Annotated in this window: 62 protein-coding genes, 3 tRNA genes and 1 pseudogene (1 of these 66 running past the window's edge); 25 read left to right on the top strand and 41 right to left on the bottom strand. The window is 63.4% G+C overall.

The window, feature by feature from the left end; genetic code table 11:
- The 7 genes and pseudogenes from C476_RS11385 to C476_RS11360 all read right to left on the bottom strand — a co-directional run.
- A protein-coding gene (locus C476_RS11385; RefSeq protein WP_008013017.1) for a patatin-like phospholipase family protein crosses the window boundary here: on the bottom strand, positions 1-331 show its start. The gene continues 656 nt to the left of window position 1, outside the view; 331 of the gene's 987 nt are visible here — the first part of the coding sequence; its start codon is at positions 329-331; the stop codon falls past the left edge of the window.
- 114 nt (positions 332-445) lie between these two features.
- Complete coding sequence (locus C476_RS11380) at positions 446-1,030, bottom strand: DUF7110 family protein (protein ID WP_008013015.1); 585 nt, start codon at positions 1,028-1,030, stop codon at positions 446-448.
- Between the two features lie 120 nt (positions 1,031-1,150).
- Positions 1,151-1,495, bottom strand: a complete 345-nt coding sequence (locus C476_RS11375) for a glutaredoxin family protein (protein WP_008013013.1) — start codon at positions 1,493-1,495, stop codon at positions 1,151-1,153.
- A gap of 71 nt (positions 1,496-1,566) precedes the next feature.
- The gene (locus C476_RS11370) at positions 1,567-2,364 is read right to left on the bottom strand and encodes a M14 family metallopeptidase (RefSeq protein WP_008013011.1); all 798 of its coding nucleotides are present in this window, start codon (positions 2,362-2,364) and stop codon (positions 1,567-1,569) included.
- Between the two features lie 49 nt (positions 2,365-2,413).
- Positions 2,414-2,670, bottom strand: a pseudogene (locus tag C476_RS11365) (DUF309 domain-containing protein); the annotation flags it as partial.
- Entirely contained in the window at positions 2,669-3,598 is a 930-nt protein-coding gene (locus C476_RS18385; RefSeq protein WP_152418202.1) for a hypothetical protein, read from the bottom strand. The pseudogene C476_RS11365 and the gene C476_RS18385, both read right to left, overlap by 2 nt.
- 91 nt (positions 3,599-3,689) lie before the next feature.
- Complete coding sequence (locus C476_RS11360) at positions 3,690-4,172, bottom strand: DUF309 domain-containing protein (protein WP_008013008.1); 483 nt, start codon at positions 4,170-4,172, stop codon at positions 3,690-3,692.
- Between the two features lie 101 nt (positions 4,173-4,273).
- On the opposite strand from C476_RS11360, the gene C476_RS19675 reads away from it, so the two are divergent.
- The 9 genes from C476_RS19675 (at position 4,274) to C476_RS11320 (ending at position 11,126) form a co-directional block, all read left to right on the top strand.
- A complete protein-coding gene (locus C476_RS19675) occupies positions 4,274-4,402 on the top strand; it encodes a hypothetical protein (protein WP_008013006.1) in 129 nt (42 codons plus the stop codon).
- A 211-nt stretch (positions 4,403-4,613) separates the two neighbouring features.
- Positions 4,614-4,696, top strand: a tRNA-Leu gene (locus tag C476_RS11355).
- Between the two features lie 191 nt (positions 4,697-4,887).
- Complete coding sequence (locus C476_RS11350) at positions 4,888-5,478, top strand: protoglobin domain-containing protein (RefSeq protein WP_008013005.1); 591 nt, start codon at positions 4,888-4,890, stop codon at positions 5,476-5,478.
- A 65-nt stretch (positions 5,479-5,543) separates the two neighbouring features.
- The gene (locus C476_RS11345; protein WP_008013003.1) at positions 5,544-6,344 is read left to right on the top strand and encodes an inositol monophosphatase family protein; all 801 of its coding nucleotides are present in this window, start codon (positions 5,544-5,546) and stop codon (positions 6,342-6,344) included.
- Positions 6,345-6,516: 172 nt separating this feature from the next.
- Entirely contained in the window at positions 6,517-7,644 is a 1,128-nt protein-coding gene (locus tag C476_RS11340) for a DUF63 family protein (protein ID WP_008013001.1), read from the top strand.
- Between the two features lie 102 nt (positions 7,645-7,746).
- Complete coding sequence (locus C476_RS11335; RefSeq protein ID WP_008012999.1) at positions 7,747-8,628, top strand: NOP5/NOP56 family protein; 882 nt, start codon at positions 7,747-7,749, stop codon at positions 8,626-8,628.
- Positions 8,621-9,253 carry a fibrillarin-like rRNA/tRNA 2'-O-methyltransferase gene (locus C476_RS11330; protein ID WP_049911772.1) on the top strand — a complete coding sequence of 211 codons (633 nt, stop codon included), beginning with the start codon at positions 8,621-8,623 and terminating at the stop codon, positions 9,251-9,253. Before C476_RS11335 ends, C476_RS11330 begins: the two co-directional genes overlap by 8 nt.
- A gap of 144 nt (positions 9,254-9,397) precedes the next feature.
- On the top strand, positions 9,398-10,480 hold the full coding sequence (locus C476_RS11325) for a glutamate--cysteine ligase (protein ID WP_008012995.1): 1,083 nt from the start codon (positions 9,398-9,400) through the stop codon (positions 10,478-10,480).
- Between the two features lie 52 nt (positions 10,481-10,532).
- The gene (locus tag C476_RS11320; protein ID WP_008012991.1) at positions 10,533-11,126 is read left to right on the top strand and encodes a helix-turn-helix domain-containing protein; all 594 of its coding nucleotides are present in this window, start codon (positions 10,533-10,535) and stop codon (positions 11,124-11,126) included.
- Between the two features lie 24 nt (positions 11,127-11,150).
- Here the strand turns inward: C476_RS11320 and C476_RS11315 are convergent, their stop codons facing one another.
- The 8 genes from C476_RS11315 to rpl7ae all read right to left on the bottom strand — a co-directional run bounded on the left by C476_RS11315 (position 11,151) and on the right by rpl7ae (position 18,331).
- Positions 11,151-12,254 (bottom strand): M24 family metallopeptidase, encoded by a 1,104-nt coding sequence (locus tag C476_RS11315; RefSeq protein WP_008012989.1) that lies wholly within the window; start codon positions 12,252-12,254, stop codon positions 11,151-11,153.
- A gap of 84 nt (positions 12,255-12,338) precedes the next feature.
- Positions 12,339-15,407 carry an FAD-binding and (Fe-S)-binding domain-containing protein gene (locus tag C476_RS11310; protein ID WP_008012987.1) on the bottom strand — a complete coding sequence of 1,023 codons (3,069 nt, stop codon included), beginning with the start codon at positions 15,405-15,407 and terminating at the stop codon, positions 12,339-12,341.
- A 162-nt stretch (positions 15,408-15,569) separates the two neighbouring features.
- Positions 15,570-16,172, bottom strand: coding sequence for a superoxide dismutase (gene sod, locus C476_RS11305; RefSeq protein ID WP_008012985.1), 603 nt, complete (start codon positions 16,170-16,172; stop codon positions 15,570-15,572).
- A gap of 215 nt (positions 16,173-16,387) precedes the next feature.
- Positions 16,388-16,765 carry a DUF7344 domain-containing protein gene (locus C476_RS11300; RefSeq protein WP_008012983.1) on the bottom strand — a complete coding sequence of 126 codons (378 nt, stop codon included), beginning with the start codon at positions 16,763-16,765 and terminating at the stop codon, positions 16,388-16,390.
- Between the two features lie 231 nt (positions 16,766-16,996).
- Positions 16,997-17,461 carry a nucleoside-diphosphate kinase gene (gene ndk, locus C476_RS11295; RefSeq protein ID WP_008012982.1) on the bottom strand — a complete coding sequence of 155 codons (465 nt, stop codon included), beginning with the start codon at positions 17,459-17,461 and terminating at the stop codon, positions 16,997-16,999.
- The gene (locus C476_RS11290) at positions 17,458-17,733 is read right to left on the bottom strand and encodes a 50S ribosomal protein L24e (RefSeq protein ID WP_008012980.1); all 276 of its coding nucleotides are present in this window, start codon (positions 17,731-17,733) and stop codon (positions 17,458-17,460) included. Before C476_RS11290 ends, ndk begins: the two co-directional genes overlap by 4 nt.
- Positions 17,733-17,957 (bottom strand): 30S ribosomal protein S28e, encoded by a 225-nt coding sequence (locus tag C476_RS11285; protein WP_006064297.1) that lies wholly within the window; start codon positions 17,955-17,957, stop codon positions 17,733-17,735. The genes C476_RS11290 and C476_RS11285 overlap by 1 nt, the downstream gene beginning before the upstream one ends.
- An 11-nt stretch (positions 17,958-17,968) precedes the next feature.
- A complete protein-coding gene (gene rpl7ae / locus C476_RS11280) occupies positions 17,969-18,331 on the bottom strand; it encodes a 50S ribosomal protein L7Ae (protein ID WP_008012956.1) in 363 nt (120 codons plus the stop codon).
- Positions 18,332-18,729: 398 nt separating this feature from the next.
- Between rpl7ae and tmcA the strand changes: the two genes are divergently transcribed.
- The 5 genes from tmcA to C476_RS18720 all read left to right on the top strand — a co-directional run bounded on the left by tmcA (position 18,730) and on the right by C476_RS18720 (position 24,597).
- Entirely contained in the window at positions 18,730-20,982 is a 2,253-nt protein-coding gene (gene tmcA, locus C476_RS11275) for a tRNA(Met) cytidine acetyltransferase TmcA (protein WP_008012955.1), read from the top strand.
- Between the two features lie 71 nt (positions 20,983-21,053).
- Entirely contained in the window at positions 21,054-21,923 is an 870-nt protein-coding gene (locus C476_RS11270) for a DUF5518 domain-containing protein (protein ID WP_008012954.1), read from the top strand.
- 81 nt (positions 21,924-22,004) lie between these two features.
- Positions 22,005-23,804, top strand: coding sequence for an SLC13 family permease (locus C476_RS11265; RefSeq protein WP_008012953.1), 1,800 nt, complete (start codon positions 22,005-22,007; stop codon positions 23,802-23,804).
- A 92-nt stretch (positions 23,805-23,896) separates the two neighbouring features.
- Positions 23,897-24,382 (top strand): DUF456 domain-containing protein, encoded by a 486-nt coding sequence (locus tag C476_RS11260; RefSeq protein WP_008012952.1) that lies wholly within the window; start codon positions 23,897-23,899, stop codon positions 24,380-24,382.
- A gap of 44 nt (positions 24,383-24,426) precedes the next feature.
- Positions 24,427-24,597, top strand: coding sequence for a hypothetical protein (locus C476_RS18720; RefSeq protein ID WP_008012951.1), 171 nt, complete (start codon positions 24,427-24,429; stop codon positions 24,595-24,597).
- Positions 24,598-24,622: 25 nt separating this feature from the next.
- Here C476_RS18720 and C476_RS11255 read toward each other — a convergent pair whose 3' ends face one another.
- From C476_RS11255 to C476_RS11245, 3 genes are all read right to left on the bottom strand, one after another.
- The gene (locus C476_RS11255; RefSeq protein ID WP_008012950.1) at positions 24,623-26,341 is read right to left on the bottom strand and encodes a glutamate--tRNA ligase; all 1,719 of its coding nucleotides are present in this window, start codon (positions 26,339-26,341) and stop codon (positions 24,623-24,625) included.
- A 74-nt stretch (positions 26,342-26,415) separates the two neighbouring features.
- The gene (idsA3, locus tag C476_RS11250) at positions 26,416-27,468 is read right to left on the bottom strand and encodes a geranylfarnesyl diphosphate synthase (protein WP_008012949.1); all 1,053 of its coding nucleotides are present in this window, start codon (positions 27,466-27,468) and stop codon (positions 26,416-26,418) included.
- Between the two features lies 1 nt (position 27,469).
- A complete protein-coding gene (locus tag C476_RS11245; protein ID WP_008012947.1) occupies positions 27,470-28,822 on the bottom strand; it encodes a ribonuclease J in 1,353 nt (450 codons plus the stop codon).
- Between the two features lie 376 nt (positions 28,823-29,198).
- On the opposite strand from C476_RS11245, the gene trkA reads away from it, so the two are divergent.
- Entirely contained in the window at positions 29,199-30,530 is a 1,332-nt protein-coding gene (gene trkA, locus C476_RS11240; RefSeq protein WP_008012945.1) for a Trk system potassium transporter TrkA, read from the top strand.
- Positions 30,531-30,542: 12 nt separating this feature from the next.
- Here trkA and C476_RS11235 read toward each other — a convergent pair whose 3' ends face one another.
- The 4 genes from C476_RS11235 to C476_RS11220 form a co-directional block, all read right to left on the bottom strand.
- Positions 30,543-30,752 carry a hypothetical protein gene (locus C476_RS11235; protein ID WP_008012944.1) on the bottom strand — a complete coding sequence of 70 codons (210 nt, stop codon included), beginning with the start codon at positions 30,750-30,752 and terminating at the stop codon, positions 30,543-30,545.
- A complete protein-coding gene (locus C476_RS11230; RefSeq protein ID WP_008012942.1) occupies positions 30,749-32,299 on the bottom strand; it encodes a TrkH family potassium uptake protein in 1,551 nt (516 codons plus the stop codon). Before C476_RS11230 ends, C476_RS11235 begins: the two co-directional genes overlap by 4 nt.
- A gap of 114 nt (positions 32,300-32,413) precedes the next feature.
- Positions 32,414-33,100: a potassium channel family protein gene (locus C476_RS11225; protein WP_008012940.1), complete on the bottom strand. Its 687-nt coding sequence runs from the start codon at positions 33,098-33,100 to the stop codon at positions 32,414-32,416.
- A gap of 108 nt (positions 33,101-33,208) precedes the next feature.
- Positions 33,209-33,451, bottom strand: a complete 243-nt coding sequence (locus C476_RS11220; protein WP_008012939.1) for a hypothetical protein — start codon at positions 33,449-33,451, stop codon at positions 33,209-33,211.
- A 233-nt stretch (positions 33,452-33,684) separates the two neighbouring features.
- Here C476_RS11220 and C476_RS11215 point away from each other — a divergent pair, with 233 nt between their 5' ends.
- A complete protein-coding gene (locus C476_RS11215; RefSeq protein ID WP_008012936.1) occupies positions 33,685-35,223 on the top strand; it encodes a TrkH family potassium uptake protein in 1,539 nt (512 codons plus the stop codon).
- A gap of 29 nt (positions 35,224-35,252) precedes the next feature.
- On the opposite strand, the gene C476_RS11210 is transcribed toward C476_RS11215, so the two are convergent.
- Together C476_RS11210 and mvk are read right to left on the bottom strand one after the other, a co-directional pair.
- Positions 35,253-35,993: an isopentenyl phosphate kinase gene (locus tag C476_RS11210; protein WP_008012934.1), complete on the bottom strand. Its 741-nt coding sequence runs from the start codon at positions 35,991-35,993 to the stop codon at positions 35,253-35,255.
- Positions 35,990-36,976: a mevalonate kinase gene (gene mvk, locus C476_RS11205; protein WP_008012932.1), complete on the bottom strand. Its 987-nt coding sequence runs from the start codon at positions 36,974-36,976 to the stop codon at positions 35,990-35,992. The genes C476_RS11210 and mvk overlap by 4 nt, the downstream gene beginning before the upstream one ends.
- Positions 36,977-37,091: 115 nt before the next feature.
- Between mvk and C476_RS11200 the strand changes: the two genes are divergently transcribed.
- Positions 37,092-38,015, top strand: a complete 924-nt coding sequence (locus C476_RS11200; protein WP_008012930.1) for a thiamine-phosphate synthase family protein — start codon at positions 37,092-37,094, stop codon at positions 38,013-38,015.
- A 117-nt stretch (positions 38,016-38,132) separates the two neighbouring features.
- Here the strand turns inward: C476_RS11200 and C476_RS11195 are convergent, their stop codons facing one another.
- The 15 genes from C476_RS11195 to moaA all read right to left on the bottom strand — a co-directional run bounded on the left by C476_RS11195 (position 38,133) and on the right by moaA (position 46,143).
- Positions 38,133-38,549: a hypothetical protein gene (locus C476_RS11195; RefSeq protein ID WP_008012929.1), complete on the bottom strand. Its 417-nt coding sequence runs from the start codon at positions 38,547-38,549 to the stop codon at positions 38,133-38,135.
- A gap of 178 nt (positions 38,550-38,727) precedes the next feature.
- Positions 38,728-39,537, bottom strand: coding sequence for a 30S ribosomal protein S2 (rpsB, locus tag C476_RS11190; RefSeq protein WP_008012926.1), 810 nt, complete (start codon positions 39,535-39,537; stop codon positions 38,728-38,730).
- Positions 39,534-40,739 carry a phosphopyruvate hydratase gene (eno, locus tag C476_RS11185; RefSeq protein ID WP_008012924.1) on the bottom strand — a complete coding sequence of 402 codons (1,206 nt, stop codon included), beginning with the start codon at positions 40,737-40,739 and terminating at the stop codon, positions 39,534-39,536. Before eno ends, rpsB begins: the two co-directional genes overlap by 4 nt.
- Positions 40,736-40,921, bottom strand: coding sequence for a DNA-directed RNA polymerase subunit K (locus tag C476_RS11180; RefSeq protein WP_008012923.1), 186 nt, complete (start codon positions 40,919-40,921; stop codon positions 40,736-40,738). The genes eno and C476_RS11180 overlap by 4 nt, the downstream gene beginning before the upstream one ends.
- A gap of 2 nt (positions 40,922-40,923) precedes the next feature.
- Positions 40,924-41,118 carry a DNA-directed RNA polymerase subunit N gene (locus tag C476_RS11175; protein ID WP_008012920.1) on the bottom strand — a complete coding sequence of 65 codons (195 nt, stop codon included), beginning with the start codon at positions 41,116-41,118 and terminating at the stop codon, positions 40,924-40,926.
- Positions 41,119-41,130: 12 nt separating this feature from the next.
- Positions 41,131-41,529, bottom strand: coding sequence for a 30S ribosomal protein S9 (locus C476_RS11170; RefSeq protein WP_008012916.1), 399 nt, complete (start codon positions 41,527-41,529; stop codon positions 41,131-41,133).
- The gene (locus C476_RS11165) at positions 41,523-41,972 is read right to left on the bottom strand and encodes a 50S ribosomal protein L13 (RefSeq protein WP_008012915.1); all 450 of its coding nucleotides are present in this window, start codon (positions 41,970-41,972) and stop codon (positions 41,523-41,525) included. The genes C476_RS11170 and C476_RS11165 overlap by 7 nt, the downstream gene beginning before the upstream one ends.
- On the bottom strand, positions 41,969-42,322 hold the full coding sequence (locus C476_RS11160; RefSeq protein WP_008012913.1) for a 50S ribosomal protein L18e: 354 nt from the start codon (positions 42,320-42,322) through the stop codon (positions 41,969-41,971). Before C476_RS11160 ends, C476_RS11165 begins: the two co-directional genes overlap by 4 nt.
- An 87-nt stretch (positions 42,323-42,409) precedes the next feature.
- Positions 42,410-42,494, bottom strand: a tRNA-Leu gene (locus C476_RS11155).
- A gap of 129 nt (positions 42,495-42,623) precedes the next feature.
- Positions 42,624-43,373, bottom strand: a complete 750-nt coding sequence (locus C476_RS11150; RefSeq protein ID WP_008012911.1) for a DNA-directed RNA polymerase subunit D — start codon at positions 43,371-43,373, stop codon at positions 42,624-42,626.
- A gap of 3 nt (positions 43,374-43,376) precedes the next feature.
- The gene (locus C476_RS11145) at positions 43,377-43,766 is read right to left on the bottom strand and encodes a 30S ribosomal protein S11 (protein WP_008012909.1); all 390 of its coding nucleotides are present in this window, start codon (positions 43,764-43,766) and stop codon (positions 43,377-43,379) included.
- Between the two features lie 3 nt (positions 43,767-43,769).
- Complete coding sequence (locus C476_RS11140; protein ID WP_008012907.1) at positions 43,770-44,291, bottom strand: 30S ribosomal protein S4; 522 nt, start codon at positions 44,289-44,291, stop codon at positions 43,770-43,772.
- Positions 44,291-44,812: a 30S ribosomal protein S13 gene (locus tag C476_RS11135; protein ID WP_008012905.1), complete on the bottom strand. Its 522-nt coding sequence runs from the start codon at positions 44,810-44,812 to the stop codon at positions 44,291-44,293. The genes C476_RS11140 and C476_RS11135 overlap by 1 nt, the downstream gene beginning before the upstream one ends.
- Before the next feature lie 73 nt (positions 44,813-44,885).
- Positions 44,886-44,968 (bottom strand) — tRNA-Ser (locus tag C476_RS11130).
- A 185-nt stretch (positions 44,969-45,153) separates the two neighbouring features.
- Positions 45,154-46,143, bottom strand: a complete 990-nt coding sequence (gene moaA / locus C476_RS11125) for a GTP 3',8-cyclase MoaA (RefSeq protein ID WP_008012904.1) — start codon at positions 46,141-46,143, stop codon at positions 45,154-45,156.
- Between the two features lie 151 nt (positions 46,144-46,294).
- On the opposite strand from moaA, the gene C476_RS19760 reads away from it, so the two are divergent.
- From C476_RS19760 to C476_RS11100, 6 genes are all read left to right on the top strand, one after another.
- Positions 46,295-46,474: a hypothetical protein gene (locus C476_RS19760; RefSeq protein WP_008012902.1), complete on the top strand. Its 180-nt coding sequence runs from the start codon at positions 46,295-46,297 to the stop codon at positions 46,472-46,474.
- Positions 46,435-46,950, top strand: a complete 516-nt coding sequence (locus C476_RS11120; protein WP_309545800.1) for a helix-turn-helix domain-containing protein — start codon at positions 46,435-46,437, stop codon at positions 46,948-46,950. Before C476_RS19760 ends, C476_RS11120 begins: the two co-directional genes overlap by 40 nt.
- 59 nt (positions 46,951-47,009) lie before the next feature.
- On the top strand, positions 47,010-47,237 hold the full coding sequence (locus tag C476_RS11115) for a hypothetical protein (RefSeq protein ID WP_008012896.1): 228 nt from the start codon (positions 47,010-47,012) through the stop codon (positions 47,235-47,237).
- A gap of 161 nt (positions 47,238-47,398) precedes the next feature.
- A complete protein-coding gene (locus C476_RS11110; protein WP_008012894.1) occupies positions 47,399-48,004 on the top strand; it encodes a flavin reductase in 606 nt (201 codons plus the stop codon).
- Positions 48,001-49,203 carry a M20 family metallopeptidase gene (locus tag C476_RS11105; RefSeq protein ID WP_008012891.1) on the top strand — a complete coding sequence of 401 codons (1,203 nt, stop codon included), beginning with the start codon at positions 48,001-48,003 and terminating at the stop codon, positions 49,201-49,203. Before C476_RS11110 ends, C476_RS11105 begins: the two co-directional genes overlap by 4 nt.
- A gap of 31 nt (positions 49,204-49,234) precedes the next feature.
- Complete coding sequence (locus C476_RS11100; protein ID WP_241430487.1) at positions 49,235-50,218, top strand: hypothetical protein; 984 nt, start codon at positions 49,235-49,237, stop codon at positions 50,216-50,218.
- Here the strand turns inward: C476_RS11100 and C476_RS11095 are convergent.
- The gene (locus tag C476_RS11095) at positions 50,215-51,678 is read right to left on the bottom strand and encodes an RtcB family protein (RefSeq protein WP_008012888.1); all 1,464 of its coding nucleotides are present in this window, start codon (positions 51,676-51,678) and stop codon (positions 50,215-50,217) included. The genes C476_RS11100 and C476_RS11095 overlap by 4 nt on opposite strands.
- A gap of 127 nt (positions 51,679-51,805) precedes the next feature.
- A complete protein-coding gene (locus C476_RS11090) occupies positions 51,806-52,237 on the bottom strand; it encodes an archease (protein ID WP_008012886.1) in 432 nt (143 codons plus the stop codon).
- A 186-nt stretch (positions 52,238-52,423) separates the two neighbouring features.
- Here C476_RS11090 and C476_RS11085 point away from each other — a divergent pair, with 186 nt between their 5' ends.
- Together C476_RS11085 and C476_RS11080 are read left to right on the top strand one after the other, a co-directional pair.
- Positions 52,424-52,900: a GNAT family N-acetyltransferase gene (locus C476_RS11085; RefSeq protein WP_008012884.1), complete on the top strand. Its 477-nt coding sequence runs from the start codon at positions 52,424-52,426 to the stop codon at positions 52,898-52,900.
- Between the two features lie 77 nt (positions 52,901-52,977).
- On the top strand, positions 52,978-53,774 hold a 797-nt coding region (locus C476_RS11080; RefSeq protein WP_008012883.1), incomplete at its 3' end, for a DNA primase small subunit PriS.

Below are 53,774 nucleotides of genomic sequence, written 5' to 3'. Positions count from 1 at the left end.
ATGGTCCGCCGCGTGCGGCGAACTCAGCCATCCAGACAAGCCAGTCGTTGGCGATCCTGTCCGGCGGCGAGTGTGCCGCGAAGTCCCGCCAGATCGCATCGAGCGTCTCGACTGCACGGTCGGTCCCGCTCGTAACGAGTCCGTACCAGGCGGCGGTTGCACAGACTGCGCCGCCGGACGTGCCGCTCACGCCGACGAGTTCGTATGAACGCGTCGCACATGCGCGAAGGAGTCGTTTGAGCACGCCCGCGGTGAACGCCGTGTGGCTCCCACCACCCTGACAGGCGATCGCGACTCGAGTAGCACTGCCGGTATCGACACCATCAGCCATGGGTATCGGTGACGACAGACTGTGGTTTAGTGATGCGGGTACGGAGTCGAGCGCGGAGAAGTCACTCGTCGGTTCGTCGTCATGCGACTCGGTCGAAGAACGTGCCGCGTCGATTCAGTCGCTGATGAACTTGTTGTCCCGCCAGTTGACGCCGCCTTGCCCCGAATTATGGTCGCGGGGGCCTTCGACGACTTCGATGTCGGCAGGTCGCGGTTCGCCGTCGACGATCCGGGTCGCCTCGAGGTCGCCACCGCGCTCGGAGATCGCCGTCAGGGTGCCTTTCTCGGCGGCTTCGGCGATGCCACAGAGAACGAGGAACATCTGATACTGCAACAGCGAGTTCTGCAGGACGGTCTCGCGGTCGCCTTTGAACGCGGCGAACTCGACGAGTTCGGATTCGATCTCCTCTTCTTCGTCTTCGTCCCAGCTAAAGGACTTCTGCCGGCGCTCGTCCGGATCCTCTTCGTAAACCCGGTTTTCCGTGACGCTGGCTTTGAGCTGGGCCGTCGGAGTGTACTTGCTGACGGACTGATCCTCGGCGACGGCTTTGAGGATCAGCGTGTTGTTGCGCCGCGTGATCTCGACATCGTCGACCCCGTCGGGGAACGTTGCATCGTCGATGTGGTCGTGGAGATCTTCGAGGGGCAGTTCGAGCGTCGAGTGCAGCCGATATACGTGTCTGGATTCCTCTGTTGACATAGTGGGAAGGTGTCTACGGCGACAGTCGTGGTCTGTTACTACGAGACCGCGACTTATATGACCTGCTATTAAATCCGTGAGGTGCAACCCGTGACAAATTTGTGTTCACGGTCGGACGCCTTACGCCGCGTTGAGCGTCTCGGCAAGTTCACCGCGTTCGTCGAGTTCCTCTAAGATGTCGGAGCCGCCGACGAACTCGCCGTCGACGAACGTCTGCGGGATCGTCTCCCAGCCGCTTTGCTCGTTGAGCGCCACGCGATACTCGTCGAGCGACTCGAGGACGTCGACGGTCTCGAACTCCTCGCGGTGCTGGCTGATCAGCCCGAGGGCTTTGCGGGAGTAGCCACACTGGGGCATCAGTTCGGTCCCTTTCATGAAGAGGACGACGTCGTTTTCCTCGAGCGTTTCGGCGACCTGCTCGTTGACCTCTTCCTGGTCGAGACCCTGGTTCGGTGGGAACTCCATACACGTTCATACGAGCGTGTGGGGGATATGCCTTGCGTCCTCGGCACTTGCGAAGCTGAAAACGTCGTCGGTCAGTCGGCCGCCGGCGGTGACTCGATGACGTCGACTTTCTCTGCGGTGTAGCCGAAGACGTTCCGGTAGCCGTTCGGCGACATGAGCACCGGATAGAACGACTCGTCGGCGATCTGTTTTTGGCCGTCGGCTGCGGCAAACGGCGCGCCAGCTTCGACCTCCGTGAAGTTATCGACGAACACCTCGTAGGTGTCGGCCTGTTCCTTGTCGATGACGTCTGTGAGCCGATAGACGGGCAGATCACGGCGGACGGTATCGCCGGGCAACGCATCGACCGCAGTGAGAAACGCTCGCGTCAGCCGGTCGGCGTTTTCGGCGGCCGTCTCCGACCCCTGCAGGCCACACTCGACTTCGACGGTGTCGACCGTCGAGAAAAGCCGTCCCTCTGCGAAGTTGCTCGTTTCGACCATTGCCGTCACGGGCAACTGCGGGACGATCGCCTTGGCCGTCTCACTGACGCCGTTGACGATGGCGAACGGGTCAGCGTGACTCTGCGTGGAGTGCATCGAGAAGGTGAGACAGCCCTCGAGTTCGCTGACGAGGTCGTGGGCGAGCTGACCTTCGTGTGTCTTCGCGTTCGGTTCGCCGGGGAACGTGCGATTGAGATCTTCGTCGATGAACCGCACCCGTCGCTCGAGTGCTTTCTCGTTGGCGACGACGAGCTTGACGGGGCGTTTGACGGCCGGGCGTTCGTCGAGCAATCGCTCGACGGCCCGGACGCCACAGGGTTCGTCCCCGTGGACGCCCGCGACGACTGCGATTTCCGGCGTTCCCGACCCGAGCTGTGCAACTCTCATTACCTATTAGTACGCCTGAAAGGCCAAAGGCGATTCGGTCTCTGGTGGATCAGTCCTCGAGCGCGTCGGCGTACGCGTAGTCGTCGCTTTGAGCGATTGGCTGTGTGCCGTCGAGTGTGAGCTGCCAGCCGTCGATCTGCGTCGGATCCTCGAGGGCGTTGGTCAGCGTGGTTCGGACCGCAAGCACGTCGACGCCGTAGTAGTCACGCGGGATGTCCTGCAGATACCCAAGCGCCGTCTCGAAGAGGCTCCGCATGCCGTCGTCGTTCTCGAAGTCGACGCTTTGTACGAGCCAGCAGCGACTTTATTCTGAACTACCATCGGCAGATCTATAGTGGTTAATAGCATAGGATAACACGTTCAAAAAAATATTAAGCCCGATAAGGGAGAGGAACGCCACTACGCTCCAAAGTAGGTTACTTGTCAATAGATACGGAACCAGAACTACACCAATTGTTGCCCCGAGTGATAGCATCGCACTGAAGATACCGACTTCTCCGCCTCGTGTTAATCCCATATAAAAACCGGCTATTGTCGCTCTTAGCTCGCTATATGGGCTCTTGTCAGCGTATTCTGATCGGAAAGCAATGAGCTGATTTAGCCTCCAGAGAATTTTCAATATAACCCATATTGATAGCGTGAAAAACAGAGTTCCAAGTATATTATTTGCAATAAGAATTAAAGAAGGTAGGAGATCTAAAGAGATATTTAATTGGACGTCAAAAAAGGAGTCTAGTATATATCCCACAGCGAGGAAAATACCACTCACGATGAATGTAATCGCATTATGTATATACGCGGTGAAGTTGAGCTCTTCTTCATTATAATAGTCTACTAAATTTGAACCAGAAACTAAAACAAACGATCCCATAGTGACCGAAAAGGCTGCCCAAGTTGCCCCATTGATTCCACTGTTGTTTGAAAAAGTGAGCAAATAAAAGAACGAAAGCCACACCGTTAGAAATAGCAGAAGTGTTGCCTGGGTATACGTTACCGCCGCTATTGCGCCTACAGTTCTACTGTATTGTTGAGTTAGAAAGGCATCAACTATCCAAACAGCTTCAGCAGGCTTGAAACCAGTAGTATCTGGATCATCTCCTAAAGAGTCTCTATCCTTTGTTTCTAATTCGCGCGCTATTTCAAATATAGAATCTCCTTCAATAGTGTCTGTATCATCATCATCAAGAAGCCGATCCCCTGTTGGAACATCACTTTTAGTATCTTCTTTGGTCATACGAAGACTGTTTTGTATCCGACCTTAGATATATCGAGAAAAGTTAAACCTTTGGCTGACTATCTACTCACCACACGATACAAACGAACGGTCATTCAAGGCTTTCGACATGTTTGTAGTCCTCCGGTCCCGCTTTCCGGTGTTTCCCGTCTAGTTCGATCTGCCACCCGTCCAACGCGGTTGGATCGTTAAGCGCGTTCGTTAGCGTAGTTCTCACGCCGAGAACGTCGACGCCGTAGTAGTCGTTCGGGACGCCATGGAGATATTGTAACGCCGTCTCGAAGAGGCTCCGCATGCCGTCGTCGTTCTCGAAGTCGACGCGTTTGTACACACCGGCAGCCACCTGAACCATCCCATGGCAGAACGTGCTCTCTGTGGTGCCGGCCCCGTAGTTGTACCACTCTGCCTCGAAGCAGTCGTGAGACTCGTGGAACGACCCGTCGTTGAACAACTGCACGCCGTGGACGGTCGCCCGGCGCAACGTCGCATGCTCCCAGCGACCCGCGGACTCGTTCCAGCCGGTCGGGTTCCCCGCCGGCGGGTCGACGGTCGGATCGCGGGTGTGGTCGTCCATGGTTGATGTGAGGTGCGACGGCCGGGTAATTCCGTCGGTTAGGCAGTCCGTAGCGAGTGTAAGCACGGTATTTATCCCGTTACGAGGTCCATATCGACCTAATGGCTCAGCCATACGGCCGCTGCCAGCACTGCGGGGAACGCCTGTACGCCCACATCGAAGGGGGGTACCAGTGTCTGAACTGCGATCGGCGGTACACCGAGGCGGACTTCGAGAGCCGAGCGACGTGAGACGGGCTGCTGTCTCGAGTTCCCGGTGCACCCGCGATCCGTCCTGTAGGTACACCGGACCCCACTGACAGGAGTCCGTCTGCGCGAGTCCGCTGTGTTACACGCGCCGAGAAGCTTCGTCGGTCCAGGAGCGACGTGTCTCGTCATCGAGCGTGGCTCACGCGACAATCGGACGATTTAACCCCTGCGAGCGTCTCAGAGCGAGATGCGTGCGAGGGTAGCCAAGCGGTCAACGGCGGCGGACTCAAGATCCGCTCGTGTAGACGTTCGTGGGTTCGATTCCCTCCCCTCGCATCGTAAGATGCGGAAGATCAACACGCAGCGATCTTCCCTCGCAAACTTCTGCTGCCGTGACTGACCTGCTCGAGCCGGTGGCTCATCGGGCATCGAGCGCCGAATGTCATGTCGAGCAGGGGGATCTATCAACGCCGTGGCTGCTCCCGTCCGGGTTTATGACCGTGATCGTGGGACACTCTCACGGACCCATGAGCAGTGACCAGATCCCGGGCTACACCTACGGTACGGATGACGTCCCCGATGCGCCGATCAGCATGGACGAGTTCGAGCGACTCCAACAGACGGTGCTTTTCGACGAGGACGACGAGGAGTCCCTGCAGATGGCCGGCGATGTCCTCGAGGATCAAATCGATGACGTCCTCGACGTGTGGTACGGCTTCGTCGCCGACCACGACTTCCTGGTGTACTATTTCACGGACGGCGAGGGAAACCCCGACGAGGAGTACCTAGACCGAGTGCGCGAGCGATTCGGCCAGTGGATTCGCGATACCTGTGAGACGCCCTACGACGAGAATTGGTTGAACTATCAGTTCGAGATCGGCCGGCGACATACCCGTGAGAGGAAAAACGAAGCCGACGACGCCGACGCGGTCGACCATATCGATATGCGCTATCTCGTGGCCTTCATCTATCCGATCACGGCGACGATCAGGGAGTTTCTCGCCGACAGCGACCACTCCGAGGCGGAGGTCGACGCGATGTACCACGCGTGGTTCAAATCGATCGTGTTGCAGGTGACCCTCTGGAGCTATCCGTACGTCCCTGACGAGAACTGGTAAGCACTCCCTGACGCTCGCGCCACCAGTATACGACCACTTTTGAGGGCGGACTGCCGAGAGATGGCATGAGCGACGCCGATGATGGCAACCGTACAGCCGTCGCAGTCCATGCAGCACGCGAGGGGGCCGCGGTCGCAGCCGACTCCTTCCGGACGGATCTCACTGTCGAGCATAAAGGCGAAAAAACCGATGTCGTCACGCAAGTCGACCGCGATGCTCAGGAGACCGTCATCGAAACGATCCGAGAGACGTTTCCGGACGATCCGATCGTCGGTGAGGAGGCCGACGCGGTAAAGCAGGTTCCCGAAACGGGGCCCGCGTGGATCGTCGACCCTATCGATGGGACTAACAACTACGTCGGCGGCATCCGCGCGTTCGGGACCGCCGTGGCAGCCGTCGTCGACGGCGAACCGGTCGGTGCTGCGTTCGACTGCCCCGCCCTCTCGGACCGCTACCGCGTCGGCCCCGACGGGGCGTTTCGCAACGACGAACCGCTCTCGGTCAGCAACTGTCCCGATCCCGAGGCAGCCACCGTCTGCCCGACCTTCTGGTGGGATTTCGACCAGCGCGACCAATATGCTGCGGCAAACCGCGCTCTCGTCGACCGCTTCGGCGACATGCGACGCTTCGGCTGTGCCCAGCTCGAGCTCGCGATGGTCGCCGCGGGCGCACTCGAGGGGACGATGACCAACCTGCGGGCGAACCCGTGGGACACCGTTGCGGGCGTCCACCTCATTCGTGAGGCTGGGGGTGTCGTCACCGACCTCGAGGGTGAGCGCTGGCGACACGACAGCGACGGATTGGTCGCGTCAAACGGCGTGATTCACGACGAATTGCTCGCAGCGGCCCGCGAGATCGAGGCGTGAGCTGATCGGCGCTCATACGGTCTGCTGTAACGATTTATCGGTGCACCCGCAGGACCGGGTCGCGGGTGCACCGGAACTGACTGACAGCAGACCGTATCAAGGTCGACTGACCCAACAGTCTCGCTCGCTGAAAACCGGAAACGGTAAGCGGCCCCCACTACCGGATTCGGGTATGGACGACTTCATCGACCGGTACGGGGCCGAGCGCGTCTGGGTCGCGACCGTCGCAAGTCTTGCCGCCATCGTGGTCCTCGGCGCGGTCCTGTTCCCTCAGCGAGTGTACGTTGAGTTCATCTGGCAGTACTTCTGGGGGCCGGTCGTCGCCGACGCCCACAGCTGGTCCTGTGTCGCGTGGGCCGACGGCCAGCAAGTAGCCTGCGGACAGGCTGGCCCGAACGCTGGGCCGACCGCTGAACCTGGCTACACGTTCGTCTCGTATGCCGGCTACATCCCGACGCTCGTCCTCTTGTTAGTGGGGGTCATCTTCATTCTTCGCCGTCTCGAGATCGAACGCTTCCGCACGGGCTTTTTCGCGCTGTTCCCGTTCATGCTCTTCGGCGGTGCCCTCCGGGTCGTCGAGGACGCCAACGCCGCGTCATACGCGTATTCCGGCGAGATGGCCATCCAGCTCCCCTGGTCGGGCTTTATTATCAGTCCGCTGATTTACTTTACCGTCTTCTTCATCGCTCTTGCGGCGCTCGTCAGTTCCATCTGGCTCGATCGCAACGACTACGTGTCGCGCTATGAGTACCCACTGGCCGGGATCGGGACGGCGCTGCTGACGGTGGCGATCGCCTACCTCGGATACACGGCGGCAACGGAGCCGTACTCGGAGTTCTACCCGCTGATCCCGCTTGTCACCCTCGTCGGGGCGACGCTCGCCACCGCGATCACCTGGTTCGCAATTGAGCGGTTCGCACCGGAATTGAACCGCGGCACCCGATATATGGGGCTCGTCGTCATCTGGGCACACGCAGTCGACGGCGTCGCGAACGTCGTCGGTCTCGACTGGGCGACCACGCTGGGGCTGCCGGCGAACCTCGTCCCCAAACACCCCATCAACGCGGCGATCGACAGCACGACGGCCGACGTGCTACCTGCCAGCGTCGTCTCGGCGACCGGCTCGGCCTGGCCGTTCCTGTTCGTCAAGCTCGCCGCCGCCGTCTTCGTCATCTGGATCTTCGACGAGACCGTCTTCGAAGATAACCCCCGCTACGCGATCCTGCTCATGATCACCGTCGTCGCCGTCGGGCTGGGGCCCGGAACCCGCGACATGCTGCGGGCGACGTTCGGCGTCTGACGCGCCTCGTTTTTCGTTCCAACTACTCGAGCGTGCCATTCCTCACGCGATCCGAACGCCACGAACGGGGCCTTTAATCGCCCGCGGCGGGAACGGGCGTGCATGAATACGACGGACGGATGGTTCGCGGACATCGACCGCGACGATCCCGACGCGATGGCGACCGCGGTTCGCGAGGGCAGCGCCGACGAGCCCCGCGACTGGCCGGCCCTCGCAGTCGAGGCCGGGTTCGCGGACGACGAGGATGACTACTACGACGCCGTCCGCGAGGCGACGACGGCAGCCACGCGGGCCGCAGTGACTGAACGTGAGCGGGCCGACGACCGCCAGCTCGTCCACGCGGTACGGGCAATGGACGACTGCAGTCGGACGGCGAACGAACTCGCAGAACGGCTTGCCGAGTGGGCCGGCACGATCGACCCCGAGGCTGGAACCGGCGTCGCGTACGCTCGCGAACTGGCACGCGGTGAACCCGACGACGCGCTCGAGGAACCTGCAGTCCGCTCGCTGGCCGAACGCGTCGCCGACCTCGCCGACGAGGCGGACGACCTCCGAGAGTTCATCCAACGCCAGACGCCTGCCGTCGCGCCGAACCTCGCGGCACTTGCCGATCCAGTCCTCGCGGCACGACTGATCTCGCTGGCCGGCGGTCTCGAGGACCTCGCAAAGAAACCCAGCGGGACGATTCAGGTGCTTGGCGCTGAAGACGCCCTGTTCGCCCACCTGCGAGGCCATGCGCCCTCGCCCAAACACGGGATCATCTACACCCACGACGCGGTCCGGGGCACCCATCCCGAAAACCGGGGCTCTGCAGCACGCGCGGTCGCCGGCAAACTCGCGATTGCTGCCCGCGTCGACCACTATTCGGGCGAGCTAAAGCCCGAACTCGAGGCCGAACTCGCCGAGCGGATCGAGACGATTCAGGCGCGGAACGCGGGCGACAGCGACGATGCCGCGGCCAACGGAGGTGCCGACGATGAGTGAGCTTCCGGCGGGCGTCGAGCGCCACACGTTCGACGGCACCGACCGGCTCGCGACCCGCGGCGAGCCGGTCTACGGCGAACCCACTGATGGGGAATGGCGGGCCTGGAACCCCAACCGATCGAAACTCGGTGCGATGCTCGAGCTCGAGATGGACACCGGTGTCACGGGCGGTGAGACCGCCCTCTATCTCGGCGCGGCAAGCGGGACGACGGTGAGCCATGTCGCCGACTTCGCCGGCCCGACCTATGCCGTCGAGTTCGCGGCGCGGCCGGCGCGAGACCTGCTTGATGCAGCCGAGAGCCGCCCGCGACTCTTTCCGCTGTTGAAAGACGCACGCACGCCCGAGACCTACGCCCACGTCGTCGAGTCGGACGTCGACGTCATCGTCCAGGACGTGGCGACGCGCGGGCAGGCTCGCGTGGCGCTCGAGAACCGGCGTTTCCTGGCCGACGACGGCCGACTGCTGTTGGCGGTCAAGGCCCGCAGCGAAGACGTAACCCGCGAGCCGGCGGCCGTCTTCGCGGACGTCCGCGAGGAGCTATCCGAGGGGTACGAGATTCTAGAGACGGAACGACTCGAGGCGTATCACGCGGATCATCTCGGAATCGTCGCGCGGCCGCGATAAGCGGGCAACCCGGATTCGCTTCTCTGATGTTGCTGTTGCAGCGCTCGAGGTGTGCCGCCTCGGATCGATCGAGCCCAATCGCGATCCCGACCGTCGCAACCGACTCCAAACCGTATTTATTATCGGCGACGAAAGCACGACACGATGGACCGCGGGTCGCGAGACGCGTTTACGCGCATGGGAACGCTGGGGATCGAAGAGGAGTGTTTCGTCGTCGACGAGGACGGCCGGCCTACCAGCGGGACCGACGACCTCGTCTACGAGTACGACCCGCCCGAGATCCTCGAGGGACGGCTCGATCACGAACTGTTTAAATTCGTCATCGAAACCCAGACACCGCTGATCGAGGACCTCGACGATGCCCGCGAGTCGCTGCTCGACATCCGCCAAGCGTTAGTCGACCACGCCGAGGCCCACGGCTACCGGATCGCCGCCGCCGGCCTCCACCCGCTTGCGAAGTGGCAAGAACTCGAACACGCCGAAAAGCCCCGCTACCAGGCCCAACTCGACCGGATTCAGTATCCACAGCATCGGAACACGACCGCGGGCGTCCACGTCCACGTCGGCGTCGACGACGCCGACAAGGCGGTCTGGATCGCCAACGAACTGCGATGGTACGTCCCGATCATGCTCGCACTCTCCGCGAACTCCCCCTACTGGAACGGCTTCGACACCGGCCTTCAGTCAGCGCGCGCGAAGATCTTCGAGGCACTGCCGAATACGGGGATGCCGACCTACTTCGAGGACTTCGAGGACTTCGACCGGTTCGAGCGGCTGATGCTCGAAACCGACTCGATCAACGATCGTGGCGAACTCTGGTACGACGTGCGCCCCCACACCGAACACGGCACGGTCGAACTGCGGACGCCGGACGGCCAGGCCGATCCCGACGTCGTCATGGCGTTCGTCGAGTACGCCCACGCGCTCGTCGAGGCGCTCGCTGAGGAGTACGAGGACGGAACCAGCGGCCACCAGCACCGCCGAGAACTGCTCGACGAGAACAAGTGGCGAGCCATCCGCTACGGCCAGGACGCGTCGTTTATCGACCGCGACCTCGAGGGAACGGTCGATCTCGGCGACCTCGTCGATCGTGAGTGCGAGCGGCTCGGTATCGATGGCATCAAACGGGTCTACGAGCGTGAAAGCGGCGCGGCCCGACAGCGACGTCTGTTCGAGGAGGACGGTCCAGACGCGCTGTGTGAGTCGCTCTTTTTGCAAACCGAATGACCGCCACAAAGGTTTAACTCCGCGCGAGGCCTCATCCTGTACGAGACGCCACATGAGTTCCGACGACGCAGACGACCATCCGGTCGACGACGCTGACGAGAGAGAGGAATCGCTCGCGGGACCGGACGACGTCGTCGAGACCGAGCTCGGCCGTAGTCCGGCCGTCGAGGAACTCGACCAGCGGATCGTCGATCTGCTCTCGTGGATTCTGGATACCGAGACCCGTGCGAAGATCTACGTCTATCTGCTGGCCAATCCGGGCAGTACCTCCGAGGAGGTCGCAAAGGGGACGGGACTCTACCCGAGTACGGTCCGCGAGGCACTCGCGGAACTTCACGAGGAAGCCCGCGTCAGCCGCGAAAAACGCGCCAGCGAAGGGGCCGGCAACAACCCATACGAGTACACCGCGATCCAGCCAAGCGACCTCGTCGGCGATGTCGTCGATCAGGTTCAACAGGAGTTAAACACCATCTTCAGGCTCGATCGCGTCCTCGATCGCGAGCGCGAATCCGAGCCGGATACCCTCGCGGAGACCGAGCCGGTGACGATCACCGTCGATGACAGTACACCGCCGCTCGGCGATGACGAGGTCGAGGTCGAATCCGTCGACACTGAGAGCAACGAGGACGACACCGACGACAGCTAGCCGCTTGAATCGGCCCGACGGACGCTATTCCTCGAGTTCGAGAATCGCGGGACGCTCGAGCTCGAACGCTCGATTGACCGCGGAGACGGTCGTCGTCGGCCAGCGATCCGTCGCTGTCAGGACCTCGATGTCGTCTGCCGTGACGAGTGCCGTGTCTTCGCTTTTTGCACCCTGTACTGTCGGATTCCACGCGTAGGCCATCGGCGCTTCGACCGGCGCGTCGTGGTCCGGCGTGGCGATCCACTCCCGGCCTGCGAAGCCGGCGGCGCCGCCCTGATGGTGGTGTTCCCACTCGCCGTCGTAGCCCACCGCGTCGTAGGCGTTCTGGATGGCAGCGAAGACGTCGCCAGCCGTGTCACCGTCATTTGCGGCTTTCTGCGTCGCTGCAAGTGCCGTCGTCTCCACGCGGGCCGCGGCCTCGTGGCGTTCCTCGAGCCATGCGGGCGGATCGAAGGCGACGGTGCGGGTACAGCTCGCGTGGAGGCCGGCCCGTTCGGCGGTGACGGAGACAAGCGCGTACTCGCCGAGTTCGGCGTCGGTCGGCGTATAGTGGCGGTACTGCTGGGCCCTGGTTGCCCCGCCGACGAGGACGACTGGGGCCTCGATGTCGCGTGCCGACAGCGCGACCCGCAGGGCCGATGCTACCTCGTGTTCCGTGTCCTCGGACTGGAGTTCGCGACAGACGGCTTCGACGGCGGCGGCCGTCTGCCTACTGAGGTCACGATAGCGCTTTTGATCGCGGTCGGTCAGTGGCTGGCGCAACGGCGTCGGATCGACGCGCTCGAACCCTGAGAGGTCGATGTCGATCGCGGCCCGCTTGTCGTCGCCAACGTACTCGGCGACGGCTTCGTCCAGCGACGACGCGTACCAGGGGAACTCCTCGATTACGAGTTCCTCGGCTTCCAGATCTGGGACTTCCTCGCTCACGATGCGATCGGCTTCGATGTTGTTCGCCACGATGGTCACGTCGGTCCCGTCGTAGCCCACCGCAGCGACGCCGCTGTCGCCCTCGCGGTCGACGACGGTGTTCCCACCGGTCAGCCATGCAAACGAGTTCGGCCGCACGAACCAGACCGAATCGAGGTTGTGGGACTCGAGGTAGCCCTCGAGACGCTCGCGTTTGTCCATGTCGGGTGCTGGCGAGGGTGATCCTTGATACTGTCGGACGGCACGACTCGCTGCTCGGTCGCGAACCGGCGACCGCCTGGATCGCTACGTCTCGAGCGCACGGGCGAGCAACTCGACGGGATGGGTGGGCCGATCGTAGCCCTCGAAGTCGCCGATCTGTGTCCGACAGGAGGTGCCGGGGGCGACGACCGTCGTCTCGGTGCCATCGCGGCGCGTGTGGTCCTCGAGTTGGTCTCGCAATATCGAACCGATCGCCCGCGAGAGGTCGTAGTGGTCGGCTTCGTAGCCGAAACTGCCGGCCATGCCACAGCAGCCCGAATCGACGGGCTCGACGGAATAGCCAGCCCGCCGGAGCACGCCGACCGCGTGGTGGTCCGCGCCGCGGGCCTTCTGGTGGCAGTGGCCGTGAAACGTCAGCTGTGTGTCCGCGATTGTCTCCCCGTCGAACGAGAGGTCGTCATCCAGCCGGTTGTCGTCGAGGTATTCACAGACGCCGAACGCATTCGCAGCGAGCGTCTCGACGTGCTCGTCGTCGAGCAGTGAGCGATACTCGTCGATGACCATCGCTGCATCCGAGGGCTCGACGAACAGGACCGCCCAGCCGCGCTCGAGATACGGCTCGAGGTCGTCGAGCAGCGCCCGGCCCTGATCGGCGGCGGCCTCGAGCAGCCCCTGGGAGTAGGCCGCGCGCCCGGTCGGCCCCAGTTCGGGAACCGCGACGCGAATCCCCGCCGCCTCGAGGACCTCGACGGCTGCTTTCCCGACTGCCGGATTCGAGTAGTTGGTGTCCGTGTCCGGATAGAGGACGACCCCCGCGGTCGCCGTGTCTGCATCGAGCTGGGGCCCCCGCTCTCCGTACCAGTCGACCAGTGTCTCCCGCTGGAACGTCGGCAGTGACCGCTCGGCAGCGATTCCGACCGTCTTCTCGAGGGCGGTCCGCGCACCCGGCACCTTCGTGGCACGATTCGCAAGCGGTGCGACCGTACTCCCCAGCGACGCCAGCCGATCGACGTTCGCGAACAACTGTTCCCGGAGACTCGTCCCTTTGCGGTCGTGGTACTGCTGTTTGACCTCGGCTTTGAGCTTCGCAAGGTCGACCCCGGTGGGACAGTCGCTCTGACAGCCCTTACAGCCGATACAGAGGTCGAGTACCTCCGACTGAAACTGCTCGCTGTAGAGTTCGTCGGGGTCGATCTCGCCGCTGATCGCCGCCCGAAGCAGGTTCGCACGGCCTCGCGTGGTCGTGATCTCCTCCTCGGTCGCGCGATACGTCGGACACATCACGTCGCTGCCGGTCTGTCGGCAGGTCCCACAGCCGTTACAGAGTTCCACGAGGTGGGAAAAGCCGCCCTCCTCGTCGAACTCGAGCGTCGTCCGCGGCTCGAGCGAGGCGTAATCCGGCCCGTATCGGAGGTGATCGCGGATGTCGGTCGGCTTGTCGTCGCGGTAGACGACCTTCCCGGGATTCAGCCGCCAATCCGGATCGAACGTCGATTTAAGCTCCTTGAACGCGTCCCAGAGTTGGGGACCGTACAGCTTCGGGTTGAACTCCGTTCGTGCGAGGCCGTCACCGTGCTCGCCCGAAAAGGAGCCGTTGTGTTCGGCGACGAGGTCGGTGACGTCGTCGGCGATGGCACGCATTGTCTCGACGTCGTCGCCGTCTTTCAAATTGAGGACCGGCCGAATGTGAAGCGTCCCGACGCCCGCGTGTGCGAAGTACGCCGCCGTCGTGTCGTGGCGCTCGAGGATTTCCTGAAAGCCCGCAACGTACTCTGCGAGTTCTTCAGGCGGGACGGAGGCGTCCTCGACAAACGGATAGGGCTTCGGATCGCCGTCCATACTCATCAACAGCGGGATGGCGGCCTTTCGGAGCTTCCAGAGCCGGTCCTGTTTCGCCGGCGAAAACGCCTCGAGCGATGCGAACGCCCTCCCCTCGTCTACGAGGTGGGTCGTCGCCGCCGCCACTGCGTCCGGGAGGTCGTCGACGACCTCCGAATCGAACTCGAGCATCAGCGCTGCTTCGGTCCCCTCGGGAATCGGCTCCGCGTACTCGGCATACTCTGCAGAGTCGGCAGCCAGCCGAAACACCTCGTCGTCCATGAGTTCGACCGCGCTGGCTTCGAGGTCGAGCGCCTCGGGGACGGCGGCAAGCGCCTCGAGCAGATCGTCATAACAACAGACTGCGAGTGCGGTCTCGTCGGGGCGGGTCACAAGCGAGAGCGTGGCCTCGACGACGACACCGAGAGTCCCTTCGGCACCGACGAGCAGTTTCGAGAGGTTGATGATTCGGTTCCCCTCCTCGCGGGCCTCGCCCGCTCGGTCTTCCGAGGCGGCTGTCGCCGTCTCGCTCTCCTCGTCTTCTCGGATTACTTTTTGCAGATTGTAGCCACTGACGCTGCGTTTGAGTTCGGGGTAGCGCGACTCGATTTCGTCAGCGTTGTCCTCGACCAGCGCCCGAACTGTCCGGTAGATCGCAGCTTCGCGATCGTCTTTCGAGACGAGTCGGTCCCACTCGGGACTGTCGAGGACGATATCTCGCGTGTGGATCAGCGACCCATCGGCGAGAACGACCGCACACTCCTCGACGTAGGCGTCCGTGATGCCGTATCGCACCGAGTGTGCGCCCGTCGAGTTGTTGCCGATCCCACCACCGATCGTCGCGCGGTTCGACGAGGCCGGATCCGGCGCAAAGCGAAGGCCGTGTGGCTCGAGTGCGGCGTCGAGATCGTCCTGCACGACCCCCGGCTGGACCACGGCGGTCTGTGTGTCCGGATCGATTGTGTGGATCTCGTCCATGTGCCGCGAGAGGTCGAGAACGACACAACCGGGGCCGACGGTCTGCCCGGCAAGCGAGGTGCCAGCACCCCGTGGCAGCACCGGCGCGTCGTGGTCGGCTGCGACGCGGACCGCCGCACGAACGTCCTCGACGTCCCGCGGGAAGACGACGCCGGCAGGCTGTGCGCTGTAGATGCTGCCGTCGGTCGCGTAGAGCACGCGCGTGTACTCGTCGAAGCGCACGGCTCCGTCGCAGGCTGCCTGAAGGGCAGCCGCGAGCGATCCACTCGGCTTGACCGGTTCGGTTTCGGGGGATGGCTGGTATCGCTCCCGGTCTCGATCCTCGACAATCGTGTCGACGCTGTCCTCGGCGGCCATATGGGGTGAGACATCATTCCACATGTAGTTAAACCATGGTAGTTACAACCAACCAGGCGGTGTTACCCACATAGTCGACGGCGCATCGACATCATCCGAACGCTACTGCGTCCGCTGTCGGGTGTCTGCGGCGATAAAAATAGGAGGTTGACAACTCGTCGCTTACTCGAAGTGGTCGAGACACTTCTGGAACTCTTCTTCGGCCTTCTCCCAGTTGACGACGTCGAAGAAGGAATCGATAAAGCTCCCGCGGTCCGGACCGTAGTCATAGTAGTAAGAGTGTTCCCAGACGTCCAGTGCGAGGACCGGATGAGAGCCCCAGAGTGCGCCCTGGTCGTGCTTGTCGACCGCAATGTTACGAAGCTGCTTTGCGACGGGATCGTATACCAGCAGTGCCCAGCCACCGGCGGCACCAGCAGCGGCCTCGAACTCGCCTTTCCAGCCCTCGTAGGAGCCGAAGTCCTCCTCGATGCGGTCAGCGAGGTCGCCTTCGGGCTCGCCGCCGCCGTTCGGAGACATGTTCTCCCAGAACAGCGTGTGAAGATAGTGTCCACAGCCGTTGTGGGTGACGTTACTGAGGGCCCCGGGCGTCGTACTGAAATCGCCCTCCTCGCGGTTCTCCGAGAGGGTTTCCTCGGCGGCGTTGAGGCCGTTGACATAGCCCTGGTGGTGCGTGTCGTGATGCCAGGTCAGGGTCTGTTCGGAAATCGATGGCTCGAGCGCGTCGTAATCGTACGGAAGTGGCGGAAGTTCGTGATCAGTCATAGTATTCGTCTCATGTTCTGTATCGGTTCCTCGCCTGTTAAGTTTTGAGGAGTGGGACGTTATCACCCCGAATAAACTCACGGCTATCCTGTCGTGCGATTTCCCGATACTCACGAGCATCCACCACAGACTCGCTATTAAAAGTTTCAGCGATCGGTGCGTCCCCGTCTCGCATCCGCTGGTCGCCGCTGTCGGTTGCCGTGAACTCGCCCGTGTTACGTGATCTCCTTGTGACGAGCGTGTTCGAGCCACTCCTCGACTGACGGCTGTCGCCAGTATCGCACCATCTCGCTGCGTCGGTCGTATTCGAGAAGACCTGCGTCTTCGAGTTTCGGGAGGTGGGTGTGTGTGAGTGCCATTCGAACGTTCGCATGCCGGTCCGTCATGTGTCCTCCGTCTCTCGTACCCGTCTGTTGTTCAAAGGCGACGACGTTCTCGGTGAGCGTTTCAAGCGTTGCGACGCCATCCGACTGCGCATTCAGATGGTACAGCGCGTACCGTCGTCGACTGTTCGAGAGGAGTTCGAAAACGAGATCCAGCGACGGCGTCGCGTCCGTCATCAACGGGGTCACCTTCCCGTCCGTTTCACGCATTCACGGCCCACCTCCTGTGTGTTACCATTCGAAACCACCAACAGCCTCTACTCTACCCGTGACATTAGATGTTACGTCTCTCTAGATGAATACGTGTATTCTACTCTAGAATATTTGGCGGTGGTATTATCCAGAGAACATCCACAGCGGTGTTCCTTCGTTACAGCACAGAACACGCTCACAGGGCGTGTGCGTCCAGAAAATCGGGAACAGGTGTCGACTCGAGATCGACTACTCGTAGAGCCACTCGGCGTCGTGCTGATCGTAGTCGATCAGCTCGTCCTCGTCGAAGTGGATCGCGATCTCGCGTTCGTTTGCGCCCTCGTCCTCGTGGTCGGCGGCGTGAACGACGTTCCGACCGAGATCGAGCGCGTAGTCGCCTCGGATCGTGCCGGGTGCGGCCTCGAGCGGGTCGGTCTCGCCGATCATCTGGCGGACCTGTCGGGTCGCGTCCTGGCCCTCCCAGACCATCGGTACGACCGGGCCCGAGGTGATGAAGTCCACGAGGTCGTCGTAGAACGGTTTGTCCTCGTGTTCGCTGTAGTGTTCCTCTGCCCGTTCACGGGGCATGTTCTCGACTTTGATGCCGACGAGCTTGAGCCCGCGGTCCTCGAGTCGGGAGACGACCTCGCCGACGAGGCCACGCGCGAAGGCGTCGGGCTTGACCATCACGAAGGTGCGCTCGTGATCGCTCATGCTTCCTCAGCCTCGACTTCGTCGCTCTCGTCCTCGGTGGACGTCTCGGCTTCGGCTTCGTCGGCCGCAGGTGCCTCTTCTTGGGCTGGGCCTTTGGCGCGACGACCCTCTTCGGTCCACTCCAGATCTCGGGGTTCGCGCCCGAGCTTGTAGTTTTTCTCCGCTTTGGAGTCGACGAAGTGGAGCACGGTGCCGTCGGTTTTGACGTACATGATGCCCGTGCCGGGTTCGATCTCTTCGCCCGTGTAGTCGCAGGTTCGTTTCTCGACCATTATTGTCCTCCGATGGAGTCGGCCTCGCGGGCGGTCTCGCGAAGCTGGAGTACGTCCCCTTCACGGACCGGCCCGAGGCAGTTACGGGTGATGATGCGTCCCTGATTCTCGCCCTCCTTGATCCGGCATTTGACCTGCATGGCTTCGCCGTGCATGCCGGTCTTGCCGACGATCTCGATGACCTCGGCGGGCGTAGAGCCGCTTTCTTCCTCTTCAGCACTCATCTCTGATCACCTCAGTCGAGGTCCTCGACCTTGTCGGCGATGTCCTCGACGTCGCCGTCGGCCTCGCCGGCGTCGACGATCGCCGCAGCGGCCGAGCCGACCTCGAGGCCGGCGGCGTGGCCGACGTCGTCTTGGGTCTCGATGAAGACGACTGGGATGCCCTTCTCGTCTGCGAGCTCCGGCAGGTGCATGACGATCTCTTCAGGAGAGACGTCTTCGGCGACGTAGACGAGATCGGCGTTGCCGCGCTCGATGGCCTTCGTCGTTTCGTTCGTTCCTTTCTTTACGCGTCCGGTGTCTCGTGCGACCTCGAGCGCCTCGAGGGCGTCGTCTGCGAGGTCGGCTGGGATGTCGGTGGTTACGTAGACTGACATTGGTTGTTCACCTCTCCTACACGTGGGCTCGCGCTCCCCTGCCATCCGGGCACTGGGTACCCGTGCCGGAACGACTCCGGCGGAAGTCCTGTAGGGCTAGGAGCATCATCAACCCCGTGTAGGGTGTACACCTGAATAGCGCTGCCCTCCTTAAAAGCGTGTTCAAACGAGCGAGTGCGTGAGATCGCTCCGCACGGACCGTTCGGTCGTGTGGGCCGTTCCATCCGCTCGCGGCGAGAGCACCTCGCGTGCAATCATACGGACTCCTTTCAGTCAGTGCCGGCGTCTCCGCGACCCGTCCTGCGGATACGCCGGGACATCGGGACAGCAGACCGTACAGTGTGTCCGCGCGTTGTCCAGCAGTATATTACGCTCGAGACGCCAACGCCACCACACACATGGACGTCGACGCCGTCGGCCTCGCCGAGTCGCTTCGCGGGGAAGCCGAGCGAACCAACGAGCGCCGACTGCTCGTGCTCGCGGGCGCTCGTAAACGGGGCTACGACACCCTCGAGTCGATCCTCGATACCCTCTCGGTTCCGATCACCGAGACGACGCTCGTCGGTCCCGACGACCGACTCCGCTGTGAACAGCTCCCGCAGTCCAACGCTGGCGAACTGCTGGGAACGACCAGAGACGTGATCGCTGTCGACGCCCACGACGAACTCCGGCCCAACGCGCTCGGCAAAGTCGTCGGCGCGGTCGACGGTGGCGGTCTCCTCGTCTTGCTCACGCCGCCGCTTGCGTCCTGGCCGGATCGCCGCGACGAGTTCGATGCCTCGCTTGCAGTGCCGCCGTTCGACATCGACGACGTCACCGGCCGATTCAAACGCCGGCTCGTCGAGACGCTGCGAGTCCACCGCGGGATCGCGATCGTCGACCTCGAGACCGACAGCGTCGACGCCGACGGACTGACTGATCCGGCCCCGCAGATGCCGACGGAGCCGCCGACGCCGCCAGCCGACCACCGATTCCCGACTCCGATCTACGAGGCCTGCCTGACGGCCGATCAGGTCGACGCCGTCGCCGCGCTCGAGTCGCTCGCCGAGACCGAGCGGGCTGTCGTCCTCGAGGCCGACCGCGGCCGGGGCAAATCGAGCGCCGCGGGACTGGCCGCTGGTGCGTACGCCGTCGTCGGCGAAGACGTGCTTGTGACCGCGCCCGCCGCCCGGAATACGGCGGAACTGTTCGAACGTGCCAGTGAACTCGTCGAGACACTCGAGTCCGACGCCGTCATCGAGCCTCGGCGGATCGAGACGGCCGCCGGCGGTACCGTCCGCTTTCGCGAGCCAGCCGTAGCACTCGAGGACCTCGAGTCGACCGACATCGTCGTCGTCGACGAGGCCGCCGCGCTGCCGGTCGCCACCCTCGAGTCGCTGCTTGCAGCTGACCGCATCGCTTTCGCAACGACGATCCACGGTTACGAGGGTGCAGGACGTGGCTTCTCGGTCCGGTTTCGGGAGCGACTCGCCGAGAGCGACCACGACGTGATCGACTGTCAGCTCGCCGAGCCGATCCGGTACGCGGCGGGTGATCCCGTCGAGGTGTGGGCTTTCCGCGCCTTGCTACTCGACGCTCGCCCGCCGGTCGACGCGCTCGCAGCCGACGCGGTCCCTGAAACGGTCGACTACCGGCGGCTCGAGCCCGCGAACTTACTCGCCGACGAGTCCCTGCTCCGGGAAGCCTTTGGTCTGCTCGTGCTCGCCCACTACCGGACCGAACCCGCTGATCTCGCGCGGTTGCTCGACGCACCCAATCTCGAGGCCCGCGCGCTCGTCCACGACGGCCACGTCGTCAGCGTGGCGTTGCTCGCTCGCGAGGGGGACCTCTTGCCGGACACGCGAGCGATGATGTACGAAGGCGGCCGGGTCCGCGGCAACATGCTGCCGGACGTGCTGACCAGCCAGTTGCGGGACGAGGCGGCAGCCGAGCCGGCCGGCCTGCGCGTCGTCCGTATCGCGACCCACCACGCGGCCCGCTCGCGGGGGCTTGGCTCGCGCCTGCTCGAGTGCATCCGCGAGGAGTACGCTCCGTCGGTCGACTGGCTCGGCACCGGCTTCGGCGCGACGCCCGGCTTGCTGGCGTTCTGGCGGGACAACGGCTATCGAGCGATCCACGTCTCGACGACACGCAACGACGCCAGTGGCGAGTATTCGGCGCTCATGCTCGCGCCGACGAGCGACGCGGGCCGGGCGCTTCACGGCCGCCACGCCGACTGGTTCGTCCGCCGGTTCGCCGCGCTGTGTTCGGATGCCCTCGACGACCTCGAGCCGGATGTCGCCCGCGCAGTGTTGCGCAGCGTCGCCGACGGGGCCGGGCCGTCGCTTTCGTTGACCGACCACGAGTGGCGCGTCGTCGCGGGGGCGGCCTACGGACCGGGCCTGTTCGACGTCGATCCCGGGCCGTTTCGCGACCTCGTCGTGCGGTATTTCGTCGACGAGCCCGATGCTGTCGACCTGACCGATCGCGAAGAACGGCTGTTCGTCCTGCGCGTCCTCCAGAGTCGCGACTGGGAGCCCGTCGCCGATCGCCTCGGGTATCACTCGACGAGACAGTGTATGCGCGCGCTCGGCGACGCCGTCTGTCCGCTGGTCGACCACTACGGAGGCGACGTGGCGCTCGCGGTACGAGAGCGGTTCGCAGGGCGCTGACCGCGAGGGTCCACGCGGCAAACCGAACACTAATTTCAATATGCTAAGGAATCAAGGAATGAATAATATCGATGCCCTCCCTCCGATCCCTCCTCGAGCGACTGACCGACGACCGGTTACGAGCCGCAACCCTCGTCGGGGTTGCGTCGATTCCGGTGACACTTGTCTTGGCGTTGGACGCCATCCCGCGTGATGGTGTCGGCATCGGCGGTCTCAGTCCGACAATTCCGTTGCTCGCCGCCGGACTGTTCGTCGGCTATTACTACCACGACCGCCCGATAGCGAGTCGCCGCGCTGGCGTGCGAACCGGACTCGTCGGGTCGGTTGGCGTCCTCGCGGTGTCCGTCGCCGATCTGGTCACGACGCTTGGCTTCGAGTCGCCGGCGATGACCGCCGTTACTGTCGCCCTGTTTCTGGTCGAAATCGTCCTCGGTGCTGTATTCATGGCAGTGCTCACGATGGCTAGTGCGATCGTCGGCGCGTGGATCGCCGGCGAGCTCGCTCGAGTGCACGATCCTGCGACACCGCGAGCCGAGCGAGAACGGCCCGTCGACGACTCGCAGTGGTGGCTTCCAATCGTCGTGTACGTGCTCGCTACCCCGCTGGTGTTGCTCTTCGTGTTCTGGATTGTGCCCGACGGCGGCCCAGGGGTGATCGTCGCCGTCTTGCTGCTCTTCTGTCTGGTATTCGCTGCGGTCGCCACAGTCATGGCGTTCGTCAAAGACGCAGGGACGCTCGTGGATGCGAGAGCGGCCTGGCAACCGCTTTCAGTAGCGTACGTGGCCGGTCCGGTGGGCGTGTACGCGCTCGTCTATCTCGTCGCCTCACTTCGCCAGTCGATACACCCGCCCGGGGACGCCATGTACGGATTCGTCGTTGCGCTCTGGGCGTCGTCGCTCGTGTATCTCATCAACAGACACCGGTACGTCGGCACGCCTTGACATCATCCAGCGCACCGTCTTCAGCCCGCGGAGATGCGGCCACCGTTATTTGTCGTTCGCTATGGAAGGCACCAAAACCGGATGGCTCAGTTGACGACGGGTGCGTTGCTGGTCTTTCTGATTATCGCCGTCGCGCTCGTGTTGTTCGTCACTGAGCCGGTGCCGATCGACGTGACGGCACTCGGGATCATGGTGAGTCTGATGGTGCTTGGCCCGTGGACAGGCGTCTCACCGCGTGATGGCGTCGCCGGGTTCTCGAATCCCGCGACGATCACCATCCTCGCGATGATGATCTTGAGTGAGGGGGTTCGTCGAACGGGCCTCATTCAGCGCCTCCAGGAGAGCGTCGCCTCGTACACGGGTGAGAGCGAACACAAGCAACTCGGTGCGACGATCGGCATCGTCGCGCCGCTATCGGGCCTGATCAACAACACGGCAGCGGTCGCCGTCTTGATGCCGATGGTCAACGACCTCGCTCACGAGAACGGGACCTCGCCATCGAAACTGCTCTTGCCACTGTCCTATGCGTCGATGTTCGGCGGCATGCTCACCCTTATCGGGACCTCGACAAACCTCGTCGCGAGCAGCCTCTCGGCGGAGTACCTCGGTCGCTCTTTCTCGATGTTCGAGTTCACCCACCTCGGGATCGTCGTGTTCGCTATCGGCTCGGCGTACCTGCTTACGATCGGCTACTGGCTCACTCCATCGCACGTAACGCCGCGCAGCGAGCGTGAGACGACGGCAAAAGAGGAGTATCTCACGGAACTCGTCGTTCGACGTGACTCTCCCGTGGTCGGCCTGTCGATCCAGGACGCCCTCGAGGAGGTCGATTTCGAGGCCGAGGTCACTCAACTCATCCGTGACGAGCAGTACGTCACCAATCCCCTTCCGTCGACGACCGTCCAGAGCGGCGACGTCTATACGGTCCGGCTCACCGACGACGCGCTTCAGACGCTGCTCGAGGTCGACGGCGTCGATCTGGTGCCCGGCGTGACGGCCGAAGCCGACCTCGAGACGCTCGCTCCGGAGCAGACGCTCGTCGAAATCGTCCTTACGGCGGGCTCGGACCTGATCGGCGAGGCGATCGACTCGGCGGGGTTTTCGGACACCTATCAGGCGCGCGTGCTCGCGGTTCGACGCGGCGGCCAGATCACCCACGAACGACTCTCCGAGTTTATTTTTCGGCCGGGAGATGCGCTGCTCATCGAGTCCGAGGCAGAAACGGTCGACCGGTTAGCCGACAATCCGAACGTCATCGTCGCAGGCGACCTCGCCCTCCAGCAGTTCCGGCGGTCGAAGCTGCCGATCGCGGTCGGCGTCGTCCTCGGCGTCGTCGGTCTGGCCGCGCTCGATCTGCTTCCGATCATGGTCTCGGCGCTGGCCGGGGTCGTCGTGATGCTCGCCGTCAACGTCGTCAAACCGGCCGAGGCCTACGAGGCCATTCAGTGGGATATCATCTTCCTGCTCGCTGGCGTCATCCCGCTTGGGAGTGCGATGGCCGAGACCGGCGGCGCGGACGTCCTCGGCGCGCTCGTCGTCTCGAGTGCGGATTTCCTGCCGGCGGTCGCCGTCCTCGGACTGTTCTATCTGCTGACGGCGCTGATGACCAACATCGTCAGCAATCAGGCGAGCGTCGTCTTGCTCGTTCCGGTGGCCGTCGACGTGGCCGCACGGCTGAACGCGAACGCCTTCGCGTTCGTCCTCGCCGTGACCTTCGCCGCCAGTACGGCGTTTATGACGCCCGTCGGCTACCAGACCAACCTCTTCGTCTACGGCCCGGGGAAGTACCAGTTCTCGGATTTCATCCGTGTTGGCGGCCCGCTCCAACTGCTGCTCGCGATCGTCACGACCCTTGGAATCGTGATCTTTTGGGGCGTGTAGTCGTGCTTCGGACGCTACGAATCGGCCGCCGACCGAGCCGACTCGAGGCAGCCGGCAGTACGGCTTTGGCGGTCGGGCCCCTCAACTGGCGTATGGTCGACGCGGTAACGGTCCTCGCGATTGCCTTGCTCGTCAGTGCCATCGTCGGTGCGGCCGTGCCGATGGTTCCGAGCGGGCTCCTCTCGCTTGCCGGCCTCGGCGTCTACTGGTGGGGTGTCGGATTTGCCGAGGTGAGCGTCCTCACCTTCATCGTGCTTGCTGTCCTCGCTGCCATCACTGCGGCCATCGAGTTCTTCGGCGGCTCGATCGCCGCCCGCGCAGGCGGTGCGTCGTGGCTGACGACCGCGGCTGCCGCTATCGTCGGGATCGTCCTTATGGTCGTCACTGGGCCGCTTGGCCTACTCGTCGGCCTCTTCGGGACCGTCTTCGTCCTCGAGTTCGTTCGTGACGGCGAACTCGAGGGGAGCACCCGCTCGGCGGTCTACACGACGATCGGCGTGCTCGCGTCGACGGCGGTCCAGGTCCTGTTGACGGCGTCGATCCTCTTTGGATTCGTCGTCGCTGTCTTCGTGCTGTGATCGTGGGCAAACACTGAAGCTGTGGCTCTCGTTCACATGGACGAATGAAACTGGAGTGTTCCGAGCCTGACTGCGAGCGCCCGGCCGCGGTCGAGTTACATATCCCCTGGGACGAGAACCGGCTCGTCTGTGCCGCCCACGCTCGCGTGCTCGGTCGGCAAGACGGCGTCGTCGCCGATCCGGATCCGGATCGTGCGGACGACTTACTCGAGTAGTTCGACGAACTGTTCGAGGCGGAATTCAGGGGTGGGCGTAGTACGCGATCGTCTCGTCTTCGTCGTGGCGGTCGATCCGCGCGAAGCCGACGCGCTCGAACTGCACGACTTCGTCGGACTCGAGGGCGGCGACACCCGGTTCGGCGTGCCCGGAGACGTCGCCATCCATGGTTCGCATCCGGACAGGCACGCTCTCCTCGGCTGGCACCCAGTGGATGACGTCGACGTCTCCCTCACGGACGACGTCGATGTCGTCGCCGGTATACTGGAGCGTGTCGCGAGTGTACTGGAAACAGCCCAGTCCCTTGAGCCAGATCCGTTCCTCGCGGTCGGGGAGGTCGCCCTCCTCGAGTAAGACGGCATCGCTGACCGGGATCTCTCGCACGCCGCGGTCCTCGTGGTTGGGGTGTAGCGGCGGGTTCGCTTCCTCCGGTGGACTACCGCCGAGAGGGAGCTGGACGCCGTCACGGACCAAAAATCGGCGGTCGGTTTCGTCGTCGATCAGGTCGCGGTTGTTCGCGTAGATCGAACTCATCGCGAGGTCGACGTCGGTGGTCGAGGTGCCCAGCTTGGTCATTGCGTCGACGATGGCCTCGCCGCGGATACCGCGCCGGCGCAGGCTCTTGAGCGTCGGCGCGCGCGGGTCGTCCCAGCCGTCGAGTTTGCCCTGCTCGATCAGTTCCGAGATGGTCGACGTGCTCATCTTGACGTCGTAGTCGTCGAGTTGGACGTGACCCCAGTGGATGACCTCGGGGTAGTCCCAGTCGAAGTAGTCGTAGACGAACTGCTGGCGTTTCGCGGAGTCCTGCAGGTCGATCCCGCGGATGATGTGTGTGATCCCGATGAGGTGGTCGTCGACGCCCGACTGGAAGTCCAGCATCGGCCAGCACCGGTACTCGCTGGCCTCCTCGCGCGGGTGTGGCGTATCGATCATCCGGAAGGCGACCCAGTCGCGCAGCGCGGGGTTCTTGTGCTCGATGTCGGTTTTGACCCGCAGCACCATCTCGCCGCTGTCGTACTCGCCGTCGATCATGGCCTCGAACTCCTCGAGGACCGTCTCGGTGTCCTTCTCACGGTGGGGACACGGTTCACCCGAGTTCTTCAGCTCCGAGAAATCCTCGCCCGAACACGAGCAGGTGTAGGCCCCACCCAGTTCGATCAGCTCGCGGGCGTGGTCGTAGTAGGTCTCGAGGCGGTCGCTCGCCTTATACGTCGCGTCGGGCTCGAAGCCGAGATAGTCGAGGTCCTCGAGGATCGCGTCGTAGGCCTCGAGATCCGGCCGTTTGGTCTCGGGGTCGGTGTCGTCGAAGCGGACGCAGAACCAGCCGTCGTAGCGGTCGCGATAGGTGCCGATGACGGCGGGCATCCGGGCGTGGCCGACGTGCCACGGGCCGTTGGGGTTGGGCGCACACCGCATCCGGATCTCGTCGTACTCCTCGGCGTTGGGCAGGTCCGGCAGGTCGTGTTCGTCTTCTTCCTCCTCGGCTTCGATCTCGGCGAGTTCCTCGGGTGCGAGTTCCTCGAGGCGAGCGCGTTTGGCCTCGTAATCAAGATCGTTGACCCGTCCGACGACGCCACCGGCGATCCCCGGAATCTCGTCGCCGTGCTCGCGGAACTCGGGGTTGTCGCCCATCAGTGGCCCCATGATCGCGCCGACGTCGGCGTCGCTTTCGTGTTTGACCGCGTTCAACAGCGCGTGCTTTTCGACCTCGCGCTCGACGCGCTCGCGTAACTCGTCGTTCATTACCGTGTGCTATCCGCGCCCGGTCAAAAACCCTCGCGATTCGCGGTGTCGCTCGATCTGTGCGGCGACTTGTGTTAGTAGCCGCGTTCGATCAGGTAATCCGCGAGGTCACAGAGGAGGTCGCGCGCCTCGTTGTCCGGCAGGACTTCGAGTCGGTTCTTGCCGCGTTCGACCAGATCGCGAGCAGTCTGGTTCGCATAGGAGATCGAGCCGGCCGCCTCGAGTTCGGCGACCGCGTCGTCGATTTCGGCTTCGGTGACCGCATCGACATCGTCGGTGTCGACCAAGTTGTCGACGTCGACGCCCTGCTCGCGGGCGTGGACGGTGATCAGTGTCTGTTTATTCTCGACGAGGTCGCTGCCCCGCTGTTTGCCGAGTTGCTCGCTGGGGACGGTCAGGTCGAGGACGTCGTCCTGAATCTGGAACGCGCGGCCGACGTCGAGCCCGTAGCCGTAGAGCTCGTCGATCGTCTCGTCGTCAGCGCCGAGCAAGATCGCTGGCAGACACGCCGACGCTGCGTAGAGGACTGCCGTCTTCTGTTCGACCATCTCGAGGTACTCGTCGGGTGAGACGTCGGTGCGCTCCTCGAAGGTGACGTCGAGCGACTGCCCTTCGCAGATGTCCGTACAGGTGGTCGCGAGGACCTCGAGTGCGTCGACGATACGGGCTGACTCCGCGTCCGTCTCGAGCATGATCTCGAACGCCTTCGAGTAGAGCGTGTCGCCGGCCAGAATGGCCGTCTCGAGGTCGTACTCCTTGTGGACGGCGGGGACGCCACGCCGGAGGTCGTCGTCGTCCATGATGTCGTCGTGGATCAGGGTAAACGACTGGATGACCTCGACGCTGACGGCGCCAGCCATCACGTCGACCGGGCCGCTGTCGTCGAGTGAGGGAAACGACCGATACCCGGTCGAAAGCGCCTCGACGTCGGCCAGCGCCTCCGCTGTCGTCAGGAAGACGGTCGGCCGGAGCCGCTTGCCGCCCGCGTCCAGCAGGTATCGAGAGGCTTCGTAGAGCCGCTCGGGTCGCTGGATCGGCAGCTCCTCGGGAATCGCGTCGTTGACGAGTTCACGACGCTTGCGCACCGCTTCGAGCACCGCCTGTTCGCGTGCCTCGGGACTCGTCATATCAGTCGACGAGCTGGATGAGGTTCCCGTTGCGCGTGACGTGGAGATCCCGTCCGAGCGTGTATCCCTCGTTCGAGGCGAGGTCGACGTAGCCCGAGAACCCTTTCATGTCTTGATGAGCCGGAATGACGTGCTGGGGCTGGAGCGCGTCTAACATTTCGTAGTGGCCTTCCTGACAGAGGTGGCCCGAAACGTGAATGTCGTCGTAGATGCGCGCGCCCTGCATCCCGAGCAGTTTCTCGGCCTGGTAGCGCTGCCCCTCGTTGGTCGGCTCCGGAATCACACGGGCCGAGAAAACGACCTTGTCGCCGTCGTCGAGCTCGTAGGGCGTTTCGCCGCGGGCCATCCGGGTGAGCATCGCACGGGGCTCGCCCTGGTGGCCGGTGACGACGGGCAGGTAGTCCTCCTTGCCTTCGTTCATGATCCGCTTGAAGGTCCGGTCGACGGACTTGCGGTGGCCGAACATGCCCAGATCCGACGGGAAGTCGACGAAGTCCAATCGTTCTGCAGTGCCCGAGTATTTCTCCATCGACCGACCCAGCAAGACGGGCTGGCGGCCGATATCCTCGGCGAACTCGACGAGGCTCTTGACGCGTGCGATGTGACTCGAGAACGTCGTCGCGACGATCCCGCCGTCGTAGTCCTCCATGCTGTAGAGGACGTCCCGGAGGTGTTCGCGGGCGACGTTTTCCGACGGCGTCCGGCCCTTCTTGTTGGCGTTGGTACAGTCCTCGATATAACAGAGGACGCCCTCTCCCTCGCGACCGATCTCACGGAACCGCTCCATGTCGATCGGGTCGCCGATGACGGGCGTGTGGTCCATCCGTTTGTCCAGCCCGTAGACGATCGCGCCCTCGGGCGTGTGGAGGACGGGGTTAATCGCGTCGATGATCGAGTGGGTAACGTTGACGAACTCGAGGTCGACCTTTCCGCTGTCGCCGATCGACATCGTTTCGCCGGCCTCCATCTTGATCAGGTCGTTCTCGACGCCGAACTTCTGTTCGCCCTCGATCTGCTGTTTGACCAGCTCGATCGTAAACGGCGTGGCGACGACCGGTGCGTTGTACCGGTGGGCCAGCTTCGAGATGGCACCGATGTGATCAAGGTGCCCGTGGGTGGGAACGATCGCCTGGACGTCGCCCTCGAGGTCGCTCATGACCCGGTCGTCGGGGATCGCGCCCATGTCGATCAGGTCGAGACTGTGCATCCGTTCGGTTTCGACGTTGTCGTGGATCAGTACCTTCGAGAGGTTCAGACCCATGTCGAAGATGACGACGTCGTCGCCGGCGCGGACGGCAGTCATCTGCCGTCCAACCGCTTCGTAGCCGCCAATCGTTGCAATTTCGATTTCCATGGTTCGTAGCACTGAAAGCCGCGTTGTGGACTCTCATCGAAACGGTCCGCGGACTCCTGGTTGTTCGGCCCCGGCGTCTTGCAGCGCGTCGGCCATCCCGCTATGCGCTCGCGGAGACAACCAGTCTCCGGCCGGCCTCCGACATCGGAGGCCCCGAACGCACTTGCCCGCGGGTTTCGCTATGTGCTCGTACACGCCCAGGTCTTAAAAACACAGTGGGTTAGCTCATCGGTTCGTATCCGTCTCGGTAATGGGGTTCTTGCGTGTCCAACATCGCCGGCCTACCGCGCCGCTCAGCCCGTCTTCGCGCATCGTAATCCATTTCCCGGTCGCCCCGAAATACGGTTTCAGTACGCATGCTTTCGGAGGGATCGTCGTGTACGTAATCATTGTCGGTGCCGGTGAAGTCGGGCGGTCGATCGCCGCGAATCTCGAGGACACCCACGATGTCGTCGTCGTCGACCGCGACGGCGACGTGACCGAGGCGCTCACCTACGAGCTCGATGTCCTCACGATCCGCGGCGACGGGACCGACCTCGAGGTGTTGCGCGAGGCCGGCCTCGAGCAAGCTGGGCTCGTCATCGCCTGTACCGACAACGACGAGACCAACGCGGTCGTCTGTGGCGCGGCGAAAGCCACGTCTGAAGTCTTCACGATCGCCCGCGTCCGCCGGCGGACGCTGCTCGAGACGTGGCAGGGCTCACAGGGGGCGTTCGGCGTCGACTTCATGGTCTGTACCGACCTCCTGACTGCACAGACGATCTTCCGGATTTCCGGGTTGCCAAGCGCTCACGACGTCGATACGTTCGCTGGTGGGCTCGTACGCATGGCCGAGTTCGACATTCCAGAAGACAGCCCGATCGTCGACCGGACGGTCAGCGAGGCGGACTGCTATGACTCGCTGACCTTCGCGGCGATCTTCCGGGACGACGAGATGATCGTCACGCGGGGTGACACCGTCATCCGAGCGTGTGATCGGGTCGTCGTCATCGGCAGCCCGGACTCGATGCACGATTTCGCCGACGAGGTCGCGACGACGCCGGACGACACCGAGGAAGTCGTCATCGTCGGCGCGAGCGAGATCGGGTTTCAGGCCGCCCGCGAGTTCGAAGAACACGGCTTCCGGCCGCGGCTGATCGAACAGGATCACGAGCGAGCCCGCGAGGTCGCCGAAGCGCTGCCGAATACGATGGTCATGGAAAGCGACGCGACCAACTCCGAGTTCCTCGCCCGCGAACACGTCGGTGAGGCCGACGTCGTCGTCGCGGCCTTAGACAGCGACGAGAAGAACCTGCTCGTCTCACTATTAGCCGACAGACTCGGCGTCGATCGGACCGTCGCCATTATCGAAACGCCCGAGTACGCCGATCTCTTCGAGACCGTCGGCGTCGACGTCGCGGTCAACCCCCGCGAGGAGACTGCTGAGGAGATCATCCGCTTTACCCGGACCGACCACACCGAGAAGATCGCGATGCTCGAGCACGCTCGCGCCGAAGTCATCGAGATCGAGGTCGGCCCCGATAGCGTCCTCGTTGGGCAGGACATCGTTGACGCAGCGGCCGAACTGCCGGATGGCGTCGTCATCGGTGCGATTTCCCGCGGCGGTGAGCACATCACGCCGCGGGGCTCGACGGCCGTCCAGCCCGGCGATCACGTGATCGTGTTCGTCGACGCGGCTGTGCTCGACGAGGTCGTCGAGCTGATCTGATTCTGATCGGCGTCATGCGCCCTCGAGAACGCCCCGATAGAGAACGTAGCCGACGAAACTCGAGAGATACGCGATCGCGATACCGGTCGTCAGTGCCGACCGTCCGAGGACGGCGATGAGCGCGACGATGACCGGGCCAAGCAACAAGAGCGAATCGAAGACCCGATCTTCGGCACCCTCCTCGAGCGGATCGCCGACGTACGGGAGATCACCGATCTTCATCGGTACAGGCCTCCACGGTCGAGGATCGTCCGTAGCGTGACGAGCACGGGAATGATCTCGAGGCGACCGATCCACATGTTGAACAGGAACATGACTTTCCCAAGTGTCGGCAGCGATTCTGGGCCGGTGATACCCGCAGAGAGCCCGACGTTGCCCTGGGCGCTGGCGACCTCGAAGATGACGTTCTCGAGGGTATACTCGCCCTGTGGAAGAATAACAAGGAGGCCGAAGGTACCGGCCGCAAGGAAGACGAACCAGAGGAAGCTGATGATGGCCGCTTCTTCGAACTCTTGGCGGACCTCCCGTTCGTCAAGGCGGCGACCGTTGATTTTCAGCCGGCGAACGGCGGTTTCGGGATAGAAGACCTCCGCGACTCGAAAGCGGATCCCCTTGAGAAGCGTGATCGACCGAATCAGCTTGATCCCGCCGGCTGTCGACCCGGCTGCGCCACCGACGATCATCCCAAAGGCCACGATGAGCTGGGCCTGTGCCGGCCACCGGCCAAGCGCCACGTTGGTCGTGTCGACTGCGGTCTGAAAGCCAGCACAGGTCGCCGCCGAGACGAACTGGAAGGAACTGTAGCGAAACGCGGTAAACAGGGTGTCGTACGTGTCGGTGGCGTACACCAGCGCAGTGAGCACGACCGTCCCGGCGCTCATGTAGATGAACACCCATCGGGTCTGGAGATCTGTATAGAAGTTTCGGAGATCTCCCTGCAGGATGAGATAGTGAACCGGGAACGCGATACTGCCAAGCAGCATGATCGGTATGAGTGCAAAGTCGATAGCGGCGCTATCGTAGGTGGCAATCGAGTTGTCGGTGATCGAGAATCCGCCGGTCGAAAGCCCGGTCATGGCGTGGTTGATTGCCCCCCAGAGCGGCATGCCGACGACCCACAGCAGCAGGATCGAGACGAACGTAAAGAGCAGGAAGATCCACCAGATCGTCTGCACCGTCGAGACGATACTCGGATGAATCCGCTCGGAGCGGGCTTCGCTTTCGTAGAGCGTCAACGAGCCACTGCCGGGCCGTGAGAGGATCGCTGTCGTGAGGACGATCACGCCGACACCGCCGACCCACTCGATGAACGACCGCCACCACTGCAGCGTTCGCGGCAAGACCTCCTCGTTGTCGGTCATCGTCAGCCCGGTGCCAGTAAAGCCGCTCATGCTCTCGAAGACGGCGTTGAGCGGGTCAGTAAACGCTGCGAGCGTCGCCGTCTGGGATGGCGTCTCTACAAACGGGAGGCCGACCTCGAGCGTCCACGCGATGAACAGAAACGGCAGCGAGCCGAAAAGCGCGACGCAGAACCAGCCTGTCGCGGCGATAATCATCCCGTGTAACTTGCTCGGCTGGGTGGCTCCCTGAAACCGCGCTGTCAGAGCATAGCCGATGACGAACGGCACGAGTCCAGAGATGAACAATGCCGGCATCGCCCAGTACTCGCCCCAGACCAGCGGGACAAGCAACGAGACGAACAGGAGGCCGGCCAACGCCTGAAAGATCCGCCCGAGGTCTCGACCGATCGTTGCCGCCGCCCCGTTCATGTATCGCTCACTGCCCCGCCGCGGTTGATATACACGTCGAAACCGTGACGTGCTCGAGTCTGCGCTCACAACCCCCGTCGATCGCTGTGAGTCCATCGCCGTCTGGGTCGGTCATCATTTTACCCGGTCCTCGTAGTGGCCGAACACGTTCGTGAGTTCGGGGTCGGCACCGAAGCCCGAGTAGACGGTCAGCAGATCGCCGGTCTGGATAGTCGTACTTCCCTGTGGCGTAAGCGGCGACTCCTGTCCTTCGCGTTCGATGGCGACGATCAGAACGTCGTCGGGAATGATTCCCTCGTTCGCGGCCTCGAGGATCGTCTTCCCGACGATCGGCGCGTTTTCGCTGACACGGATCTCGAACACCTCCGCCTCCTCGCCGATTCGCATGTAGTCGACGATCGCCGGGCGCGCGACCGACCGGTAGAGATACTCGGCGATGAGTTCCTGGGGGTTCTCCATCGTGTTGACGCCGATCTGGCGGAACACGTTCATGTGATCGGGATCGTGGACGACCGACACGATCGCGGGAACGTTGTGTTCCTGTGCGAGCAGACAGACCATGATGTTGGTCGCGTCCCGGTCGGTCGTGCTGATCAGGGCGTCGGCCTTCCCGATCCCGGCGTCGATGAGCGCTTCATGCGCCGTCGCGTCGTCGTTTAAGATCAGGCAGTCGTACTCACCGGCGGCCCGATCCGCGCGTTCGGGGTCTTTCTCGATGACGACGACCTCGTTTCCCGATTGGGTCGCGATATCGATCAGCGGGATCCCGATATCACCCGCGCCGACGACGATGATGTACATTACGTCGGGTTTCTTTCGTCTCCGATGAAAATATACCGCTTCCCAACCGTCTATCCCACGACCTCGAGCGACAGTCGACTGCGTTCGGTCGGCGGGCAGCCAGCACCGTTACTGATCCCAGGGCGGTCGTTGCCGTCGCTTCGACTGTTCCTCTGATTCGGTCAGAATTCGCTCGATCGCCCACCCGGCCCACAGAAAGACGATCGCCATGAATGCGACCATCTCGATCCGGACGATCGATCCATGTCGAATCATGAGGACGAGAGCCATGATCGCCACTGCCGCAGCGACGACGCCGAACACGTCGTAAAACGAGTGTGGGTGGCGAACACTTGGCAATCGTGCGTCCATAGGTCACACTACACACGATTCGTATAAAGTACCTGTTCCCGTCTCAGTCGGTTGTACGAGTCCAGGACCGGCGCTCGCGGTGGTGATCGGACACAACACACTCCGCCGTACGGAGCGAGCGGCTGCCGGAGCGACGATGCCGGGCAGCGCGTCGGTCACGATGGATTCATTACGGCCTTAGCGAAATGCCGTTACAACCGTGTCCAGACGTGACTCCGTGAGTGGGGTGTTCTATGCGGCTCCGAACTGAGTGGCGCGCCAGCTTCGCGCTCGTCGGGACCGTCCTCAAGTATCTCTCCGTTCCGTTAGTGATCCCGATCGTCGTGGCACTCATTTACGGTGACCCGGTGTTCCCGTTCGTCGCGACGATCGCACTGACGATCGCCGTTGGCCACGGCCTCGAGCAACTCGACCTCGAGCCGGACCTGCAGATCCGTGAAGCGATGCTGTTCGTCGCGATCTCGTGGCTCGCCGTCGCCGCCGTCGGCGCGGTTCCGTACGTGCTTGCGGGCTGGGGAACCGAATCGACGCTCGCTGATCCCGTCAACGCGCTGTTCGAGTCGATGTCCGGCTTCACGACGACCGGGGCCACCGTCCTCGGGGAGATTTCGCTGGAACAACACTCCCACGCCGTGATGATGTGGCGACAGCTCACCCAGTGGCTCGGCGGGATGGGGATCATCGTGTTGATGGTCGCGATCTTGCCGGAGGTTGCCGTCAGCGGTGCCCAACTCATCGAGTCGGAAGCGCCGGGTCCGGAGCTACAGAAACTGACGCCGCGGATCGCCGAGACGGCGCGGATCCTCTGGCTCGTCTACTTCGCCTTCACCGCGGTCTACATCGCGTTGCTCTATGGCTTTCATCTCGCGGGGATGGCTCCTAATATGGGGCTATACAACGCCATCGCCCACGGGTTCACGACGCTTCCGACCGGTGGGTTCTCGCCAGAGGCTGACAGCGTCGCGGCCTTTTCGGCAATCGTCCAGTGGACGGCGATCCCCTTCATGATCATCGCCGGGACGAACTTCGCCCTGTTCTGGCACGTCTTCAGCGGCGAGGGCCACCGCTTCGTTCGCAACTCCGAGTTTCGCGCCTACATTGCCGCGATCGCCGGGCTGAGCGTTCTCCTCGCCGGGATGCTCTATACGGGTACCGCGCCGGCACTTTCGGGACTGGGCGGCGTCACTGAGGGTGTTCTCGAGAACTCGCTGCGACAGAGTGCCTTCCAGATCGCGTCGCTGTTGACCTCGACCGGCTACGCGACCAGCGACTTCGTCGAGTGGACCTCGACGGGGAAGATCGTCCTGCTCTTTGCCATGCTCGTCGGCGGCTCCGCTGGCTCGACCGGCGGTGGCGTCAAGGTGGTTCGCTGGGTGATCATTTTCAAGGTCCTTCGACGGGAACTGTTCACGGCCTCCCACCCCGAAGTCGTCCGGCCGATCCGCCTCGGCGGCAACGTCGTCGACGAAGACGCGATCCGCGGCGTGCTCGGCTTCACGTTCATGTATCTCCTCATCTTCGCCATCGCGACGCTGTTCATCGCGCTCGATGCGAGTCGCATCGGCTACACGCTGACGCCGCTCGAGGCGTTCAGCGCCAGCCTCGCGACGATCGGCAACATCGGTCCTGGGTTCGGCTCGGTCGGCCCCTTCGGGAGCTACCTCGCGTTCCCCGATAGCTCGAAGCTCCTGATGGTCTTTCTCATGTGGATCGGTCGCCTCGAGATCATCCCCGTGCTCGTGCTGTTTACTGGTGGCTTCTGGACCCGCTGAAAACAGTCATCTCGGCTCCGCTGCTGTTGTCAGTCGATCGTCGTCCCTGGATTCTCGCCCGCAAGGAACGCAGCCAGCGCCTCGAGTCCGAAGATCGACGCTTCTGCCTCGAGTGCCAGCAACGTCCGAACTTTGCCGGCCATGCCGCCGGTCACGTCGGTAGCCTCGCTAGCCCCGAGAACGTCGGCGACGGCGTCGAAGTCGTCGATCCGGTCGATAACGGCGTCTGCGTCGTCTAACACGCCGGGAACCGTCGAACAGAGCCCGATTCGATCGGCGTCGAGATCCGCAGCGAGTTCGGCCACGAGTTCGTCGCCGCTGACGATCGTCGCACCCGAGCCCGCGTGGGCGATCACGTCACCGTGGAGGACGGGGACGAATCCCTCGTCGAGCATCGTTTCGACCTGTCCGGTCGGGAGCTCGAGCGTCCCATCACGATCACGGTGGGCCGCTGAAAACGGATGGACCGGCACTGCCTGCACGTCGCGCTCGAGCAGTCGACGCAGGACGAACTGATTTAACGTCTTCATCGCGCCGTGGATGGCAAGCGCTGCGTCCGCGTCGTGGGTTCCCGCGGTCGTGCTGACGCCGTGTTCGCTGGCGTTGTGGTGGCCGAAACTCCCGCCGCCGTGGACGATGACGAGATCCTCGAGTCCCGCCTCGAGTGCCGCTGCGATCGCGTCGGCAGCCCGCTCGAGTGCGTCGCCGTCGAGCGTTTCCGGGCGGTCCTTCTCGGTGATGACGCTGCCGCCGAGTTTCAGGACGATCATTCGAGTCGCTTCACCCCGTCCTCGGCGAGTTCGGCGCGGAAGGTGTCCTCACAGCCCGGCGTAAAGGAGAGTGCCGTCTCGGTTTCGGGCGTCGGGTCCAGCGCGACGATACAGCCACCGCCGCCGGCACCAGTGAGCTTTGCGCCGTGTGCGCCCGCGTCGCGGGCCGCCCAGACCATCGTATCCAGCGACCGCGAAGAGACGCCAAGCGCCGACAACAGGCCGTGATTGAAGTCCATGAGCCGGCCGAGTTCCGCGATGTCGCCGTCGGCCAGCGCCTGTTCGCCGTTGCGAACGATGTCGCCGATCGCTTCGACCGTGTCTGCCGCAAAGTCGTACTCTTCGCGCAGGTCGCGCACGCCCGCGACCAGCTGGCCGGTATCGCCCGCGCCGCCGTCGAACCCGATCACGATCGGCAGATCGGGGGCCTCGAGCGACCGACAGTCGTCGCCCTCGACGCGGACCGCGCCGCCGGTCGCCGAACAGAAGGTGTCTGCCCGGGAGGCCTGTCCGTCCTGTACCTGGTATTCGGTCTGGTAGGCCCGCTCGGCGAGGTCGTCGGGCTCGAGCGTGACACCGAGTTCGCGTGCGGCAGCGTCGATGGCTGCGACGACGACCGCTGCCGAGGAGCCAAGGCCCGCGCCCAGCGGAATGTCGCTTTCGATCGTCACGTCGAAGCCGACATCGTCCTCGCCGGTCACGTCGCGAACCTGCGCGATTGCCTCATCGACGTAGCCCATCGCAGCGCTGATCAGCGACTCCGAGACGTCGACGTCCGGGCCGTTCCCCGGCGTGCCGTCGTACTCGACGGTAAAGCCATTTAGACTGAGGTCTTCGGCGTGAACGCGGAGCTTTTCGTCGTCGCGTCGCTGTACTTCCACCCGCGCTCGCCGCTCGATCGCACACGGGACGGCGGGCTCGCCGTAGACGACCGCGTGCTCCCCGAACAAATATACCTTGCCGGGAGCGCTCGAGAGTGTCATGCCCGGCCGTTCGCACGACGACGGTTAATACCTATCTTTGTCTTGGTGCTCGCAGTCGTCGCGGTACCGACGGAACGCAGGCGGAGTTATAACGCTGGGCCCGCACGACGGTCGTATGACACTCGTCTTGCCGAGCGAACTCGTCGTCGATCGATTCCTGCCGACCGTGCGGGCAATGTTGGCCACTCGACTCGCCGACCGTGGGCTGACCCAGAAGGAAATCGCCGCCGAACTCGGCGTGACCCAGGCCGCAGTCAGCAAGTACGTCGGCGGCGAGGGTGGCGGCGATGACCGTTTTCGTGACGACCCCGAAACCGTCACAACTGTCGACCGGATCGCCGATGGCATCGCAAGCGGCGAACTGGACGGCTACGACGCGCTCGCCGAACTCCTCGCGTTGATCCGCACCCTCGAGGATCGCGGCCCGATCTGTGAACTCCACGAGGAAGCGATGCCGGAGTTACAGGGACTAGGCTGTGATCTCTGCGTTCGGGGGCTCGATCCCGACGTGCGTGCCGAACGCGACGTGCTCTCGAACGTCCGCACTGCCGCGCGGACACTCGCTTCGATTCCCAGCATGGCCGACTCGATTCCGAACGTCGGCACGAACGTCGGCATGAGTCTCCCTGATCCCAGCGACGAGACAGACGTCGCCGCGATTCCGGGCCGAATCTATGCCATGGGCGGTCGAATCGAGATCCCGGCCAACCCCGAGTTCGGGGCCTCGAAACACGTTGCGACGGCGATCATCGCCGCCAACACGGTCGACTCGAGCATCCGCGGCGCAACCAACGTCGCCACTGACGACGATCTGCTCGCGGCCGCCACAGAACTGGGAATCGAGCCACTCGAGTTCGACGCGGACTACGAGGATCGCAGCGAACATCTCAGACAGCGGTTCGAGGACCGCGGGACGGTCCCCCGCGTCGCCTACCACCGCGGCGCGTTCGGGATTGAACCCGCGACCTACGTCTTCGGCGCGACGGCTGTCGACGCCGCCGAGCTGGTCGCGCGGCTGCTCGAGGACAACTCGTCGTGAGAAACCGCTATAGGAACAACTGAAACGATTCACACACTGATCGCACAGCTGTCGTGCGATCAGGTGTGTAGTGACTGTCAGTGGCTACTATCGTTCACCGTCGATTTCGGGTCTGGCTCACTCGTTGCCGCCGGGACCTGAATGGTCGCCCGCTCGCTCCGGCTCGAGCGAGTCACAGCCGATGACCAGTCGGTCAGGAATTTCCGTGGCGTTTGCATGGAGGCTTTCGAGAACGACACTCACCTCCTCGAAATCGGGGCCACGATACGCGCGTAACGGATCGGATTCCCAGTGGACGACACCCTCCGCTTCCAGCAGTGGGAGATGGTGGTGGCACAATTGGAGCCGCACTCGGTCGGCCGCACTCGAAGCGCTCCTGTCCGCCACCGCTTCCGGGAGTGGGATCGATTCGCCTGCAGGAACGTCGATGAGTTCGTCGACGATCCGCCGCCGCGGTTCAGCGGAAAGGACGGCGAACACGCGATCCCATCGGCGGGTCGCGTCCGCTTGCGTTCGAGACGGTGAACTGACCATACTGGCGTTGATTCGGCCATGCTGTAGTAAACCTTGTGGGTGTGTGGCAGTTGACGGCGCGTGTGTCAGCAAAACAGGTCGCTTTATCGGGGTCCGTTGTCCGATCGGAGCGCGATCGCTGTCGCTTCCAAAGGACTGCACAGCGGCGAGAAAACGAACAGCGCCGATATCGAACGCCTTAGACCGTGCTCTCGAAGTCCTCGAGCGAGTAGGACGGCTCGGCACCGCGGCGGTCGAGGACCTCGTTTGCGAGCAGCCAGTAGACGACCGAGAGGGCCTTGCGACCCTTGTTGTTCGTCGGGACGACGAGGTCGACGTTACTGACCTGGTTGTTCGAGTCACACATCGCGATGACCGGGATGCCGACCGTGATAGCCTCTTTGACGGCCTGGGCGTCGCCGATCGGGTCTGTGACGACGAGCACGTCCGGCTCGATGTAGCCGTCGTATTTCGGGTTGGTCAGCGTACCCGGGATGAAGCGACCGGTGCGGGCGCGAGCGCCGACGGCCTCGGCGAACTTCTCGGCCGGGAAGCGACCGTACTGGCGCGAGGACGTGACCAGGATCTGTTCGGGGTCGTAGTTGGCGAGGAAATCTGCGGCCGTGCGGATCCGGCCGTCGGTCTTCGAGACGTCCAGCACGTAGAGACCGTCAGTCCGGACACGGTGGATGAACCGCTCCATGTCGGCGGTCTTCTGCTGGGTCCCGATGTGGACGCCAGCGCCGAGGTAGTCCTCGACGGGGATCAGCAGGTCCGCTTCCTCGTCGGACATGACGTCGTCGTCGAGGGTCGGACCGGCGTCTTCTTCCTCGGCGGCGTCGTCGGCTTCTTCGGCCTCGGCCGCGGGGGCTCCCTCGGCGTCGGCGGGCTGTTCGGCTGCAGACTCGACGTCCTCCTCGGCGGCGGGGCCAGCCCCTTCGGCTGGCTCCTCGTCGATTTCCTCCTCGGCGGCGTCGAGCCCTTCTTGGGTTGCGTCGTTGTCTGTCATGTCGCGTCGTCTGCGATTCGAATGAGCTCGTTTAGCTTTGCAGTTCGCTCGCCGCCGACGGCACCCGTCTTGATGTAGGGGGCGTCGGTCGCGACGGCGAGGTGTGCGATCGTCGCGTCTTCGGTCTCGCCCGACCGGTGAGAGACGACCGAGTCGTAGCCGTTCTCGGTTGCAAGTTCGATCGCGTCGAAGGCGTCCGTCAGCGTTCCGATCTGGTTTGGCTTGATCAGGATGCTGTTGGCCGCGTCGCGATCGATGCCCTCGACGAGACGGTCGGTGTTCGTGACGAACAGGTCGTCACCGCAGATCAGCGTCTGATCGCCGACTTCGTCGGTGAGGTCTGCGAAGGCGTCGTAATCGTCCTCGTCGAGCGGGTCCTCGACGTAGACGAGGTCGTACTCCTCGACTAACTCGGCGATGTATGCGATCTGCTCGTCGGTGTCGCGGCTCCCGTCGCTGTACTCGTAGGTACCGGAATCGGCGTCGTACAGCTCCGCACCGGCGACGTCGAGACCGAATTTGATCTCGAAGCCGACCTCGTCTTCGACCATCGAAACCGCCTCGTCGACGATTTCGAACGCGTCACCGTCGTCGATCGACGGTGCCCACGCACCCTCGTCGCCCTTTCCACAGGGGACGCCGCGCTCGGACAGCAGGTCAGAGACGGCAGCGTGGACGGCCGCGTTGGCAAAGACGGCGTCTTCGACGCTCGGTGCGCCGACGGGTGCCGCCAAGAACTCCTGAATGTCGGTTGCGTCGGCAGCGTGTTCGCCACCGCCAACGACGTTACCGAGCGGAATCGGGAAGTTGTTGCCGCGGAACGTCCCACCGAGATGCTGGAACAGCGGGGCACCGAGCACGTCGGCACCGGCCTTCGCGGCGGCCATCGAGATGGCGACCGCGCTGTTGGCACCGATCTCCGAAAAGTCGTCGGTACCGTCGGCAGCGTGCAGTGCGGCGTCGACGTCACGCTGGTTGCCCGCGTAAACCTCGCCGACGAGCCGCGGCACGGCGTGTTCTCGAGCCGCAGCGATCGCCTCGGACGGCGGCCGCTCGACGGCTTCGTACTCGCCAGTGCTGGCACCGCTCGGTGCTGCAGCGCGGCCGAAGCCGCCGCTTTCGGTCACGACATCGGCTTCGACCGTCGGGTTGCCTCGCGAGTCGAGGATGCGTCGCAGTCGGATATCTGTGATGAGTGTCATTTACGATCGTACCCCCGCTTGACGGTAAACGGCAACACGCCAGCGTCGTACTCCTCGGCAGCGATGAGGATCGGTTCCGTCTGCTCGGTTTCGATCAACACCGGCGCGCCATAGGAGACCTGCAGCGCTCGCGCGCCGAGGATGCGTGCTTTCTCGTAGCGGTTGTGCTGTTGTTGTTGCATTGTTACTGGTACGGGGAGACGATGTCGACCAGGTCTTTGTGACTGACGAGCATCCGCCGACAGCAGTAGCGGTCGACGCCGAGCTCGTCGAGGACCTTTTCGGGGTCCTCGTCGCCCTCGTTGGCTCGTTCGTCGAACTCCTCCCAGTGTTCGCCGACGACGTTACCACAGGTGAAACACCGGACCGGTACCATCATGCGTTGATCACCTTAGCGGTAGGACTTCTGGTAGCGCGCCCGAGCGCCCGGGCCGCCCCATTTCTTGGGTTCGGACTGGCGAACGTCGTTGACCAGCAGCGACCGGTCGAACTCCATGAACGCGTCGCGGAGTTCGGCGTCGTTGGTGTGCTGGACGATGCCGCGTGCGATGGCGGTGCGGACGGCGTCTGCCTGCCCGCTGATGCCGCCTCCCTCGACGCGGACGTCGATGTCCATCTCACTACGCAGGTCCTCGCCGACGATGCGGAACGGCTCGAGCATCTTGAGCCGGGACATCTCGGGTTCGACCAGTTCGACGGGCTGGGAGTTGATTCGAACGCGACCCTCGCCCTCGTGGACCGTCGCTCGCGCGACGGCCGTCTTTTTCTTGCCACTCGTGTTGGTTACCATGTGACGTTAGCACCTAACTGTTCGGACACTTCGTGTAGGTGGACGAAGCGGATGTTCGACAGGCGATCCAGCGACGTTCCCTCGAGCACTTCCGAGTCGCGCTCGTCGTCGGTCTCGTAGGGGTTGCCGACGTAGACGCGGACGCTGTCGAGCGCTTCGCGGCCGCGCGGTTTCTTGTACGGCAGCATGCCGCGGACGGACCGCTTGAAGATCGTGTCCGGTCGCCGCGGGTAGTACGGCCCGCTGTCGGAGCCAAGCTGTAGTCGCGTGCGGTACGTCTCGAAGATGTCTTCTTTGTCGCCGGTGATGACAGCGTCCTCGGCGTTGACGATCGCGACGCGTTCGCCGTCCAGCGCGCGCTGGGCGACTTCGCTGGCGACGCGACCGAGGATGCAGTCACTGGCGTCGACGACGGTATCGGCGTCGAACTCTGCGAGACTCATCGAATCACCCGGACGTCGGAGCCTTCTGGGTTCTCTTCGAGCGCTTGCTCGAGCGGTACCGGTTCGCCGACCTGTTCGATCTTCGTCTCTGCGGACGAAGAGAAGTTGACGGCGGCGACGGTGACGTTTTTCTGTAGTGCGCCGGAACCCAGCACCTTGCCGGGAACGACGACAGTCTCTTCTTCGCGTGCGTACCGCTCGATGCGGCCCAGGTTCACCTCAGCGTGGGTGCGCCGGGGCTTCTCGAGTCGATCCGCAACGTCTCGCCAGACGTCGGCGTCCGCTTCGCGGGACGTCGACTTCAGCTCGGCGATGAGATCGGTGAGCCTCGGATTAGTCTTGCTACTCATTGGTTTCCTCCAAATACTGCAACTGTTGGCACGTCGACGACACACGCTTGTGTCTCGTCGACGGTGGAATCGATTCGTGAGAAGTGATGCAGGGAGCAGGATTTGAACCTGCGGACTCCTACGAGACAGCGCCCTGAACGCTGCGCCGTTGGCCTGACTTGGCTATCCCTGCTCGCACTTCCACGTATCCGTCGCCCCTTCAAACCCCTTTCGATTCCAGTGGACGAGCGCTCGCCGATCTCGTCGCTCACGGCGTCGGCGAACGGCGCGTCCTGTTCGGGTCGGGGGCGTCGGTTCATATCTATAGCTGTACTGCGTCTTCGAGTTCGGTCGCGCGCATCGCGATCGTCTCTGCGGCTCGCGTGACCAGCTCTTCGACGGTAAAGGAGCCGTCCGTCTCCACGTGGAAGACGAAGGCGTTGGGCACGTCCTCGACCCGGACCTGCTTGTCCGGGTAGCGGTTCGAGAGGTCGTGATCGAACTCGCTCGTGGGAACGAGTTCGCCGTCGTCTTCGATCACACCGCGGATGATCCGGCTTTCCTGTTCTTCGAACTCGGGGAGATCACCGTCGACCTCCACGCGCTGGAGGTGTCGGTAGCCGACCGCGACCCCGCCCTGGTGTTTGGCGTGGTCTTTCCCGCGGTCTAAGACGGCGTCGGCCTCGGCCTCGAGGCGCTGGTCGTCTTTGAGTTCGATGATCGGGATGTTCTCATCCGCGGGCTGGACGAGCTCGTCGCTCGAGACGAGATCGCCGGAGTAGGCGGTGGCCGGCCCTTCGACGTCGATCGAGAGCGTGACGGTATCGTCCTCGGTGAACTCGCCGACAGGTGGCGTCGTCAGCGGGACGAGCCCGAGCCGTAAGGCGAGTTGCTCGTCGAACATCACCGACGAGTTCTCGACGAACCGGACGGTGTCGATCGCCATCGTGGGGACGTCGGCGACCATTGCGCGACGAATGCCGTTTGCGAACGCGGGCGTCACGCCCCGAACGAGGAATCGTGCCTCACGATCCTCGCGTTCGACGAACTCGACGTCGTACTCCTCTGTCATGATCTAGTAGCCGCCCTTGCCTTTGGGTGCGCGCGATCCGTCGTGTGGGATCGGCGTGACGTCCTCGATACGCCCGATTTCGATGCCCGAGCGCGCGAGCGCGCGGATCGTCGCCTGCGCGCCGGGACCGGGGGACTTCTGGAGGTTGCCGCCGGGGCCACGCACGCGAACGTGCAGGCCCGTGATGCCGGCCGCTTTGACCTCTTCGGCGATGGACTCGGCCATCTGCATGGCCGCGTACGGCGACGCCTCGTCGCGGTTCTGTTTGACCGCCGTCCCACCGGAGGACTTGGCGATCGTCTCCGCGCCCGTGAGGTCGGTCACGGTCATGACGGTGTTGTTAAACGATGCGTGCACGTGGGCGATGCCCCACTTGTCGTCGTCCTGGCTCATGGTTTACTGACCCTCCGCGCGTTCGGGGTGAAGTTCGTCCGCGAGCGGACTGTTCTCGTCGAAGGCCACCAGGTCCTCCTCGTCGACGTCGACGACGTAGGACGGGACGCTGTGGCGCTGGCCGTCGACCACAACGTGACCGTGGCTGATGAACTGCCGAGCCTGCTGGGTCGTGTTCGCCAGTCCGGATCGGTAGACGACCGTCTGCAGTCGGCGCTCTAAGACGTCCTCGATCTCGAGCGACAGGACGTCGCCGAGTTCGTCGGTCTCGTCGAGGATGCCAACGCGCTTGAGCCGACCGAGGAACTCCTCGGAGCGGCGGATGACGGTTTCGTCGCCTTGGGCCTGGCCGAGCAGGTCACGAGCCTCGCGCCGGTAGGAGCGAAGCTCGGACTGGGCACGCCAGAGCTCTTCTTTGTTCTTGAGGCCGTAGCGGTCGACAAGGGAGTGTTCGGAGGCGATGCGTTCACCCTGGTAGGGGTGATTCGGCGTCTCGTACTGCTTGGTGTCGGTGCCGAGTGGCATTATTCGCCCTCACCCTCTTCGCCGCCTTCTTCGGCCTGTTCTTCGCGGATCTCTTCGACGTTGACTCCGATGGTGCCCTCCGTACGACCGGTGGACTTGGTGCGCTGCCCGCGGACCTTCTGGCCGCGCTTGTGGCGAGTGCCCTTGTAGGAGTCGATCATCTTCATCCGGTTGATGTCGTGCTGTCGAGTCAACTGAAGATCGTTGCCGATCTCGTGGGTCGTTTCGCCGGTGTAGAAGTCCGACTGGCGGTTGTTGAGCCAGTCAGGTACTTCGTTGGCGTAGTTCTCGACGACCTCGACGACCTCGTCGATGACGTCGTCGTCGAGTCGGCCGAACGTCGCCGTTCGGTCGACGCCCGCTTCCTCAGCGATGAGCCGGGCGGTCCGTCGACCGATCCCGTTCATCTCCGAGAGCGAGCGCTCGACGGACTTCGTCCCATCGAGGTCGGTTTGCCCGATGCGGACGAAGTAACGGAGATCTTCGTCGTCTTCTTGTTCTTGAGGTTCTTCCGCGCTCATGATGTCGTGTATCTGTCTCTAGTCTGCGTGCGGTGCAAATCGACTGGCGGGAAAACGCCAGCGAAGGTTCCGACGTTGTGGCGGGGATTCGAACCCCGGAGGCTTGACGCCACATGGTTAGCAACCATGCGCCTTGGGCCGCTTGGCTACCACAACACGGTCGGTCTATCATCGCCCTCTCGGACTCGGGGATCGCTCCCCTACACGTATTGCACTCGCTCCTACCCCCGTCGAATACTTAAGGGCAACGAAAGACGGTGGCCGATTGTGTAACTCTCTTGCAGAATCTGTCGCGCTCGGGCCCCATCCTAGTGCCCAAACGCCTCCATCGGTGGTCGCGGTCAGGCCTCGGCGTACTCCTCGATATACTTCTCGTTTAGCTCCCACTCTCCCTCGTCGTTTCGAATCATGTACTCGCCGTAGTAGGGGACTCGGTTGGCGACGACGTCGCGGAACGCCTCGCGGATCTCGGAGGTGGTCATCTCGCCCATCGGTTTGAGGTCGTCGTTGCGATTCAGACAGCCCTTCAAGTAGCCCTCGTGGGTGACCCGAACCCGATGGCAGTTCGCACAGAACGTCGGGTTCTCGACGGGGTCGACGATCTCGACCATCCCTCGACCCTCGCCGCCGTCGTTGCTCACCCAGTAGCGTTTCCGGTCGTGCATCTCCCGGTGTTCGATCTCGTCGGCCTGCTCGGCCAGCCAGCCGTGGACCCGTTCGATCTCGATGTTCCACTCCGGCTTGCCGGTCAGCTCGGGCATGTATTCGATCAACTGTAACTGGAGCCCGTCGTTTTCGGCGACGTGATCGACCATCTCCGGCACGTAGCCCGCGGTATGCTCGAAGACGACCATATTGAGTTTGACCGGGTCCAGCCCTGCGGAAAGCGCTGCCTCGACGCCTTCGATGACCTTCTCGTAGGCCCCGCTTTTCGTGATCTCGGCGAAGTCAGCCGGATCGAGCGCGTCCTGAGAGACGTTGACCCGTTCTAAGCCGGCGTCCGCGAGGCTCTCGGCGCGGTCGGGGAGAAAGGAGCCGTTCGTGGTCAGCGAGACCTCCATCTCGTCGGGCGTGCGTGCGATGATCTCCTCTATGTCCTGTCGAAGCAGTGGTTCGCCGCCGGTGAACTTGACTGCCTCGACGTCGAACTCGGCGACGACCTCGAGAAAGCGGACGACGTCGTCGGTGCTCATCTCGTTGTCCGCCGGCTCCATCGGCCCACGGGTGTCGCCCAGCCCTTCGTTGTGACAGTAGACACAGTCGAAATTGCACCGATCGGTGAGGGAGACACGGACGCCGGTTACCTCCCGCCCGAATTCGTCGGTGAGCATGCTACTCGTTTGCATCCGAATCTGCTTAAGTGCGCCGGCATGTTCGGGGTCTCGTAACCGATTTCGGTTTCAGGGCAGCGCGTGCCGCGCCGGACGGTCGCATAGCGTGCTCGACCCCACTCTCATGACGATCCGTATGGTTCTCTCTACCATGAGTACCATCGCGGAACTCGCTGTCCCTGCCGCCGAGGTCGCACTCCGTGACACGCTCGAGGCGGTACCCGATGTCGACGTGGCGGTCGAACGCGTCGTCGCCGCCGATCCGGGGCATGTCATGACGTCTGGTTTGCCATCGATTCATCGACGCTTGCAGCCGTCGACGACGCACTGACAGCCGATCCGACCGTCGACGACGCGACCCGACTCGTCACCCGTGACGACACCTCACTGTACCGGATCGAGTGGATCGACGATGTCGCTGTCACGGTGTCTCTGTTGACCGACGCGCACGCGACGGTGCTCGACGCAACCGTCGAGAAGATGCGGTGGCAGTTCCGCATGCTTTTCGACGACCGGGCAGCACCCTCGCGTACCTACGAGTTCGCGACCGAGCAGGGACTTTCCATCGAGATCTTGCGTATCCACCGACTCGAGGAGCGTCGCCACGGCCGGTTCGGGCTCACCGACGCCCAGTACGAATCGCTGATCGCAGCCCTCGAGTACGGCTATTACGAGATTCCCCGCGAGATGGACATGGACGAACTCTCGGACGAACTCGACATCTCCCATCAGGCGCTTTCCGAGCGGCTTCGTCGCGCCCATCGGACGCTCGTCGAGGAACTCGTCGCTCTCGACGAACTGTCGTGACGGGTGACCCGGAGCCGAACCGGCAGAAAACCTACCTCGCCCACGCTCGAAGCCGACGTATGGACGAGGACATGCTCACAGACCAGCGTCAGCTCGTCGAGCTCATCGAAGCCGAGGGCTGGGAGGTTACTGATCTCGAGCTCTCGGCGTACGACAGCCCGTGGGCCGACGAGGACGACCCCGAGGCAACGGTGACGATCACGGCGCGAAAACCCTACGAGGGAGAGTCGACTGGGGACGGTGACGAAGACGACAGTGACGACGAGAACCCGTTCCGACTGAAATAGTCCAGCACATCGACCGCTGGGCGCTCGCTCGCGTTCATGCACGGCCGGCGATGGCGGTGTCCGATCTGATCGACCTTCAAACGGCCACGTTATTCCAGCGTTCGGATAACTAACACAACCAGTATTGGCCGTGGGTGTCTATGTAACCCACGGCTAACCGAATGACTCTCTCGAACGATCCCGACCTCATCACGTTGCAGCCGGACCAATCGTTCTTCGAGACGCTATATACGGCGGCACCGCTGGTGATCGTCGGGACGCGTGACGAAGACGGCTCGGAGGATTTAGCGCCGAAACACATGGCGATCCCGCTGGGCTGGTCGGACCAGTTCGGGTTCATCTGTACGCCCGAGCACAAAACGTACCGGAACGTCGAGCGCACGGGAGCGTTTACCGTCAGCTATCCCCGGCCCGACGACATCCTCGATGCCAGTCTCGCCGCCGCACCCCGGACCGCCGAGGGCGACAAACCCTCGCTGACGGAAATCGACACGGTCGACGCCGATGCCGTCGACGCGCCCGCCGTGGCTGGTGCCTACGGCGTCCTCGAGTGCGAACTCGAGCGCATCGTCGAGTTCGCTGACGGCGAACTCATCGCTGGCACCGTCGTCGGCAAACACGTCCATACCGACGCCTACCGTAGTGACGATATCGAGCCCGAGACGCTGCTCGAGCAGGCGCCGGTGTTGGCTCACCTCTACCCCGACCGGTTTGCCGCGATCAACGAGAGCCAGGCGTTCCCGTTTCCGGAGGGCTTCGAGCGATGACTGCCTCCGAACCGGAACCAGAGCCGGAATCCGCCGCCGAACCGCGGATTCAAGAGTGGGCACACGCCCATCGCGACGAGCTCGCAGAGTACCTCCTCGAGCTGGTCGAGCTGGAGACGCCCACGGAGAACCCAGAGACGTTCGACGACTTCTTCGATCGGCTGGCGGGTGACTTCCACGAGGTCGGCCTCGAAACCGAGCGCGTTCCGGGTGAGGAGACCGGCGGCCGGCTCGAGGCGTGGACGCCGAGCCCGGACGACGCCGACGAGATCCAGCTCGTGATCGGGCATGCGGACACCGTCTGGCCGCTGGGCACCGTCGAGGAGGACCCACCCGAAATTCGTGACGACATCCTCGAGGGCCCGGGATCGCTCGACATGAAAGGCGGGCTGACACAGGCCGTCTTCGCGCTCCGCGCGCTCGACGAGCTCTCGCTCGAGCCGTCGCTGCCGGTTCACGTCCTCGTCTCGAGCGATGAAGAGATCGGCAGTCCCGAATCCAAGTCCCGGATCATCGACCTCGCAAAGCGGGCGAACCGGGTGTTCGTGCTCGAACCGGCAAGCGGCCCCGAGGGCAAAATCAAGACCGCACGGAAAGCGGTCGGCCATTTCACAGTCACCATCGAGGGGAAGGCCGCCCACGCCGGGCTCGAGCCCGAGGAGGGGGCCAGCGCGACGGAGGAACTCGGCACCGTCATCCATCGGCTCCACGAACTCACCGACATCGACTCGGGGATCACCGTCAACGTCGGCCAGGTGGAAGCGGGACTGCGGTCGAACGTCGTCGCGCCGGACGCGCGAGCCGAAGTCGACGTTCGCGCACCCACCGACGACGCAGCCGAGGCCGTCTCGGCGGAGATCCGCTCGCTCGAGGCCACGACGCCGGGCACCGAACTGACGATCGACGGCGGGTTCGGACGGCCACCGATGGAGCCGACGGCGGGCAATCGCCTGCTCTGGGAGCGTGTCCAGACACTCGGAGACCGACTCGGACTCACGCTCGAGGGCACCCGCTCGGGTGGCGCAAGCGACGGGAACGACGCCAGCCAGCACGCCCCCACGATCGACGGGTTCGGCGCTGTCGGCGACGGTGCCCACCAGACCTACGAGTACGTGGATCTCGAGGCACTCGTCGATCGGGTCGCGCTGCTTGCCGCCTGTTTGCACGACGAACCGCTTCCAACCGACCCAGACCGATAGCTCACACATGCACGCAGACGTTCATACTTCAGTGACGCGAATCGCTGACCTCGAGCACCGTTCGTACGACATCGAATCCCAACCCACGTCGAAGTGGGAGACGGGAGATTACGTCTTCGCCCGCGTGACCAAACGTCCCAACCCCGGCGTCAGGGTCGAGAACCCACAGGGCCGACGCGTTGAACTGATGGAGGGCGAGACGATCATCGGCGCGCTGGGTACCCGTCGCGCGACCCGCGAGCTGGTCGGTAGCTGGCGGGACGTCGGCGACGATGGCCTGTTGAATATCCTGACCGGCGGCGGCGTTCTCGGTCGCGTCACCTCGGCCTCGCCGTTCAGTAAGACGCCGGTCGAAGTCGAATACGAAGGTCACGTCGTCGTCGACGACGACATCGCCCGAATGCGCGAGTACGGCTTGACGGCGACATCGACGCCCTCCAAGGTGCCGGTCGTCCTCGTCCTCGGCACGAGTATGTCGGCCGGCAAGACCATGACCGGCCGGGTGATCACCCGCGTACTCGTCGAAAACGGGTACGACGTCGCCGCCTGCAAACTGACAGGGGCGGGTACGTACGGCGACGTGTTGTCGATGGAGGTGGCAGGCGCAGACCCCATCTACGACTTCGTCGACGCGGGCCTGCCGACGACGGTCGTCCCCGAAGACACTTTCCGGGAGGCCGTCCGGCCCGTCTTCGACCGGCTGCAGGAGGCAGACGTCATCGTCGCCGAGGTCGGGGCCAGCCCGCTCGAGCCATACAACGGGGAAGCCGTCGTTGACATGCTCGTGGATCACGTCGCGTTCACTGTCCTCTGTGCGTCCGACCCCTACGCAGTCGTCGGGATCGAGGAGGCGTTCGGGCACTCGCCCGATCTCGTGGCAGGAATCACGACGAACACGACCGCCGGCGTCGACCTCGTCGAGGAACTCGTCGACTGCTCGGCGCTCAACGTCCAGAACGAGGCGGCCAAGGAACCGCTCGAAGCGATGTTGCTCGAGGCGCTGGCCGACGCTTAGCCTTTGATGTTACAGACGGGGAACGTCCGTGCGACCTTGTCCCCGATGCCCAGTTCGTCGGAGACGCGGACGACTTCGTCGACGTCTTTGTAGACGCCTGGCGCTTCCTCGGCGACCGTCGCGCCCGACTGGGCCTTGACGTAGATCTGCTCCTGTTCCTCGAGTTCCTGCTGGACGTCGCCGCCCCAGTACTCGTTTTTCGCCTGGGTGCGGCTCATCAGCCGGCCCGCGCCGTGGGCGGTCGACCCGAAGGTGAGATCCATCGAGTTTGCGCCACCCCGAAGGACGTAGCTGCCCGCACCCATGCTTCCGGGGATGATAATCGGCTGACCGACGTCCCGGTAGGCTTTCGGCACGTCGGGATGGCCGGCGGGGAACGCTCGCGTCGCGCCCTTGCGGTGAACGTAGAGTTCGCGCTCCTCACCGTCGCCGACGGTATGTGTCTCCTTTTTGGCGATGTTGTGCGCTACGTCGTACAGCAAGTCCATTTCCATCGCCTCCCACGAGCGGTCGAAGACGCGCTCGAAGACCGTTCGCGTGCGGTGCATGATCAACTGACGGTTGACCCACGCGAAGTTGATCGCCGCGTTCATCGCGCCGTAGTAGTCCTCAGCCAGCTGTGAACCCGCGGGCGCGGCTGCGAGTTCCTTGTCCGGCAGCTGATTCAACAACCCCTGGTGTTGTTGTTCGATTTTCCGCAGATAGTCGTTACAGGTCTGATGGCCCAGCCCGCGTGAGCCACAGTGGATGAGGACGACGATCTGGTCTTCCTCGAGTCCGAACGCCTCGCCGACCTCATCGTCGAAGACGTCGGTCACGCGCTGGACCTCGAGGAAGTGATTCCCCGACCCCAGCGAGCCGATCTGGTTCTTCCCGCGGTCTTTGGCTTTCTGGCTGATCTTCTCGGGGGCTGCGCCCTCGCGCATCCCCTCGTCCTCGCAGTGGAGCAGGTCGTCTTTGACCGCGTAGCCGTTCTCGAGCGCCCAGTCGACGCCGCGGGCGAGGATCTCGTCGACGGTGTCGACGCCGGCCTCGACAACCCCGCCGCCGCCGAGTCCCGACGGAATGTTGGCAAACAGCGAGTCGACGAGTTCCTCCTCGTGACCACGAAGGTCGTCGTAGGCCAGATTTGTTTTCATCATCCTAACCCCACAATTAATGTCATAGCCGACCGCCCCCGGCGAAATACAGCCGTTTTCGGCATCGAGGGCACCGACCCCACCGACTGGGAAGCCATACCCCTGATGCCCGTCGGGCATACAGATCGCGTGGTTGGTGATGCCGGGCAGGTGGGTCGTGTTTTTGATCTGTTCGAGCGTCTTGTCCTCCTTGATCTCCTCGAGCAGCGCTTCGCTTGCAAGCACCCGCGCAGGGACGCGCATATCGCCTTCCTGTGGGATCTCCCAGACGTACTCGCGCACCCGCTCGAGCGTGATGCCGTTTGCGTCGAAGGTGGTCATACGCGAACGTCCGACCGCCGCCAAGAAAGATGTTCGTCTCTCGCGTCGCTGATCGGGTGCTGGCCTGCGGTTCGGCGTTCCGGGTCGGCGTCTCGAGACGACCCTGCCGGCTCGATGGGACTGTCGCTTAGACGTCGAAAACGACGTATGCTTCCCAGCCGCCGTCGTCGGTTCGCTCGAGGGACATCTCGGAGTAGGTCACGGCCTTCACTTCGCGGGCATCGATCTCAGCGAGGGGGACACCACGGGCACTGGCCTCGAGAGACCACTCCTCGGTGCCGTCGGCTGACTCGACGTCGATCGAGTCGACGCGGTGGTCGACGGGGAGTTCCGCCCGGACGTCGCGCAGGTAGATCAGTTCGTCGAGATAGTCGAACAACAGCGCCTCGCGGCCTTCGGCGGTGACGGACAGCGAAAAGCGCTCACCGCTTTCGGACGGGATCTCGTCACAGGAGGCTGCCGCGAGGCCGTCGGCCACCGCGCCGAATGTCGCCTCGAGTGAGTCGCCGGTTGCCGAGACCGCAACGTCGGCCGTGTGGTCGCGCAGTTCGAATCCCATACTTTCGCTTTGTCGGCCGACCTTCTATGCTCGTCGTTTCGACGTATCGTCAGCAGTGAACGTTCGGGTATGTGTCGTGTGAACTACCGTCTCTGACAGGCTATCGCTGGCTCTGTCGGCCGTGTCTGACGACCCGCACATCGACTGCCGGTGGAATTATATTGACGACGCTGGTAGAGCATAATAGTGAGCGTCAACATCGACAGTCGGGTCGTCGCCCCGGGGAGCGACGATTTGGTCGACGAAGCCTGGCAGCTAAAGGAGGAGATCAACCGTCAGGAAGACGTGCTCAAGCAGCGGTATGATTTCTTTACTGACGCGTATCGCCGGTCGAAAGTCTATTGTTACATGCAGGACGAGGACCTCATCGGGTTTGCCGCCGTTCGACGTGACGGCTACATTCTCTTTCTGGCAGTGTCCCCGGACCATCGCGGAGAAGGCATCGGGAAACGGCTCATCGCTCACGTCGCGGACGACCACGAGACGATCACGTGTCACGCCCGAACGAGCAACGAGAACGCGTTGCAGTTTTACGAACACCTCGGCTTCGAGATCAAACGCCGGATCGACAACTACTACGAGGACGGCGGCGACGCCTACTACCTGAAACTCGGCTCTGACGTCGGTATCGCCGATCGAATCTCTGATCTCATCCGGCGCTGAGCCTCGCCGGCGACGACTCTTCTCGCACGGCCAGTTCAATACAGTTATACCGGACCCACGATGAGTTGGCGAAGCGTATGGAAGAGCGAACGAGGGCCTATCTTCGCGGGCGATTTCGTGACCACTATCGACGGACGGAGATCACGCCGCCGCCCGCGGCCAACGAACGCGAGTGGGGCTACATCCCCTGGACAGACGGCCCGGATACGACGATGGTCCGTCACCGTTCGCTACTCGAGTTAGGCGATCTCTCGGAGTTTCTCGTGCGCAAGCGCCCACGCCACGTCTACTTCTCGGCGGGGCGCTTTCGCGATCCCGGCGCGAGTTCGATGCACGAAAAAGATTGGCAATCTGCGGACCTTGTCTTCGACTTGGACGCCGATCACCTGCCGTCGGTCACGCTCGGCGAGGACAGCTACGCCGAGATGCTCGCGAAATGTAAGGACGCCCTCGGTCGTCTCCTCGAGTTCCTCGAGGACGACTTCGCCTTCGAGAACCTCGAGATCGTCTTCTCGGGCGGGCGTGGCTATCACGTCCACGTCCGCGACGAGAACGTGTTGCACCTAGAGCGGGAACACCGCCGCGAGATCGTCGACTACGTCCGGGGCATCGGCCTCGAGTACGACGAACTGATCGAGACCGAGACCGTCGCTGGCCTCGGGCGAAAAACACCGACCGAGCGCCGTACCCTCCAGATCGAGGGTGGCTGGGGGACTCGTATCCACGACCACTTCATGGCCTTCATCGACGAGCTGCTCGCAATGGAGGAAGACGCGGCCTTAGAGCGACTGCAGGAATTCGACGGTATCGGCGAGGGGAAAGCGACGGCGACGCTGAACGCGGCCCGAAACAACCGCGAGGGGCTCGAGGCGGG

This window comes from Natrinema limicola JCM 13563 (genome assembly GCF_000337475.1).
GTDB classification, from domain to species: Archaea; Halobacteriota; Halobacteria; order Halobacteriales; family Natrialbaceae; genus Natrinema; species Natrinema limicola.
Note: the sequence above shows the minus strand (reverse complement) of the source record. Positions and strands in the feature narration are given on the sequence as shown.

What these genes read in the sequence shown, in the direction of transcription:
- C476_RS11380 (WP_008013015.1), bottom strand. Translation starts at nt 1,030, where the DNA reads ATGTCAACAGAGGAATCCAGACACGTATATCGGCTGCACTCGACGCTC.
- C476_RS11375 (WP_008013013.1), bottom strand. Translation starts at nt 1,495, where the DNA reads ATGGAGTTCCCACCGAACCAGGGTCTCGACCAGGAAGAGGTCAACGAG.
- C476_RS11370 (WP_008013011.1), bottom strand. Translation starts at nt 2,364, where the DNA reads ATGAGAGTTGCACAGCTCGGGTCGGGAACGCCGGAAATCGCAGTCGTC.
- C476_RS18385 (WP_152418202.1), bottom strand. Translation starts at nt 3,598, where the DNA reads ATGACCAAAGAAGATACTAAAAGTGATGTTCCAACAGGGGATCGGCTT.
- C476_RS11360 (WP_008013008.1), bottom strand. Translation starts at nt 4,172, where the DNA reads ATGGACGACCACACCCGCGATCCGACCGTCGACCCGCCGGCGGGGAAC.
- C476_RS19675 (WP_008013006.1), top strand. Translation starts at nt 4,274, where the DNA reads ATGGCTCAGCCATACGGCCGCTGCCAGCACTGCGGGGAACGCCTGTAC.
- C476_RS11350 (WP_008013005.1), top strand. Translation starts at nt 4,888, where the DNA reads ATGAGCAGTGACCAGATCCCGGGCTACACCTACGGTACGGATGACGTC.
- C476_RS11345 (WP_008013003.1), top strand. Translation starts at nt 5,544, where the DNA reads ATGAGCGACGCCGATGATGGCAACCGTACAGCCGTCGCAGTCCATGCA.
- C476_RS11340 (WP_008013001.1), top strand. Translation starts at nt 6,517, where the DNA reads ATGGACGACTTCATCGACCGGTACGGGGCCGAGCGCGTCTGGGTCGCG.
- C476_RS11335 (WP_008012999.1), top strand. Translation starts at nt 7,747, where the DNA reads ATGAATACGACGGACGGATGGTTCGCGGACATCGACCGCGACGATCCC.
- C476_RS11330 (WP_049911772.1), top strand. Translation starts at nt 8,621, where the DNA reads ATGAGTGAGCTTCCGGCGGGCGTCGAGCGCCACACGTTCGACGGCACC.
- C476_RS11325 (WP_008012995.1), top strand. Translation starts at nt 9,398, where the DNA reads ATGGACCGCGGGTCGCGAGACGCGTTTACGCGCATGGGAACGCTGGGG.
- C476_RS11320 (WP_008012991.1), top strand. Translation starts at nt 10,533, where the DNA reads ATGAGTTCCGACGACGCAGACGACCATCCGGTCGACGACGCTGACGAG.
- C476_RS11315 (WP_008012989.1), bottom strand. Translation starts at nt 12,254, where the DNA reads ATGGACAAACGCGAGCGTCTCGAGGGCTACCTCGAGTCCCACAACCTC.
- C476_RS11310 (WP_008012987.1), bottom strand. Translation starts at nt 15,407, where the DNA reads ATGGCCGCCGAGGACAGCGTCGACACGATTGTCGAGGATCGAGACCGG.
- sod (WP_008012985.1), bottom strand. Translation starts at nt 16,172, where the DNA reads ATGACTGATCACGAACTTCCGCCACTTCCGTACGATTACGACGCGCTC.
- C476_RS11300 (WP_008012983.1), bottom strand. Translation starts at nt 16,765, where the DNA reads ATGCGTGAAACGGACGGGAAGGTGACCCCGTTGATGACGGACGCGACG.
- ndk (WP_008012982.1), bottom strand. Translation starts at nt 17,461, where the DNA reads ATGAGCGATCACGAGCGCACCTTCGTGATGGTCAAGCCCGACGCCTTC.
- C476_RS11290 (WP_008012980.1), bottom strand. Translation starts at nt 17,733, where the DNA reads ATGGTCGAGAAACGAACCTGCGACTACACGGGCGAAGAGATCGAACCC.
- C476_RS11285 (WP_006064297.1), bottom strand. Translation starts at nt 17,957, where the DNA reads ATGAGTGCTGAAGAGGAAGAAAGCGGCTCTACGCCCGCCGAGGTCATC.
- rpl7ae (WP_008012956.1), bottom strand. Translation starts at nt 18,331, where the DNA reads ATGTCAGTCTACGTAACCACCGACATCCCAGCCGACCTCGCAGACGAC.
- tmcA (WP_008012955.1), top strand. Translation starts at nt 18,730, where the DNA reads ATGGACGTCGACGCCGTCGGCCTCGCCGAGTCGCTTCGCGGGGAAGCC.
- C476_RS11270 (WP_008012954.1), top strand. Translation starts at nt 21,054, where the DNA reads ATGCCCTCCCTCCGATCCCTCCTCGAGCGACTGACCGACGACCGGTTA.
- C476_RS11265 (WP_008012953.1), top strand. Translation starts at nt 22,005, where the DNA reads ATGGCTCAGTTGACGACGGGTGCGTTGCTGGTCTTTCTGATTATCGCC.
- C476_RS11260 (WP_008012952.1), top strand. Translation starts at nt 23,897, where the DNA reads ATGGTCGACGCGGTAACGGTCCTCGCGATTGCCTTGCTCGTCAGTGCC.
- C476_RS18720 (WP_008012951.1), top strand. Translation starts at nt 24,427, where the DNA reads ATGAAACTGGAGTGTTCCGAGCCTGACTGCGAGCGCCCGGCCGCGGTC.
- C476_RS11255 (WP_008012950.1), bottom strand. Translation starts at nt 26,341, where the DNA reads ATGAACGACGAGTTACGCGAGCGCGTCGAGCGCGAGGTCGAAAAGCAC.
- idsA3 (WP_008012949.1), bottom strand. Translation starts at nt 27,468, where the DNA reads ATGACGAGTCCCGAGGCACGCGAACAGGCGGTGCTCGAAGCGGTGCGC.
- C476_RS11245 (WP_008012947.1), bottom strand. Translation starts at nt 28,822, where the DNA reads ATGGAAATCGAAATTGCAACGATTGGCGGCTACGAAGCGGTTGGACGG.
- C476_RS11235 (WP_008012944.1), bottom strand. Translation starts at nt 30,752, where the DNA reads ATGAAGATCGGTGATCTCCCGTACGTCGGCGATCCGCTCGAGGAGGGT.
- C476_RS11230 (WP_008012942.1), bottom strand. Translation starts at nt 32,299, where the DNA reads ATGAACGGGGCGGCGGCAACGATCGGTCGAGACCTCGGGCGGATCTTT.
- C476_RS11225 (WP_008012940.1), bottom strand. Translation starts at nt 33,100, where the DNA reads ATGTACATCATCGTCGTCGGCGCGGGTGATATCGGGATCCCGCTGATC.
- C476_RS11220 (WP_008012939.1), bottom strand. Translation starts at nt 33,451, where the DNA reads ATGGACGCACGATTGCCAAGTGTTCGCCACCCACACTCGTTTTACGAC.
- C476_RS11215 (WP_008012936.1), top strand. Translation starts at nt 33,685, where the DNA reads ATGCGGCTCCGAACTGAGTGGCGCGCCAGCTTCGCGCTCGTCGGGACC.
- C476_RS11210 (WP_008012934.1), bottom strand. Translation starts at nt 35,993, where the DNA reads ATGATCGTCCTGAAACTCGGCGGCAGCGTCATCACCGAGAAGGACCGC.
- mvk (WP_008012932.1), bottom strand. Translation starts at nt 36,976, where the DNA reads ATGACACTCTCGAGCGCTCCCGGCAAGGTATATTTGTTCGGGGAGCAC.
- C476_RS11200 (WP_008012930.1), top strand. Translation starts at nt 37,092, where the DNA reads ATGACACTCGTCTTGCCGAGCGAACTCGTCGTCGATCGATTCCTGCCG.
- C476_RS11195 (WP_008012929.1), bottom strand. Translation starts at nt 38,549, where the DNA reads ATGGTCAGTTCACCGTCTCGAACGCAAGCGGACGCGACCCGCCGATGG.
- rpsB (WP_008012926.1), bottom strand. Translation starts at nt 39,537, where the DNA reads ATGACAGACAACGACGCAACCCAAGAAGGGCTCGACGCCGCCGAGGAG.
- eno (WP_008012924.1), bottom strand. Translation starts at nt 40,739, where the DNA reads ATGACACTCATCACAGATATCCGACTGCGACGCATCCTCGACTCGCGA.
- C476_RS11180 (WP_008012923.1), bottom strand. Translation starts at nt 40,921, where the DNA reads ATGCAACAACAACAGCACAACCGCTACGAGAAAGCACGCATCCTCGGC.
- C476_RS11175 (WP_008012920.1), bottom strand. Translation starts at nt 41,118, where the DNA reads ATGATGGTACCGGTCCGGTGTTTCACCTGTGGTAACGTCGTCGGCGAA.
- C476_RS11170 (WP_008012916.1), bottom strand. Translation starts at nt 41,529, where the DNA reads ATGGTAACCAACACGAGTGGCAAGAAAAAGACGGCCGTCGCGCGAGCG.
- C476_RS11165 (WP_008012915.1), bottom strand. Translation starts at nt 41,972, where the DNA reads ATGAGTCTCGCAGAGTTCGACGCCGATACCGTCGTCGACGCCAGTGAC.
- C476_RS11160 (WP_008012913.1), bottom strand. Translation starts at nt 42,322, where the DNA reads ATGAGTAGCAAGACTAATCCGAGGCTCACCGATCTCATCGCCGAGCTG.
- C476_RS11150 (WP_008012911.1), bottom strand. Translation starts at nt 43,373, where the DNA reads ATGACAGAGGAGTACGACGTCGAGTTCGTCGAACGCGAGGATCGTGAG.
- C476_RS11145 (WP_008012909.1), bottom strand. Translation starts at nt 43,766, where the DNA reads ATGAGCCAGGACGACGACAAGTGGGGCATCGCCCACGTGCACGCATCG.
- C476_RS11140 (WP_008012907.1), bottom strand. Translation starts at nt 44,291, where the DNA reads ATGCCACTCGGCACCGACACCAAGCAGTACGAGACGCCGAATCACCCC.
- C476_RS11135 (WP_008012905.1), bottom strand. Translation starts at nt 44,812, where the DNA reads ATGAGCGCGGAAGAACCTCAAGAACAAGAAGACGACGAAGATCTCCGT.
- moaA (WP_008012904.1), bottom strand. Translation starts at nt 46,143, where the DNA reads ATGCTCACCGACGAATTCGGGCGGGAGGTAACCGGCGTCCGTGTCTCC.
- C476_RS19760 (WP_008012902.1), top strand. Translation starts at nt 46,295, where the DNA reads ATGAGTACCATCGCGGAACTCGCTGTCCCTGCCGCCGAGGTCGCACTC.
- C476_RS11115 (WP_008012896.1), top strand. Translation starts at nt 47,010, where the DNA reads ATGGACGAGGACATGCTCACAGACCAGCGTCAGCTCGTCGAGCTCATC.
- C476_RS11110 (WP_008012894.1), top strand. Translation starts at nt 47,399, where the DNA reads ATGACTCTCTCGAACGATCCCGACCTCATCACGTTGCAGCCGGACCAA.
- C476_RS11105 (WP_008012891.1), top strand. Translation starts at nt 48,001, where the DNA reads ATGACTGCCTCCGAACCGGAACCAGAGCCGGAATCCGCCGCCGAACCG.
- C476_RS11095 (WP_008012888.1), bottom strand. Translation starts at nt 51,678, where the DNA reads ATGACCACCTTCGACGCAAACGGCATCACGCTCGAGCGGGTGCGCGAG.
- C476_RS11090 (WP_008012886.1), bottom strand. Translation starts at nt 52,237, where the DNA reads ATGGGATTCGAACTGCGCGACCACACGGCCGACGTTGCGGTCTCGGCA.